The organism is Ferrimonas balearica, assembly GCF_019802085.1.
Classification (GTDB): Bacteria; Pseudomonadota; Gammaproteobacteria; order Enterobacterales; family Shewanellaceae; genus Ferrimonas; species Ferrimonas balearica_B.
Genome location: NZ_JAHVHV010000006.1, coordinates 55549 through 109669, shown reverse-complemented (window position 1 = coordinate 109669; position 54121 = coordinate 55549). Strand labels below are relative to the sequence as shown.

General features: G+C 64.9%; 58 protein-coding genes and 1 pseudogene (2 of these 59 running past the window's edge). 38 read left to right on the top strand and 21 right to left on the bottom strand.

Going from position 1 to position 54121, the window contains the following annotated elements; translation table 11 throughout:
* The 4 genes in view from KUV81_RS18555 to gmk are tightly spaced (at most 57 nt apart) and all read right to left on the bottom strand, a layout consistent with a single transcriptional unit that may run on beyond the window.
* Positions 1-110, bottom strand: the start of a protein-coding gene (locus KUV81_RS18555) for a RidA family protein (protein WP_222545390.1). 274 nt of this gene lie to the left of the window's left edge; the window shows 110 of its 384 coding nt (coding positions 1-110); its start codon is at positions 108-110; its stop codon lies off the left edge, out of view.
* 11 nt (positions 111-121) lie between these two features.
* Positions 122-2227, bottom strand: a complete 2106-nt coding sequence (gene spoT / locus KUV81_RS18550; RefSeq protein ID WP_222545389.1) for a bifunctional GTP diphosphokinase/guanosine-3',5'-bis pyrophosphate 3'-pyrophosphohydrolase — start codon at positions 2225-2227, stop codon at positions 122-124.
* A gap of 15 nt (positions 2228-2242) precedes the next feature.
* On the bottom strand, positions 2243-2521 hold the full coding sequence (gene rpoZ, locus KUV81_RS18545) for a DNA-directed RNA polymerase subunit omega (RefSeq protein WP_222545388.1): 279 nt from the start codon (positions 2519-2521) through the stop codon (positions 2243-2245).
* A gap of 57 nt (positions 2522-2578) precedes the next feature.
* Entirely contained in the window at positions 2579-3202 is a 624-nt protein-coding gene (gmk, locus tag KUV81_RS18540) for a guanylate kinase (protein ID WP_222545387.1), read from the bottom strand.
* 252 nt (positions 3203-3454) lie between these two features.
* On the opposite strand from gmk, the gene KUV81_RS18535 reads away from it, so the two are divergent.
* Positions 3455-3934, top strand: coding sequence for a Dps family protein (locus KUV81_RS18535; RefSeq protein WP_222545386.1), 480 nt, complete (start codon positions 3455-3457; stop codon positions 3932-3934).
* A gap of 57 nt (positions 3935-3991) precedes the next feature.
* Here KUV81_RS18535 and KUV81_RS18530 read toward each other — a convergent pair whose 3' ends face one another.
* Positions 3992-4852, bottom strand: coding sequence for a YicC/YloC family endoribonuclease (locus KUV81_RS18530; protein ID WP_222545385.1), 861 nt, complete (start codon positions 4850-4852; stop codon positions 3992-3994).
* A gap of 159 nt (positions 4853-5011) precedes the next feature.
* On the opposite strand from KUV81_RS18530, the gene rph reads away from it, so the two are divergent.
* Both rph and pyrE read left to right on the top strand, forming a co-directional pair.
* Complete coding sequence (gene rph, locus KUV81_RS18525; RefSeq protein ID WP_222545384.1) at positions 5012-5731, top strand: ribonuclease PH; 720 nt, start codon at positions 5012-5014, stop codon at positions 5729-5731.
* A gap of 50 nt (positions 5732-5781) precedes the next feature.
* A complete protein-coding gene (gene pyrE / locus KUV81_RS18520) occupies positions 5782-6426 on the top strand; it encodes an orotate phosphoribosyltransferase (protein ID WP_222545383.1) in 645 nt (214 codons plus the stop codon).
* Positions 6427-6488: 62 nt separating this feature from the next.
* Here pyrE and slmA read toward each other — a convergent pair whose 3' ends face one another.
* The 3 genes from slmA to coaBC are packed head-to-tail and all read right to left on the bottom strand — an operon-like array spanning position 6489 to position 8765.
* Complete coding sequence (slmA, locus tag KUV81_RS18515) at positions 6489-7082, bottom strand: nucleoid occlusion factor SlmA (RefSeq protein WP_222545382.1); 594 nt, start codon at positions 7080-7082, stop codon at positions 6489-6491.
* A gap of 19 nt (positions 7083-7101) precedes the next feature.
* Positions 7102-7560: a dUTP diphosphatase gene (dut, locus tag KUV81_RS18510; protein WP_222545381.1), complete on the bottom strand. Its 459-nt coding sequence runs from the start codon at positions 7558-7560 to the stop codon at positions 7102-7104.
* The gene (gene coaBC, locus KUV81_RS18505; RefSeq protein ID WP_222545380.1) at positions 7557-8765 is read right to left on the bottom strand and encodes a bifunctional phosphopantothenoylcysteine decarboxylase/phosphopantothenate--cysteine ligase CoaBC; all 1209 of its coding nucleotides are present in this window, start codon (positions 8763-8765) and stop codon (positions 7557-7559) included. The genes dut and coaBC overlap by 4 nt, the downstream gene beginning before the upstream one ends.
* A 72-nt stretch (positions 8766-8837) precedes the next feature.
* On the opposite strand from coaBC, the gene radC reads away from it, so the two are divergent.
* The 5 genes from radC (at position 8838) to mutM (ending at position 11662) form a co-directional block, all read left to right on the top strand.
* On the top strand, positions 8838-9521 hold the full coding sequence (radC, locus tag KUV81_RS18500) for a RadC family protein (RefSeq protein ID WP_222545379.1): 684 nt from the start codon (positions 8838-8840) through the stop codon (positions 9519-9521).
* A 129-nt stretch (positions 9522-9650) separates the two neighbouring features.
* Positions 9651-9887, top strand: coding sequence for a 50S ribosomal protein L28 (gene rpmB, locus KUV81_RS18495; protein ID WP_222545378.1), 237 nt, complete (start codon positions 9651-9653; stop codon positions 9885-9887).
* 11 nt (positions 9888-9898) lie between these two features.
* Complete coding sequence (gene rpmG / locus KUV81_RS18490) at positions 9899-10069, top strand: 50S ribosomal protein L33 (protein ID WP_013343654.1); 171 nt, start codon at positions 9899-9901, stop codon at positions 10067-10069.
* 328 nt (positions 10070-10397) lie between these two features.
* Positions 10398-10850 (top strand): hypothetical protein, encoded by a 453-nt coding sequence (locus tag KUV81_RS18485; RefSeq protein WP_222545377.1) that lies wholly within the window; start codon positions 10398-10400, stop codon positions 10848-10850.
* Positions 10850-11662 (top strand): bifunctional DNA-formamidopyrimidine glycosylase/DNA-(apurinic or apyrimidinic site) lyase, encoded by an 813-nt coding sequence (gene mutM, locus KUV81_RS18480; protein WP_222545376.1) that lies wholly within the window; start codon positions 10850-10852, stop codon positions 11660-11662. The genes KUV81_RS18485 and mutM overlap by 1 nt, the downstream gene beginning before the upstream one ends.
* Here the strand turns inward: mutM and coaD are convergent.
* From coaD to KUV81_RS18465, 3 genes are all read right to left on the bottom strand, one after another.
* The gene (gene coaD, locus KUV81_RS18475; RefSeq protein WP_222545375.1) at positions 11659-12144 is read right to left on the bottom strand and encodes a pantetheine-phosphate adenylyltransferase; all 486 of its coding nucleotides are present in this window, start codon (positions 12142-12144) and stop codon (positions 11659-11661) included. The two genes, mutM and coaD, sit on opposite strands and share 4 nt — an antisense overlap.
* A gap of 24 nt (positions 12145-12168) precedes the next feature.
* On the bottom strand, positions 12169-13050 hold the full coding sequence (locus KUV81_RS18470) for a hypothetical protein (protein WP_222545374.1): 882 nt from the start codon (positions 13048-13050) through the stop codon (positions 12169-12171).
* 172 nt (positions 13051-13222) lie between these two features.
* Positions 13223-14275: a glycosyltransferase family 8 protein gene (locus tag KUV81_RS18465; protein ID WP_222545373.1), complete on the bottom strand. Its 1053-nt coding sequence runs from the start codon at positions 14273-14275 to the stop codon at positions 13223-13225.
* Positions 14276-14614: 339 nt separating this feature from the next.
* On the opposite strand from KUV81_RS18465, the gene KUV81_RS18460 reads away from it, so the two are divergent.
* From KUV81_RS18460 to KUV81_RS18435, 6 genes are all read left to right on the top strand, one after another.
* Entirely contained in the window at positions 14615-15523 is a 909-nt protein-coding gene (locus tag KUV81_RS18460; RefSeq protein WP_261389500.1) for a glycosyltransferase family 2 protein, read from the top strand.
* Between the two features lie 46 nt (positions 15524-15569).
* Entirely contained in the window at positions 15570-16436 is an 867-nt protein-coding gene (locus KUV81_RS18455) for an ATP-grasp fold amidoligase family protein (protein WP_222545371.1), read from the top strand.
* 46 nt (positions 16437-16482) lie between these two features.
* Positions 16483-17301 (top strand): glycosyltransferase family 25 protein, encoded by an 819-nt coding sequence (locus KUV81_RS18450; RefSeq protein WP_222545370.1) that lies wholly within the window; start codon positions 16483-16485, stop codon positions 17299-17301.
* A gap of 106 nt (positions 17302-17407) precedes the next feature.
* Positions 17408-18343 carry a glycosyltransferase family 2 protein gene (locus KUV81_RS18445; RefSeq protein WP_222545369.1) on the top strand — a complete coding sequence of 312 codons (936 nt, stop codon included), beginning with the start codon at positions 17408-17410 and terminating at the stop codon, positions 18341-18343.
* A 341-nt stretch (positions 18344-18684) separates the two neighbouring features.
* On the top strand, positions 18685-20160 hold the full coding sequence (locus KUV81_RS18440; RefSeq protein WP_222545368.1) for a capsule assembly Wzi family protein: 1476 nt from the start codon (positions 18685-18687) through the stop codon (positions 20158-20160).
* Positions 20148-20687 carry an outer membrane beta-barrel protein gene (locus KUV81_RS18435; RefSeq protein ID WP_222545367.1) on the top strand — a complete coding sequence of 180 codons (540 nt, stop codon included), beginning with the start codon at positions 20148-20150 and terminating at the stop codon, positions 20685-20687. The genes KUV81_RS18440 and KUV81_RS18435 overlap by 13 nt, the downstream gene beginning before the upstream one ends.
* Positions 20688-20750: 63 nt before the next feature.
* Here KUV81_RS18435 and KUV81_RS18430 read toward each other — a convergent pair whose 3' ends face one another.
* Positions 20751-21656, bottom strand: a complete 906-nt coding sequence (locus KUV81_RS18430; RefSeq protein ID WP_222545366.1) for a glycosyltransferase family A protein — start codon at positions 21654-21656, stop codon at positions 20751-20753.
* A 161-nt stretch (positions 21657-21817) separates the two neighbouring features.
* On the opposite strand from KUV81_RS18430, the gene KUV81_RS18425 reads away from it, so the two are divergent.
* Positions 21818-22729 carry a glycosyltransferase family 2 protein gene (locus KUV81_RS18425; RefSeq protein ID WP_222545365.1) on the top strand — a complete coding sequence of 304 codons (912 nt, stop codon included), beginning with the start codon at positions 21818-21820 and terminating at the stop codon, positions 22727-22729.
* A gap of 82 nt (positions 22730-22811) precedes the next feature.
* Positions 22812-23600 (top strand): hypothetical protein, encoded by a 789-nt coding sequence (locus KUV81_RS18420; protein ID WP_222545364.1) that lies wholly within the window; start codon positions 22812-22814, stop codon positions 23598-23600.
* 72 nt (positions 23601-23672) lie between these two features.
* On the opposite strand, the gene KUV81_RS18415 is transcribed toward KUV81_RS18420, so the two are convergent.
* Positions 23673-24677 carry an NAD-dependent epimerase gene (locus KUV81_RS18415; protein ID WP_222545363.1) on the bottom strand — a complete coding sequence of 335 codons (1005 nt, stop codon included), beginning with the start codon at positions 24675-24677 and terminating at the stop codon, positions 23673-23675.
* On the bottom strand, positions 24674-26020 hold the full coding sequence (locus KUV81_RS18410) for a UDP-glucose dehydrogenase family protein (protein ID WP_222545362.1): 1347 nt from the start codon (positions 26018-26020) through the stop codon (positions 24674-24676). Before KUV81_RS18410 ends, KUV81_RS18415 begins: the two co-directional genes overlap by 4 nt.
* Positions 26021-26207: 187 nt before the next feature.
* Here KUV81_RS18410 and KUV81_RS18405 point away from each other — a divergent pair, with 187 nt between their 5' ends.
* Complete coding sequence (locus tag KUV81_RS18405) at positions 26208-26939, top strand: 3-deoxy-D-manno-octulosonic acid kinase (protein WP_222545361.1); 732 nt, start codon at positions 26208-26210, stop codon at positions 26937-26939.
* Here KUV81_RS18405 and waaA read toward each other — a convergent pair.
* Positions 26909-28168: a lipid IV(A) 3-deoxy-D-manno-octulosonic acid transferase gene (waaA, locus tag KUV81_RS18400; protein ID WP_222545360.1), complete on the bottom strand. Its 1260-nt coding sequence runs from the start codon at positions 28166-28168 to the stop codon at positions 26909-26911. The two genes, KUV81_RS18405 and waaA, sit on opposite strands and share 31 nt — an antisense overlap.
* Positions 28169-28329: 161 nt before the next feature.
* On the opposite strand from waaA, the gene KUV81_RS18395 reads away from it, so the two are divergent.
* The 5 genes from KUV81_RS18395 to glpG all read left to right on the top strand — a co-directional run bounded on the left by KUV81_RS18395 (position 28330) and on the right by glpG (position 32603).
* Complete coding sequence (locus KUV81_RS18395) at positions 28330-28971, top strand: TetR/AcrR family transcriptional regulator (protein ID WP_222545359.1); 642 nt, start codon at positions 28330-28332, stop codon at positions 28969-28971.
* A gap of 132 nt (positions 28972-29103) precedes the next feature.
* Positions 29104-30300 (top strand): glycine C-acetyltransferase, encoded by a 1197-nt coding sequence (locus KUV81_RS18390; protein WP_222545358.1) that lies wholly within the window; start codon positions 29104-29106, stop codon positions 30298-30300.
* A gap of 12 nt (positions 30301-30312) precedes the next feature.
* Positions 30313-31338, top strand: a complete 1026-nt coding sequence (tdh, locus tag KUV81_RS18385; RefSeq protein ID WP_222545357.1) for an L-threonine 3-dehydrogenase — start codon at positions 30313-30315, stop codon at positions 31336-31338.
* A gap of 129 nt (positions 31339-31467) precedes the next feature.
* Entirely contained in the window at positions 31468-31785 is a 318-nt protein-coding gene (glpE, locus tag KUV81_RS18380; RefSeq protein WP_222545356.1) for a thiosulfate sulfurtransferase GlpE, read from the top strand.
* Entirely contained in the window at positions 31782-32603 is an 822-nt protein-coding gene (gene glpG / locus KUV81_RS18375) for a rhomboid family intramembrane serine protease GlpG (RefSeq protein WP_222545355.1), read from the top strand. The genes glpE and glpG overlap by 4 nt, the downstream gene beginning before the upstream one ends.
* A gap of 3 nt (positions 32604-32606) precedes the next feature.
* On the opposite strand, the gene KUV81_RS18370 is transcribed toward glpG, so the two are convergent.
* On the bottom strand, positions 32607-33002 hold the full coding sequence (locus KUV81_RS18370) for a flagellar basal body-associated protein FliL (RefSeq protein ID WP_261389498.1): 396 nt from the start codon (positions 33000-33002) through the stop codon (positions 32607-32609).
* Between the two features lie 140 nt (positions 33003-33142).
* On the opposite strand from KUV81_RS18370, the gene KUV81_RS18365 reads away from it, so the two are divergent.
* From KUV81_RS18365 to KUV81_RS18315, 11 genes are all read left to right on the top strand, one after another.
* Entirely contained in the window at positions 33143-33667 is a 525-nt protein-coding gene (locus KUV81_RS18365; RefSeq protein WP_222545353.1) for a chorismate--pyruvate lyase family protein, read from the top strand.
* Between the two features lie 161 nt (positions 33668-33828).
* Entirely contained in the window at positions 33829-34236 is a 408-nt protein-coding gene (locus tag KUV81_RS18360; protein WP_222545352.1) for a hypothetical protein, read from the top strand.
* 126 nt (positions 34237-34362) lie between these two features.
* Positions 34363-34914, top strand: coding sequence for a heavy metal-binding domain-containing protein (locus tag KUV81_RS19805; RefSeq protein ID WP_261389497.1), 552 nt, complete (start codon positions 34363-34365; stop codon positions 34912-34914).
* Between the two features lie 21 nt (positions 34915-34935).
* Positions 34936-36573 carry an efflux RND transporter periplasmic adaptor subunit gene (locus KUV81_RS18350; protein WP_222545351.1) on the top strand — a complete coding sequence of 546 codons (1638 nt, stop codon included), beginning with the start codon at positions 34936-34938 and terminating at the stop codon, positions 36571-36573.
* Positions 36574-36585: 12 nt separating this feature from the next.
* Positions 36586-39744, top strand: coding sequence for an efflux RND transporter permease subunit (locus KUV81_RS18345; protein ID WP_222545350.1), 3159 nt, complete (start codon positions 36586-36588; stop codon positions 39742-39744).
* A 75-nt stretch (positions 39745-39819) separates the two neighbouring features.
* Positions 39820-40236 (top strand): MerR family DNA-binding protein, encoded by a 417-nt coding sequence (locus KUV81_RS18340; RefSeq protein ID WP_222545349.1) that lies wholly within the window; start codon positions 39820-39822, stop codon positions 40234-40236.
* Positions 40237-40242: 6 nt separating this feature from the next.
* Positions 40243-40851: a CueP family metal-binding protein gene (locus KUV81_RS18335; RefSeq protein ID WP_222545348.1), complete on the top strand. Its 609-nt coding sequence runs from the start codon at positions 40243-40245 to the stop codon at positions 40849-40851.
* Positions 40852-41035: 184 nt separating this feature from the next.
* The gene (locus KUV81_RS18330) at positions 41036-42007 is read left to right on the top strand and encodes a DUF4382 domain-containing protein (RefSeq protein WP_222545347.1); all 972 of its coding nucleotides are present in this window, start codon (positions 41036-41038) and stop codon (positions 42005-42007) included.
* A 158-nt stretch (positions 42008-42165) separates the two neighbouring features.
* Complete coding sequence (locus tag KUV81_RS18325) at positions 42166-42660, top strand: hypothetical protein (protein WP_222545346.1); 495 nt, start codon at positions 42166-42168, stop codon at positions 42658-42660.
* Complete coding sequence (locus KUV81_RS18320) at positions 42660-42884, top strand: helix-turn-helix domain-containing protein (protein ID WP_222545345.1); 225 nt, start codon at positions 42660-42662, stop codon at positions 42882-42884. The genes KUV81_RS18325 and KUV81_RS18320 overlap by 1 nt, the downstream gene beginning before the upstream one ends.
* Positions 42871-43386 (top strand): hypothetical protein, encoded by a 516-nt coding sequence (locus KUV81_RS18315; RefSeq protein WP_222545344.1) that lies wholly within the window; start codon positions 42871-42873, stop codon positions 43384-43386. The genes KUV81_RS18320 and KUV81_RS18315 overlap by 14 nt, the downstream gene beginning before the upstream one ends.
* On the opposite strand, the gene KUV81_RS19800 is transcribed toward KUV81_RS18315, so the two are convergent.
* The 3 genes and pseudogenes from KUV81_RS19800 to KUV81_RS18300 form a co-directional block, all read right to left on the bottom strand.
* Positions 43351-43725: a 2Fe-2S iron-sulfur cluster binding domain-containing protein gene (locus tag KUV81_RS19800; RefSeq protein ID WP_261389507.1), complete on the bottom strand. Its 375-nt coding sequence runs from the start codon at positions 43723-43725 to the stop codon at positions 43351-43353. The genes KUV81_RS18315 and KUV81_RS19800 overlap by 36 nt on opposite strands.
* A gap of 15 nt (positions 43726-43740) precedes the next feature.
* A pseudogene (locus KUV81_RS19795) lies at positions 43741-44975 on the bottom strand (hypothetical protein); the annotation flags it as partial.
* Between the two features lie 153 nt (positions 44976-45128).
* Complete coding sequence (locus KUV81_RS18300; RefSeq protein ID WP_222545341.1) at positions 45129-47531, bottom strand: heavy metal translocating P-type ATPase; 2403 nt, start codon at positions 47529-47531, stop codon at positions 45129-45131.
* A 169-nt stretch (positions 47532-47700) separates the two neighbouring features.
* On the opposite strand from KUV81_RS18300, the gene KUV81_RS18295 reads away from it, so the two are divergent.
* Positions 47701-50292, top strand: coding sequence for a DUF2339 domain-containing protein (locus KUV81_RS18295; RefSeq protein WP_222545340.1), 2592 nt, complete (start codon positions 47701-47703; stop codon positions 50290-50292).
* Positions 50293-50295: 3 nt separating this feature from the next.
* Here the strand turns inward: KUV81_RS18295 and KUV81_RS18290 are convergent, their stop codons facing one another.
* Together KUV81_RS18290 and KUV81_RS18285 are read right to left on the bottom strand one after the other, a co-directional pair.
* Positions 50296-50718: a DUF3859 domain-containing protein gene (locus tag KUV81_RS18290; RefSeq protein ID WP_222545339.1), complete on the bottom strand. Its 423-nt coding sequence runs from the start codon at positions 50716-50718 to the stop codon at positions 50296-50298.
* Between the two features lie 73 nt (positions 50719-50791).
* A complete protein-coding gene (locus KUV81_RS18285) occupies positions 50792-51190 on the bottom strand; it encodes a hypothetical protein (RefSeq protein WP_222545338.1) in 399 nt (132 codons plus the stop codon).
* 174 nt (positions 51191-51364) lie between these two features.
* Here KUV81_RS18285 and KUV81_RS18280 point away from each other — a divergent pair, with 174 nt between their 5' ends.
* The 4 genes in view from KUV81_RS18280 to KUV81_RS18265 are tightly spaced (each overlapping or abutting the next) and all read left to right on the top strand, a layout consistent with a single transcriptional unit that may run on beyond the window.
* Complete coding sequence (locus KUV81_RS18280) at positions 51365-52285, top strand: SPFH domain-containing protein (RefSeq protein WP_222545337.1); 921 nt, start codon at positions 51365-51367, stop codon at positions 52283-52285.
* Complete coding sequence (locus KUV81_RS18275; protein ID WP_222545336.1) at positions 52285-52758, top strand: NfeD family protein; 474 nt, start codon at positions 52285-52287, stop codon at positions 52756-52758. Before KUV81_RS18280 ends, KUV81_RS18275 begins: the two co-directional genes overlap by 1 nt.
* Positions 52755-53798 (top strand): YjgN family protein, encoded by a 1044-nt coding sequence (locus KUV81_RS18270; protein WP_222545335.1) that lies wholly within the window; start codon positions 52755-52757, stop codon positions 53796-53798. The genes KUV81_RS18275 and KUV81_RS18270 overlap by 4 nt, the downstream gene beginning before the upstream one ends.
* Positions 53798-54121 carry the start of a M48 family metallopeptidase gene (locus tag KUV81_RS18265; RefSeq protein ID WP_222545334.1) on the top strand. 675 nt of this gene lie beyond the right edge of the window, so the window shows 324 of its 999 coding nt (coding positions 1-324); its start codon is at positions 53798-53800; its stop codon lies beyond the right edge, outside the window. The genes KUV81_RS18270 and KUV81_RS18265 overlap by 1 nt, the downstream gene beginning before the upstream one ends.

The following is a 54121-nucleotide window of genomic DNA, read 5'->3' as shown; positions in this document are numbered from 1 at the left end:
AGCGGGATCTGACCGGAGATGTAGACAGTATTGTCGACTTTCACGGCCTGGGAGTAGGTGCCAATGGCGGCGGGGGCCTTGTCGGTGGCGATGATGGTTTTCTCTGCCATGGGGCGTTTCCTTAGCTTCGGGCGCGGGCCGCTTTAAGCACCTGCGGCATCACCCGGATCTTGCGCAGTACGTTGGCCAGGTGCACCCGGTTTTGTACCGTCAGGGTCAGGTTGATGACGTAGACGCGGCCGTCCTTCTCGTCGGTATTGAGGTTGTGAATGTTGGCGTCGGCACTGGCGATGATGGAGGTCAGCTTGGCCAGGGCCCCCTGATGATTGATGATCTCGATGCGCAGCCCGGTGACGTACTCGGCGCCGGGCTCGTCGGTCCATTCCACCGGCAGGAACTTCTCCGCTTCCTGCTCCAGGTTGCGGCGGATGTTCTTGCAGCTGTCGATGTGCACCACAAGGCCCTTGCCGGGGCTGACGTGGGCCACCACGTCGTCGCCGGGAATGGGGCGGCAGCACTTGGCGAAGGAAACCAGCATCCCCTCGGCGCCCTTGATGGCCAGCTTGGACTCGGCGTTGTTGGGGTTGCTGGCGCTTTCCCCCCGCAGTCGCTGGGCCACCACCAGGCTCATCAGATCACCCAGGCCGATGGCGGCCAGCATGTCGTCCAGGCTGTCGCAGCGGGACTCCTGCACCACGTGATCGATCTGCGTCTGGGCGATGTCGCTGAGGTTGAGCTCCCCCAGGGCGTGGTTGAGCAGCCGCTTGCCCAGGGCGATGGACTCGGTCTGCTCCAGGTTCTTGAGCACCTGGCGGATCTTGGAACGGGCCTTGGCGGTCACCACGAAGTTGAGCCAGGCGGCGTTGGGCCGGGCGCCGGGGGCGGTGATGATCTCCACCGTCTGACCGGAGCTCAGCGGTGCGCTCAGGGGGTAGGCCTGGCGGTTTACTCGGGCGCCGACGCAGCTGTTGCCGATGTCGGTGTGCACCGCGAAAGCAAAATCCACCGCGGTGGCGCCCAGGGGCAGCTCCAGGATCTTGCCGGTGGGTGTGAACACGTAGATCTCGTCGGGGAAGAGATCGGATTTGACGTTCTCGATGAATTCGAAGGAGTTGCCGGCGCTTTGTTGCAGCTCCAGCAGGCTCTGCATCCACTTGCGGGCCCGTACCTGGGTAGTGGTGGCCTCGGCGTCGCCATTGTTCTTGTACAGCCAGTGGGCCGCCACCCCCTTGTCCGCCATCTGGTCCATGTCCTCGGTGCGGATCTGCACCTCCACCGGCACCCCGTGGGGGCCGAACAGGGAGGTGTGCAGGCTCTGGTAACCGTTGGCCTTGGGGATGGCGATGTAATCTTTGAAGCGGTTGGGGCGCGGCTTGTAGAGGGTGTGCATGGCGCCGAGCACCCGGTAGCAGGTGTCGATGTCGGAGACGGTGATCCTAAAGGCGTAGATGTCCATCACCTCCTGGAACTGCAGCTCCTTGTTCACCATCTTGTTGTAGATGGAGAACAGGTTCTTCTCCCGGCCGTGCACGGTGCCGGGAATGCCGCTCTCTTCCAGCCGGCCGGCGATCTCCGACTCGATGCTCTGCATCAGCTCCTTGCGGTTGCCGCGGGCGGCCTGCACCACCTCTTTGAGCACCCGATAGCGCATCGGATAGAGGGCGCGAAAGCCGAGATCTTCCAACTCATTCTTGATGTTGTGGATGCCCAGGCGGTTGGCCAGAGGGGCGAAGATCTCCAGGGTCTCCCGGGCGATGCGACGACGCTTGTCCGGACGCAGTGAGCCCAGGGTGCGCATGTTGTGGGTGCGGTCGGCCAGCTTGATGAGGATGACGCGGATGTCCTGCACCATCGCCATCACCATCTTGCGGAAGTTCTCCGCCTGGGCCTCTTTGCGATCCCGGAACTTGAGCTTGTCCAGCTTGGAGACCCCCTCCACCAGCTCAGCGACCTGATCACCAAAGAGCTCAGCCAGGTCTTCCCGGGTGAGCTCAGTGTCTTCAATCACGTCGTGGAGGAGGGCGGCCATCAGCGTCTCGTGGTCGAGACGCATCTCCGCCAGGATGCGGGAAACCGCAACCGGGTGGGTGATGTAGGGATCGCCGCTGGAACGCATCTGCCCATCATGGGCATCTCGGGCCGTTATATAGGCTTGGGTGAGCTGTTCGACCTGCTCGGGGTCCAGATAGCTGGAAGCCAGTTCCTTGAGGCTTTCAAACAGGTACAACGGCGACCTCCAATATTACAGGGAGCGACCTTCCGCGATGGCCGCTACGGCAGCCAGTTCGGCCGCTTCCTGTTCGCGTTGGGCCTGGCGCTCCTGCTCATCCAGGGCGGCGGAGTTGATCAGACCCTGTTCGATCTCCCGCAGGGCGATCACGGTGGATTTGTCGTTTTCCACCTCGACCAGCGCCTCTTTGCCCTGAACGGACAGCTGGCGAGCGCGACGTGCGGCCACCAGGATCAGGTCAAAACGGTTGCCGATCTGTTCAACGGCGTCTTCTACAGTAACCCGTGCCATTACGAGGAGCTCCTGACTAAGTTGGAAAAAATGACGCAAAAGTGTACATGAAGTCGGCTAGTCTGCCAACAGATCATCTAGCATACCACCGTGGGCCTCAACCTGCCTAGCCAGGCGGGTTCGTTCCGCCTTGACGATTGCGGCCAACTCGGCGAGGGCGGTGTCGAAATCCTCGTTCACCAGCAGGTAATCAAACTCACCGTAGTGGGAGATCTCGCTCTGGGCTTCGGCCATGCGATCGGCGATTACGTCGTCGCTGTCCTGGCCTCGGCTGCGCAGCCGGCGCTCCAGCTCAGCCCGTGAGGGCGGCAGGATGAACACGCCGATGGCGTCGGGGATCTGGGCCTTGACCTGGCGGGCCCCCTGCCAGTCGATGTCGAGGAAGACGTCGATGCCGCGATCCAGGGTGTCCTCGATGGCCGGGCGGGAGGTGCCGTAGTAGTTGCCGAACACCTCGGCCCACTCGAAAAAGGCGCCCTCATCGATCATCGACTTGAACGTCTCGGGGCTGACGAAGTGGTAGTGGACGCCGTTCTCCTCCCCGGGGCGCATGGCGCGGGTGGTGTGGGACACGGAGACCTGCATGTTGGCCGGCCGGTCCTTCAGCAGGGCGCCGATAAGGGAGGATTTCCCCGCGCCGCTGGGGGCGGAGAGGATAAAGAGGTTACCACGACGTGCCATGGTGCTTGGGATCCTGACGCTAAGGGCAAGCACAGTGTAGCGCCTGCCATGGGTTCGGTCGGGGGGCGGCCCCAACGGTGAAAATTGAGGCGCGACATGGTAACACGAGCCCCCCGGGCGGCCAAGCCGACCCCGTCTCGCCATTCTAATCGCACATTTAGATTGTGGCTATCACCAGTATTCGTTTTTACCTCGTCTCCGGTCGACGTACTCTGTGCCTGAGCAATGATTTTGACCGATTGAGGAACCGCTATGAGCACCAACCTGATTGGCCTGGACAAGGCCGGCGCCGCTGACCTGGCAGAGCAACTCAATGGCCTGCTGGCCAACTACCAGCTGCTGTACATGAACGTGCGCGGCTTCCACTGGAACGTCCAGGGCGCCAACTTCTTCGAGCTGCACGCCAAGTTCGAGGAGATCTACGACCAGCTGCTGATCAAGGTGGACGAAATTGCCGAGCGCACCCTGACCCTGGGCCACCAGCCGCTGCACGGCTTCTCCGACTACCTGAAGCGCAGCCAGATCCAGGAGGTCAAAGGGGTGCGGGACGGCCACGTGGCCATCGAGAGCATCCTCGGCGCCTACACGGTGCTGCTGAGCCAGCAACGCCAGATCCTGGCCCAGGCGGCGGAGCTGGGCGACGAGGGCACGGTGTCGCTGATGAGCGACTACATCAGTCAGCAGGAGAAGGAGTCCTGGATGCTGGCGGCCTACCAGGGGCGTGGCGCCTGACCGTCCCCCAACAAAAAAAGCCGGCAGTGAGGCCGGCTTTTTTGTGAGTGTGTGCGCTTATTCGATGTTCTGAATTTGCTCGCGCATCTGCTCAATCAGCACCTTGAGCTCCACTGCGGCGGCGGTGATGTCGGCGCTGATGGACTTGGAGGCCAGGGTGTTCGACTCCCGGTTGAACTCCTGCATCATGAAATCCAGGCGTCGGCCGCAGGCGCCGCCTTTTTTCAGGATTTTTCGGGTCTCGGCCACGTGGGCGTCGAGGCGATCCAGCTCTTCGGCCACGTCCACCTTCTGGGCCTGCAGGATCAGCTCCTGCTCGATGCGTGCCGGGTCCAGCTCGTCTTTGATCTCCGCAAGGCGGTCGTGCAGCTTCTGACGCTGCCAGGTCAGGATCTCCGGCATCCGTTCGCGGACAAAGGCGGATTGCTCGCTGATCCCGTCCAGGCGCTGCTGGATCATCCCCTCCAGGGCCTTCCCCTCGGAGGCACGGGCATCGATAAAATCGCCCACCACTTCGTCAAACTTGGTCAGCAGATCCTGACTGACCTGATCCATGTCCTGCTCGCCGCTCTCCAGCACCCCGGGCCACTTGAGCAGGTCCACCAGCTGGATCTGACCGATCCCCGCCATGGTGTGTAGCTTCTGGGCCTTGTCCACCAGCTGCTGGGCCAGGGACTCGTTCATGGTCAGGGTGTCCACCTGCTGAGCCAGCTCGAAACGCAGGTTCACCTCCACCTTGCCCCGGGCCAGGCGTTTGCGCAGCCGCTCCCGCAACACCGGCTCCAGGCCGCGTAGCTGCTCCGGCAGGCGCAGGTAGGTTTCCAGGTAACGCTGGTTGACGGAGCGGATCTCCCAGGAGGCGGTGCCCCAGTCGGCTTTGAGTTCACCGCGGCCGTAGGCGGTCATGCTGTGGATCATGGCGAGGGTGCCCGAGTTGAATTTCAGTGGGGCCAGTATACTCCGACCTCTGGACGAGTACAGTGCCCGGGTCCCCAATGGCGACGGCCGCCCCGGCCATACCGCAAGCGCAACGGAGCCGCTATAATGGCGCCACTTCCCACTGAGCAGGTTTGACTTATGCGTTCCAACGGCAGAACCGCGGACCAGGTGCGTCCGGTTTCCATCACCCGCCACTTCACCGATCATGCCGAGGGCTCGGTGCTGGTGGCCTTTGGCAACACCAAGGTGATCTGCACCGCGTCGGTGGAGGAGGGCGTGCCGCGCTTCCTGCGGGGCCAGGGCCAGGGCTGGATCACCGCCGAGTACGGCATGCTGCCCCGCGCCACCCACAGCCGCAACCAGCGTGAAGCGGCCCGCGGCAAGCAGAGCGGTCGCACCATGGAGATCCAGCGCCTGATCGGTCGCAGCCTGCGGGCGGCGGTGGATCTCAAGGCCCTGGGCGAGTTCACCATCACCATCGACTGTGACGTCATCCAGGCCGATGGCGGCACCCGCACCGCGGCCATCACCGGCGCCTGCGTCGCCCTGATGGACGCCATCGATTACCTCAAGGGGCGGGGGCTTATCAAGGTCAGCCCGCTCAAGCAGCAGATCGCCGCCATCTCCGTGGGGATCGTCGGCGAGCAGGCGGTGTGCGATCTCGACTACGTGGAGGACTCCGGGGCGGAGACCGACATGAACGTGGTGATGACCGAGGATGGCCGCATCATCGAGGTGCAGGGCACCGCCGAGGGCGAGCCCTTCACTCACGAGCAGATGCTGGCGATGATGACCCTGGCCAAAGAGGGGATCGCCCAGCTGATCGCCGCCCAGAAAGCGGCCTACAACACCCAATGAGTTTGAACGCGGCCCCTTGAGGGCCGCGTTGTTATTATCAGGAGCCCGATGTGAAACCCTATCAGAAAGCCTTTATCGAGTTTGCCCTGGAGCGCCAGGTGCTGCGTTTTGGCGAGTTCACCCTCAAATCCGGCCGCACCAGCCCCTACTTCTTCAACGCCGGCCTGTTCAACCGCGGCTCCGATCTGGCCAAGCTGGGGCGCTTCTACGCCGCGGCCCTAGCGGATGCCAACATCGAGTTCGATCTGCTGTTTGGCCCCGCCTACAAGGGGATCCCCATCGCCACCACCACGGCAGTGGCCCTGGCGGATCACCACCAGATGGACCTGCCCTACTGCTTCAACCGCAAGGAGAAGAAGGATCACGGCGAAGGCGGCAACCTGGTGGGGGCCGAGCTGACCGGTCGGGTGATGCTGGTGGACGACGTGATCACCGCCGGCACCGCCATTCGCGAGTCCATGGAGATCATCCAGGCCAACGGTGCCGCTCTGGCCGGGGTGCTGATCGCCCTGGACCGCCAGGAGAAGGGCAAGGGCGAGCTGTCCGCCATCCAGGAGGTGGAGCGGGACTTCGGCTGCCAGGTGGTCTCCATTGTTACCCTGAAGGATCTCATCAGCTACCTGGCCGACCAGCCGGGTCGCGAAGCGGAGCTGGCGTCCGTGAGCGCCTACCGCGCCCAGTACGGCATCACTTAAAGGCCGGTTGGCAATAAAAAACGCGCCCCATGGGGCGCGTTTTTTTGTGTCCGGCGTGGCCGTCAGCTTTGCAGCAGCTGGCGCTGGATAAAGGCCCACTGTTCGGAAAAGTTGGCGGTGGGCAGGTCCTTGAACTCGCTGCGCACGAACTGGGCGATGCGCCCTTCGGCCCAGGCCAGCAGCAGGTTGGCCAGCATCCCCTCTTCGAGGTAGAAGCCCTGGCCCTCCCGCAGGCTTTTCTCCCGCAGGGCCTGCTTGAGGTTGGTTTCAATTTTACCGAACAGCTGGTTGATGCGACCGCGCAGGCGATCCTGCTCACCGGTCAGGGCATCGCCGGTCAGCAGACGGGTGATGCCGGGGTTGCGCTCGGCGAAGGTCAGTAGCAGCTGCAGCATCAGCTGGCAGCGCACCATGGTGTCCTTCTCTTCGTGCATCACCATATTGATGCGGGAGAGCAGGGACTCTTCGATGAACTCGATGAGGCCCTCGAACATCCGCGCTTTGGAGGGGAAGTGGCGGTAGAGCGCCGCTTCGGATACGCCCACCTCGGCCGCCAGCTTGGCGGTGGTGATCCGTTGCCCGGGGGCGGTCTCCAGCATGCGCGCCAGGCACTGCAGGATGTGTTCGCGCCGGTTCTTCTTGTTGTTGGTTGCCATCTGGGCAGCAAGCTCCGTCTTACAGGGTCCCTGAGTGACCAAAGCCCCCTTCACCGCGGGAAGAGGCGTCAAAATCGTCGACAATCTTGAACTGGGCCTGCACCACAGGCACAAACATCAGTTGGGCGATGCGCTCACCGGGGGCCATGGTAAAGGTGTCGTGGCCACGGTTCCACACCGAGACAAACAGCTGGCCCTGGTAATCGGAATCGATAAGGCCCACCAGGTTACCCAGCACGATCCCCTTTTTATGACCCAGCCCGGAGCGGGGCAGGATGGTGGCGGCCAGGCCCGGATCCGCGATGTGGATGGCTAGGCCGGTGGGCACCAGCTCGGTCTGACCGGGCTCCAGCACCAGGGGGGCGTCCAGCATGGCGCGCAGATCCATGCCGGCAGAGCCCGGGGTGGCGTACTCCGGCAGGGGCCATTCGGTGCCCAGGCGGGGGTCGAGGATCTTCAGTTCAATAGGCGTTTTCATTGGCAGGCTTTGTGATCAGCAATGGTTTCTAACAGGAGACGTGCCTGTTGGCGCTTGTCGCTGTGGCCCAGGCTCTTGTGGCCGTCGGCCCAGTACAGCGTCAGGGCGTTATCGTTGGCATTGAAACCCTGGCCCGGTTGAGACACGTCGTTGGCGGCGATGAGATCCAGCCCTTTTCGGGTCAGTTTGTCGCGGGCGTATTGTTCCACATTATCCGTTTCAGCGGCAAACCCGACGGTGAAGGGACGCTGGGGTTGTGACGCCACCGTGGCCAGGATGTCCGGGTTGCGTTCCAGCTCCACCGTCATTCGCGCGTTGGCCTTTTTGATCTTGTTGTCGGCCACTGCCACCGGGCGATAGTCCGCCACCGCGGCACAGCCGATAAAGATCTCCTGGCCCGGCAGCGCCGCCATCACCGCGTCCAGCATCTGCTGGGCCGATTCGACGTCGATGCGGGTCACTCCTGCCGGGGTGGGCAGGGCCACGGGACCGGCCACCAGGGTGACCTCGGCGCCCATGCGGGCCGCTTCGGCGGCCAGGGCGAAGCCCATCTTGCCGGAGCTGTGGTTGGAGAGAAAACGCACCGGATCCAGGGCTTCGCGGGTGGGGCCCGCGGTCAACAGCAGGCGCTGACCGGCCAGGGGCTGGGGCGCGCTGCGCTCGGCCACCCACTCCAGCCAGGCGGCGACGATGGCGTCCGGTTCCCACATCCGACCCGGGCCCACTTCCCCGCAGGCCTGATCGCCGCTGTCCGGACCCCAGAGGGTGACGCCGCGGCGTTCGAGGGTGGCCAGGTTGGCCTGGGTGGCGGGGTGCAGGTACATCTGTTGGTTCATCGCCGGGGCCAGGATCACCGGAGCGGTGGTGGCCAGGCAGGCGGTGGTCAGCAGGTCGTCGGCCATGCCGGCGGCGAGGCGAGCCACCAGGTTGGCGCTGGCCGGGGCGATGATCACCTCGTCGGCCCAGCGGGCCAGATCGATGTGGCCCATGGCGGATTCGGTGGCCGGATCCAGGATGTCGTCCACCACCGGATGGCCGGAGACCGCCTGCAGGCTCATGGGAGTGACGAAGGCCTTGGCGCCCTTGGTCAGCACCACACGGACGTTTGCGCCCTGCTCGCGCAGCCGACGCACCAGGATGGGGGCCTTGTAGGCGGCGATGCCGCCGCTGATCCCCAGCAGAATGTTGCGGTTGGTTTGGCTCATGCTTTGGGTCGGTTAACCGAAATTGCGCCTAAGATAACACAGTGCCACCCCAACTCAGCAGGGACCGCGATCATGGAACGAACGCCCATACCCCAATGGCCCACCTCAGAGCGGCCGAGAGAGCGCTTACTCACCTTGGGGGCGTCGGCCCTCAGCGACGCCGAGCTGTTGGCGATCTTCCTGCGCACCGGCGTCCCGGGGACCAGTGCCGTGGACCTGTCGCGCCAGCTGCTGGCGGAGTTTGGTGATCTGGGGCACCTGTTCGCGGCTTCCCGGCAACAATTTTGCTCGGTTCGTGGCCTTGGTGAGGCGAAATACGTACAATTGCATGCCACTTTGGAACTGGCCCGCCGCTACCTGGCGGTGCGCTGGCAGCGCGGTGAGCCGTTGTCCTCCCCACAGGCGGTGCGCGATTACCTGCGACATCATCTGCAGGGCCTTGAGCAGGAACGATTTGTCCTGCTGTTGCTGGACAGTCAGCACCGGGTGATCCGACTCGAAGAGTTGTCCCGGGGCACCATTGACTCGGCCCAGGTCCACCCCAGAGAGGTGGTCAAGGCGGTCTTGGGGGCCAACGCGGCAGCGGTGATCCTGGCGCACAACCACCCTTCCGGGGTGGCCGAACCCAGCCGGGCGGACCGTCACATCACCGGGCGGATCCAACGGGCCCTGGCGCTGGTGGACGTGCCCGTCCTCGACCACCTGGTGGTGGGTCGGGGGGAGAGTTGTTCCTTCGCCGAGCGAGGTTGGCTATAAGTCGCACCTTGTCGGCGGCGATCGCTTGATCTTTACTTGGCGATCTTGTATAAAATGCGCCCTTCGTGTGCCTCGGGCGACGGCCATACGGGGCACAGTGATAGCTCGAGCAAAGTTTTGGAGACTGAAATGTCTAAAGTATGTCAAGTTACCGGCAAGCGCCCGGTAACCGGGAACAACCGTTCCCACGCTAACAACGCGACCAAGCGTCGTTTCCTGCCTAACCTGCACACCCACCGTTTCTGGGTTGAAGGTGAAAAGCGTTTCGTGAAGCTGCGTGTATCCACCAAGGGCATGCGCATCATCGACAAGAAGGGCATCGAAGTGGTTCTGTCTGAACTGCGCGCCCGTGGCGAAAAGATTTAAGGAGCTGAACGATGGCTAAGAAAGGCATCCGTGAGAAGATCCGTCTGGTTTCCTCCGCTGGCACCGGTCACTTCTACACCACCGACAAAAACAAGCGTAACATGCCCGAAAAGTTCGAGATCAAGAAGTTTGATCCGACCATCCGTCAGCACGTTATGTACAAAGAAGCCAAGATCAAGTAATTGACCTGCTGCTTTGCGAAAACCCGGCCTCGGCCGGGTTTTTTGTTGCCTGAACACCGCCACATAGCCACGCAAATGAAAATCGTTTGCATTTGCGTGGTGGGATCCCTTACAGTGGCTTTGCGGCACAGGCCGCCATCATCACCCTGCAAATCGCACCGCCTAGGCTTCCGAAATTCGGGAGCCATTTTTTTAAGTCTCTGTACTACAAGCCGATAACCCGAATAGCGGGACGGGGGCGCCCGGGAGCTGTCGCGGCCGTTCCGGTTCTTTTCTCGCCCGGGCCTCAGTACACTGGGCCTGGCACAGCGGATTTTGGGGAGGGCGGATGGCCCGTTCGCGCAAAAGCTACAACAACATGCTGATCCTGCTGGTGGCGGGGGCGGGCCTGCTGTTGATGACCACCGGCCGGCTCACCGGGCCGCCCAACAACAGCGTGCCGCTGCTGCCGGAAGCGGCCCAGGTGGAGGCCCTGGTGTTTGCCGATCTGGTGGTGCGGGCTGAGGAGCAGCGATTGCGCTCCATGCCAGAGCGCCCTGAAACCGAATTGCGTGCTCTGCTGGACGCCTGGCGCCGGGCGCAGCTGGTGCCCACCCTGGAACCCACCCCGGCCCCCAGCGGCCCCACCCAGGTGGACGTCTACCTGGACGATGGCTCCGCCCCCCAGACCGCACTGCTCTACCCCCACATCGCGGCGGTGAAGATCCTGGGTGAACCGCAGTGGTGGCGGCTGGTGAACGAGCCCATGGCCGCCCTGATCCCCCAAGACGAGGAGAGATGATGCCGGAGTTGCCGGAAGTTGAGGTCACGCGACAGGGGATCGCCCCCCATCTGCTGGACCAGGTGGTCAGCCAGGTGGTGGTGCGAGAGCCCCGACTGCGCTGGCCGGTGAGCGACCGGATCCAGGATCTGGTGGGCCAGCGAGTGCGCTCGGTGTCTCGTCGGGCCAAGTATCTGCTGCTGGAAACCGAGGCGGGGGTGCTGATCCTCCATCTGGGGATGTCCGGCAGCCTGCGGGTGCTCAATCCGGCACCCCCGCCGGGCAAGCATGACCACCTGGATCTGGTGCTCGACAGTGGCGCGGTGCTGCGGCTGAACGACCCACGCCGCTTCGGCGCCGCCATCTGGTGGCAACTGCCCCTGGAGGCCCAGCCCCTGCTGGCCAAGCTGGGTCCCGAGCCCTTGACCCTGGCGTTCAACGTCGATCACCTGGCCACTCGCCTGAAAGGCAAGAAGGGCGCGATCAAAACGGCGCTGATGGACAACCACGTGGTGGTGGGGGTGGGCAACATCTACGCCAACGAGGCGCTGTTTGCCGCCGGGATCCACCCCAAAAGAGCGGCGGGCAACGTCAGTCGGGCCCGGCTCGGCAAGTTGGTGGAGGAGGTCAAGCGAGTGCTGGCCCGGGCCATCGAGCAGGGGGGCACCACCTTAAAAGATTTCACCCAGGCGGACGGCAAACCGGGCTACTTCGTCCAGCAACTGAACGTCTACGGCCGGGGCGGCCTGCCCTGCAACACCTGCGGGACCGAGCTGCGTGAGATCAAACTGGGGCAGCGGGCCACGGTGTACTGCCCCCACTGCCAGAGTTAACGCCGGGCCAGCGCGTCCTGCAGCGCGCGCTGCACCTGGGCCGGCAGGAAACCGCTGACGTCCCCACCGTGCAGCGCCACCTCCTTGACCAGGCTGGAGGAGATAAAGGAGTTCTCCTCCGAAGGGGTCAGGAACACGCTCTCCAGATCCGGGTGGAGCCGGCGGTTCATGTTGGCCAGCTGAAACTCGTACTCAAAGTCCGACACCGCCCGCAGGCCCCGGATCAGCACCCGGGCGTTGTGGGCCTTGGCAAAATCCACCAGCAGCCCGGAAAACCCCACCACCTCGACATTCTCCATCTTGGCCACCACGGCCTGCACCAGCTCGACCCGCTCCTCCAGGGTGAACAGCGGCCGCTTGGATGAGCTGGCGGCGATGCCGACGATCACCCGATCGAACATGCGACTGGCCCGCTGGACCAGGTCCAGGTGGCCGTTGGTGATGGGGTCGAAAGTGCCGGGGTAGATGGCGGTTTGGCTCATGGGAGGTGCCTTAACTGTCGGAATTTATGGCGTAGTGTATCTGGATAGCGGCGCCTGTCCCAGCAGGTCCACCCCCGGGCAGAGCAGGGTGCCGAGGGCCCGTTCCAGCCCGTTGGTCAGTCTGGGGTGGGAGGAGGGGGCCAGACAGAGGATCGCCTGGGTCAGGGGCTCGCGCAGCAGCGGACTGTGGGCAAAGCCCATGGCCTGGCAGTGGCGCAACTGGGCCGAGTCGGGGCTGGTCAAGGCCAGCAGCGGTCGATCCAGGTGGGCGGCGCTCAACAGTCGATGCCAGCTGTCGCTGATGACTGCTCGGGCCTGAGTGATGCGCTGCTGAATACCAGCTTCATCGCTGAGTGTCTCGAAGGTGACCCCTCGCAGCGGCGGGGGCGGCGTGCCACTCAACATCACCCGCACCGGGCTGGCCCGCTTGATGGCCACCACCTGGGCCACTTCGCTCACCAGCTCCCGCTCCGCCGGACTGAGGCGTTCACTGGGCAGGAAGAGGTACTCCTCCCCCAAGGGGATCCGCTGTGCCAACGGCGGGGCGATAAAATCGAATCGTTGGCAGGGGGGCCAGCGCCACCAGCGCTGCTGCAACCGGCGCCAGGGAGAGAGCAGGGCCGCCGGGCAATCCAGCCACCACAGTTGGTCCACTGGCTTCGCTGGCATCGGCTCATGGAGCTGGTGCGGCAGGCGGGTCTGGATCACCCGCTGTGGGTTGCCCGTGTCGAGCCAGGAGGGGGGCGGTGGGGCGTGGGTCAGTATGGTCACCGAGCGCTGCCGGCTCAGCCAGCCCGGGGTGTCCTTAAAGGCCACCTGGTCTTCCGCTTCCTGGCGGTAGCGGCTCCAGAACACTCGGGCGTGGGGCGCGAGGGCGTCGGCCAGGGTCCGGTAGCTGGCCAGCACCTCGTCGTTGCTCTGCCCCCGGGGGGGGCAGAGCAGAAAGGGGGGATGAATCGCAGTGGACTCGATGATGGCAGGGCTCCCTGTGCGCTCAACCTCGGTCAGGCCGGGGACGAGGTTGCCCCACAGCCGTTACCTGAAATCTAGCCGCTTCCCGGAGCCCCTTCAATAGGGCTCAGTCTCTGAGCAGGGTCAGACCGAAGAGCTTGATGTGCCGTTGGTTCTTGTCGAGTCTGAAGTCGAACAGCCAGTTGAGCCACCCCTTGGGGGTTTTCAGCTTGTTCTTCAGGTCCCGCCGGTACTTCTGCTCGATGTCGTCGAAGAAGGGCGTCTTGGCCGCCGCGCTCCACCAGATCTCCGAGCCGAACAGGTTGCGATCGCTCCAGGGTTTGCGCCGGCCGGAGTAGTGGATCAGCGCCGGATCGTCGAATTCCGGCTGGAACTCGCTGAAGTCGAGCCCCAGGCGCTTGAATCGGCGCTTGATCTTGTTGACGTTCTTGACCTGGCAGTTGTAGCGGGTGGGCAGGAAGGCGACGTGGCCGCCGAACACGGCATTGAAGATGTCCTGGTTGTGGTAGTTCACCTCGGTGGCGAACACCTCCAGGGGAATGTCGGTCAGGGTTTTGACCAGCTGATCCTTCACCTGCTCCTGGCGCATCACCGCCAGGTTCATCAGCTGCACCCCGGCGTTGAAGTAGTTTTCGCTGCTCTTGCCAAACAGGTCCTGGTGATTCTGGGGGAAGGGCTTGCCGGAGCGGGAGGACTTCAGGGATCCCAGCTGGGCGTGGGTCAGCATCCGCACTACGGCGCCGTAGAGATCCGCCACCGGGGTGTCGAAGGCGGGCTGCAGGCTTTTGCGCACGATGATGTCCACGTCGACGTACAGCGCCTTGTCAAACTGGGGGAAGGCCTCTGCGATGAAAAACAGGCCGTAGGTGCCGGCGGTGATGGTGTTTTTCCGGCTGCCATGGCGATAGGGGGCCAGGCGGGCCAGCTCTTCACCGAACTGCTCAGCGATGTTGACGCTGTGCAGGGTCACCTGGGGCAGGGACCGGGCAAACTCGGTCAGCTTCTGCAGGTTCTCTGGCTGGATCCCGGCGTCCAGGATCAAGAAATTGACCTCGGCCTGGTCGGGCAGAAAGGTGACGATGTTCTGCATGGTGACGGCCATGTACTTGGCGTAGTTGTCGTCACCGGATAGAGCAATATTGACTTGAGCCGTAGGCATACCAATTCCTGTCTACTTTGACTGGGTGTTTCGCGGGAGATCTCTGGGGCCCCGAAAAGAATCGGCACAGTATATCGCACTCGGCCTGTTGAGTGGATGGGGCGTCCCCGCCGCCGACCGGGGGTCGCAAAAAACCGGGGCCGAATCACGGCCGAGGGCCGGATCATTTCCCCTTTCGCGGGCCTCGGCCGTGCGCTGGAATGGCGCATTCTGGGGCGCTGTGGTCCGCAGGTTCAGGGATGAAGCGCAAAGCAAAATACGGTATTCTCGGCGCATCTCATTGCACTGGTCCTGGCCCGAGGTTCGGGACCTGGTCGCGGCCGATACGCGAGCGTTTCCATGTCGCTAGATAAAAAGTTAACGGTCTGTATTTTCTCCTACAACCGTGGGCTGTTTTTGAACAATGCCATCGAATCTTGCCAGCGATACGCCGCCGGTGTTCCCGTTTGCGTGGTGGACGACAACAGCGATGATCCGGAGACTCGCACGGTCTTGGCCAATCTGCCGGATGGGGTGACCCTGTTTCAGCCGCCGCCACAGGAAGAGAACCGCCACGGCGGGCTGTACGACAACATGCAGTTGGCCCTGGAGCGGGTGGACAGCGAATGGCTGCTGTTTCTGCAGGACGACATGCAGCTGGTTCGACCCTTAGCGCCCGACGACGAAGCTTACATCGAGGCGTTTTTTGACGCCTTCGAGGAGAAGGCGTTTCTCAACCCGGTGTTTCTCAAGGGGCAAAGGAGCCGGCGTGACCAGCGCATCACCCGAGTCTTCGATAACTTCCCGGGGTACTATCGAAACTACCCGGAGAAATCGAACCCCCGGGGGCTGTGTTATGCCGACGTGGTGATTGGCCACACCCAGCGACTCAAAGCCCGGGGTTGGCGGTTCAGTCGCAGCGAGCAGGACAATGCCCATCAGGCCCAGCGTCATTTTGGCCTGATGGGTTTTATGGCCCACCCCTTCGTGATGTTTCTGCCCCAGGTGCCGGTGTACCGGGGGAAGACAAAGACCTGGGCCGTGGCCACCGCCGAGCGCTGGTCCGGTCGGGAGCCCAAGCGGTTTCTCGAACGGCCGCCGGAGCACTGGCGGCAGTTCAAGGCGCGTCCGCTGAGTGAGTTGCCGGTGGCCGAGACATACCTGCAGTGCGAGGACAGGGACGTGAAAACCCCCTACCAGTACAGCGCGGTCAACGCCTACTGGCCCTTGAGGGCCTTGCACAAGCTGACCCTGATGCTCAAAGGCTGATGGTACACATTCAAACCAAATTCACCTGTTACGTGGGTACTGTGTTGTGATTTTTTATGACTTTCTCAATCGCGTGCTGCCGGGCCACCTGGGCACGCGACTGCGATTCTACAAGAAGCTGGGTTACCCCCTGTCTTTGAGCGCCCCGCGCACCTTCAACGAGAAGGTGCACTGGCGCAAGCTGTACGATCGCAACCCACTGTTTACCGTCTGTGCCGACAAGCTGCAGGCCCGCGCCTTCGTCCAGGAGCGGATCGGCGAGCAGTACCTGATCCCCCTGCTCTACAGCGGGGATAGCATCACCGCCGAGCAGCTTAAGGCCCTGGAGGGGGAGTTCGTGGTTAAGGCCAACCACAACTCCGGACCGGTGCACATGGTGGAAGCGGGTCAGCCGGTGGACTTTGATGCCATCGCCAGCAGCATCCAGAAGCAGCTGCAAAAGCCCTACGCGGTGAAAAACGGCGAGTGGTGGTACGAGCCCATCCCCCGTCGGGTGCTGGTGGAGCGTTTGCTGCGCGGTGAGCAGCAGCAGTGGGCCGAAGACTACAAGTTTTTCGTGTTCAACTCGGGGGGGCGCACCGAGGTGGTGTTGCAGATGACCTACGACCGGGAAACCGAGGCCAACATCACCTTCTATGACGAGGACCTGGCGATCCTGCCGTTCGAGATCCACGTCAGGAACGAGTACCGCCCCTTCGTAAAGCCCAAGAACTACGAACAGATGGTGACGCTGGCCAAGAAGGTGGCCGCCGGTTTCGATTTCTGCCGGGTGGATCTGTATAACGTCGATGGTGAGATCTATTTCGGCGAGATGACCTTCGCCCCGTCGGGGGGCACCGCACCGTTCAAGCCGCAGGAATTCGACCTGTGGATGGGGGAAAAATGGACGCTTCCCAATGCCAGCCAGCAATGAGTTACCAACGCACAGGCCGCCCGTCGGCGAAGCGCGGGGTGAGGGTGTGAGTCGAGCCGTCCATGACCGCCGGCAAGCGCCCTCATCGCCCGCCACCTTTGTGATCAACCTGGATCGCAGCACCGACCGCTGGCAGCGCATCGAGCGCAACCTTGCCGAGTTCGGGCTCGATTACCAGCGGGTCAGCGCGGTGGAGGGGGCGACCCTGTCGCCGCAGGTGTTGCATCAGCACTACTGTCCTCAGCTCAACCAGGAACAGCTCCACCGTACCCTGACGCCGGGGGAGATCGCCTGCTACTTGAGCCATCGTAAGGTGTGGCAGCGGATCCTGGATGAGGATCTGCCCTGTGCCCTGGTGCTGGAAGACGATGTTCAGTTGGTGCCCGGTGGGGCAGAGGTCGTAGCGCGTCTGGCCCAGACGGCGCCCCACTGGGACCTGGTGAAGGTCTTTGTAGGGCCCACCGCCAAGCGGGTGGTGGCGCGTCACCCCATTACGCCGGGCTTTGAGCTGACGCTCACCGATAAGATCCCCACCTCCACCGCGGCGCAGTTGGTGTCCAACGCCGGGGCACGAAAGCTGCTGGCGATGTCCGAGCGCTTCGGCCGCCCCATCGATTGGGACATCCGTCGCTGGTGGGTACACGACCTTCGTATCCTGGGGGTAACGCCGTCGTTGGCCACGCCCTGCGATCCCAGCAGCGTTATCGATGCCTTAGCCGGCGGCCAAAAACGAAAGAGCCGCCGCGCCTGGCTGAAGCGCAAGGGGATCATGCTCAAGTACCACTTCGATGCCCGTCGGCACGGCCTGAACCGGGCCCCCTACGAGGCGGTGGTGAAGCAGCTGGGGCCGATTGACCTCGAGTGATGCCATAGGGGGAGCGGGCCGAGCGCGGCATTCAGTGACCCGACGTTTGTATTCATAAGACGCTGCTGCGACACGCATTGGCGCCATATTCATCAAGGGCTTAGACGTGGTTAACAAAGACAAACTGTCGATCTACATCTTTTCGTACAACCGAGGCCGGTTTCTCGAGAATGCCGTGGCCTCCTGCCTGCGGTTTGCCGAAGGGGCCTCCGTGTGTGTGGTGGATGACAACAGTGAAGACCCGGAAACCTGTCAATACCTGGACAACCTGCCCGAGGGGGTAGGGCTGCTCCAGCCCGATCAGAAAGAGAAATCCCGCCACGGCGGCCTGTACAACAACATGCAGAGTGCGCTGGATTCTGCCACCTCGGAGTGGGTGCTGTTTATCCAGGACGACATGCAGTTGGTACGCCCCGTCGAGCAGGATGACCTGGATTACATCGATGGCTTCTTCTCGACCTTTACCGACAAAGCCTTCCTGAACCCCGTCTTCCTCCGGGGCCGCCGACTCAAAAGAGAGAAGCGGGTCATGCGCACCTTTGATGAGTTTCCCGGGTACTACCGTGAGCTGCCCGAAGGGAAGGCCAAGTCAACGGGGTACAGCTACGTTGATGCGGTGATTGGCCACAGAGACCGGCTGCGTCAAGCCAACTGGACCTTTGAGTTCAGCGAGCGGGCCAATGCCGCCAAGGCCAGGAAGCAGTTTGGACTGATGGGGATCATGGCCAGCCCCTTTGTGATGTTTTTGCCCCAGGTGCCGGTGTACCGAGGCAATTCGAAGACCTTGGCCGTTGCCTTGGCGGAACGTTTGTCCGGTCATGAGCCGAAACGCTTTGTCGATCAAGACCCCGCGCACTGGGCGCAGTTTAAATCCCGTTCCTTGGAGCACCTCCCCGTCGCGGAAGACTACTTGGTTTGTGAAGACGACAAGGTGGTCTTGCCTTACGTGTACAACACGGTGAATGTCTACCCGCCACTGCGTGCGCTCCATAAGGTCACCCTGTCGGTCCGAAACCTGTTTTTAAGGGACAATAAGCGCTAAGGCCAGGCCTTTTGGGGCTCTGAATCGTTCCACCTCGACGCGCTTGGAAACGTCCAAGCGGTCGGAGGTCAGGGCCGGCCCACTTGGGCGGGCTTTTGTGATCACCCAAGCGTTATTGATACCATTGCCACCGCCTGGGACCGCAATGCTCGGCTGGGTAAGCGAAAGAACCGTGCAATGCGCTTAAGGGCACGTCGAAACGCGCCCGTTTTGACTCGCAAATGCGACCCTCGGGCCGCTGAACGAGCGATAACCAGAATGGCTACCATCTACCCGCGTCTGAGTTTGTAAGGGCGCGCTGAATCGATTGCCCGCCACTGCGGGTGAAAAGGGATGTTTTTGTGAAAAAGTTGCTTAGCGCGGTGCTGTTGTCGAGTGCCGTGGCTCCGGCGGCCTGGGGGGCGTCGGCGTACGTCTCCTTGCAGGACGGTTACCTCAATGGTCGCATCGACCAATTGGTGGTGGTGACCAATATGCCCACCATGCGCAAGCCCTACAACGTCAAGCAGGTGCGTCAGCACCTGGAGTTGATTAAGGATGAGATCCCCGGGCTCTACCACGAGATTGACCGGGGCCTGTACCGCTACGAGCGGGAGCTGTCGGTCACCTACGCCGAGGTGGGCGTGGCGGCGGCCGACACCCCCTCCCAGGGCCACATCATGCCCAACGCCCGGGGTGAGCGCATCGATTCCAACTACCGGGTAACCGCCACGGCCCAGTACCGGCCCACCGACTGGATGATCCTCTCCGTGGGGGGATTGGCACTGGACTCTGCCGGCGGCCGTTACGATGACGAGTCCGGCAGCGATGCGATCCCGGTGGGCACCTACGCCTCCTTCGGTTGGGACAGCTTCCAGGTGGACGTGGGGTATCGAGAGCACTGGCTCTCCCCCTTTGCCGAGTCGGCGGTGCTGATGTCCACCAACGCCCGCCCCTCCTTCTCTATCGGGGTCAGCAACCCCATCCCCTTCGAAGGGCTGTGGAACCTGCAGTACGAGGTCTATGTGGCGCGCCTGGAGTGGACGGATCAAATAGTCTATGGCGATGAGCTGGAGTCCGGCCGTCCGGCCCTGCTGGGCTTTCAGACCAGCTTCTCCCCGGTGGAGGGCTGGACCATCGCCCTGAACCGCACCATGCAGTTTGGGGGCGGCTCTCGCGAGGTGACGCTGCGCAGCATCTGGGACGCCTTCTGGGATCCGGCGGGCAACGACAACAGTTCCAAGGTGGAGTGCGACGGTCCGCCCAACACCTGTGAGTCCGGCAACCAGCAGGCCTCCATCAGCAGCCGCATGAACTTCGGCGGCCCGGTGCCCTTTGCCATCCTGATGGAGTTTGCCGGCGAAGACACCGGCAGCCACAGCAACTACCAGCTGAGCAACATCGCCACCTCCTTCGGTGTTCACATCCCCTTCCTGCCGGATTGGCTGGGGGGACCGGACTGGTCATTGCAGTACGAGATGACCGAGTGGCAGCACGCCTGGTACACCCATTACATCTACAAGAACGGCTACACCAACGATGGCATCGTGATGGGTCATTGGGGGGCCAACAACCGGGTGTTCAACGATTCGGCCCGGGGGGCGCAGAACCACGCCCTGAAGCTCGGTTGGCAGCGGGACACACGTCAGCGCTACGAGTTGACCTACCGGCTGACCGACAACAAACCCAGCGACGCCTACGACTACTCTGTGGGGCATGAGCTGGATCTGCGTTACTTCGGCCAGCTGTTTGGCCAGCAACTGGGCTACCGCCTGTACGGCGGTCGCAACGTCTTTTCTGAAGGGTATTTCCGGGGTGAGCTGATATGGCAGTGGTAACGCGTCTGGCGGTAGGGATGATGGCAGTGCTGGCCCTGCCGGTCTGGGCCGTGACCGAACCGGCCTTCTACATCGGTGGGGGCGCCTCGGTGGTCTACCGGGCCAACAACGGCAACTCGCAGAACGACAGCTTCTCGGAAACCCACGTCACCCCCAACTTGCAGATCGGGGTGATGCGCCCCATCAACGAGCGCTGGAGCCTGGGCACCGGCCTGGAGCTGACCCCGCGGGACATGTTCAGTTGGGGAGACTCCAAGAACCTGCTGACCTGGCGCATCGGTGAGCTGGGATACCAGATCTCCGAGCAGTGGGGGTTCAGCTTCTACGGCGGCGCCAGCCGCTTCTACCGCAACAACCCCGGCTGGGGCTACGGCTTCGGCAGCGGCCTCTACTACCAGCTGAGCCCCAAGATGGTGCTGGGGGCGGAGATCAACTACGTGCTGACCCGCACCAGCTACCCCCAGGACGTGCCCTACGAGAAGGAGCACTTTGGTTGGGGCAGCATGGTGGTGAAGTACCGCTTCTAAGCCGCCCAGTCAAAGCAAAAACGCGCCCTTGGGGCGCGTTTTTTTGTGCGGAGGATTTCGTGTCTAGCCCAGCCACTTGCGGGCTTTGACCTCCAGGTTGTTGAGCAGCTTCAGCCCTCGCTGGCCCTGCAGCGGGTAGTAGATCCAGGGCTCCGCCACCGGTCCTTGGGTGGGGGTCAGCCAGTCCTCGGCATAGGGCGCCACCGCATCGCTGCGCTCGCTCAGCGCCTGCTGCTCCGTCGCGTCCATGATGGCCAGGGGGTTGAAGCGGGCACCGGTGCGCTGCTCCGCCAGTTTCAGGCCCAGGGTTTTCACCTTGCCCCGGTAGGCCGGCACATTGGGCAGCCAGGCGGCAAAGGGGTTGCGCAGGTAAGCCATGGGCCGGAAATGGGCCCGAGCCTGCTTTTCGTTGAGGGGCTCTTTGCCGGCAAACTGCCAGTTCACGCCCGTAAGCCGGTCGGCTCGGGTCACCAGGATGTCGGCGTAGTAGGTGCCGACGCTGCGGCCCTTGCGATCGACAAAGTACATGCCGGACTCGGCGTCGTACCGGGTGTTGGGGTCGTCGGCGGCCCGGTTGCAACCGCGAATGAAGGCCGGCTGGACAAAGCCGGCGTCCGGGTAGCGGTCGAAGTAGCCCGACAGGGTGGCGTGATCCGCTACCGTCAGGGGCCGCACCAGCTGAGTATCGTCCTGCAAAAAGCACAGCAACTCACCCGGCTGGCTCATCTCGAGGGCCGCCTGCATATTGGCGTACAAACCGCCGTGCTTGCTTTGTGCGGCCCCGGCCGGCGGCGACCACAGGGTGCAATCCGCTCCCAGGACCTCCAGCACCTGTCGGGTCTGGGGATCGTCACTGTGATCGTCCATCACGGTAATGGGGTGGCCCGGGGCGCAGCGGCGGAGGGAGTCGATGCAGTTGGCCAGGTACTCGCCGCGGTTGAAAGAGAAGACGAAGAAGCGCAGGGTCATGCCTTGGGTTACCGGAATCGGAAGGTGGCCCCATTGTACGGCAAATGGCCGCTCTGCTCACCGCTTGGGATGGCGGTGGCTGTTGCCCTGCCCAGGGATGGGTATAATGGCCGTTTTGCCAGGTTTGGCACCAAGGCGCAACGAGAGTCAGGTGAGGCCCCATGTCCGAGACACAGGTTAACGAGTTCACACGCTGGGATGGCATCAAGGAGTCGTTGTTTCGGCTGACCGCCCTGAAGCTGTTGCCGGGGCGCTGGTTCAATCCGACGTTGCCGGAAAAGGCCTCGCTGACCCCCGCCGGCGATGACCTGACGCTGGAGATCGTCAGCCACTGCTGGAACTACTCCGAATTTCAGCTCTACCAACTGAGCTCCCTGGTCAACTACCCGCCTACCGCGCTTAAGGTGGTGCACACGGTGTTCTACGCCGAGGAGGACGCGGACACCGTGCGGGTGCTGGACTTCTTCCGCGGTCAGAGCGTGCCCAACGTTACCTGGAACTTCCAGCCGTTGCCCAAGGAGCAGCTGTTTCGCCGCGCCATCGGCCGCAACCGGGCCGCCAAGGCGTCTCAAGCGGACTGGGTCTGGTTCACCGACTGCGACGTGGTGTTCCACGAAGGGGCGCTGGACACCCTGGCGGCCAAGCTCAAGGGGCGTCAGGAGTACCTGGTCTACCCCCAGCAGATGCTGGCCACCGACCTGCTGCCCAAGGATGACCCGCTCATCGTCAAGGCCAAGCAGCAGCCGATGGTGATGGAGCTGGATCTGACCCGCTTCTCGGTGCGCAAATTCAGCCGAGCCACCGGCCCCATTCAAATTGCCCACGGGGACGTCGCCCGGGCCTGCGGCTATTGCGACACCCTGGCCATGTACCAAAAGCCGATGCCGCGCTGGGCCAAGTGCTACGAGGATCGCGCCTTTCGCTGGTTGCTGGGCACCGCTGGTGTACCCATCGAGGTGCCCAAGGTGCTCTTTATCCGTCACGCGGAGAAGGGGCGCTACCAGCAGGGCAGTCAGATCTCCGTGCTGCGCAAGACCATCCGTCGAGTTAAATCGGCCCTGATCGGCCGTTGAAACTCAGGCCTCCCGGGCGGGTATCCCCTTGAAAGAGTGCGCTATCATCCGCTGCCTGAGCGTGGGCGAGACGGAACGGCAGATGCAGCGGCTCCTTGAGCAAGGCTTCGGGGCCGGCAACGTCTACCTGGTGTCTGACACCGCCGGTGAAACGGGGGAGCAGCTCATCTCCTTGCCCAGGTTTGTCGCCTCGGCCGGGCTGAGCGTGGCCATCGACCGGCTCGGTTGGCGCTGTGGGGATCATTGCTTCTATGCCGTGTTGGATCGGGTCGATGACGCGGATTACTACTGGCTCATCGAGAACGACGTCTACCTCGATGACGAGGCCCTTGGCAAACTGCGATTGGAATCGGCGGCGCGCTCAGAGGATCTGTTGATCCACGGCTTTGCCCCCGGAGCCTCGGGGAAAACCTGGAACAAACACTACCGCCATTACTACGACGAACCGGCCTACGGGGGGCTCTTTCCGGTGGTCCGGCTTTCCCGCAAGGCGGTGGCCTACCTGGCGTCGGAGCGTGCCCAGTTGGCGCAGCGATTCACCGGCACCCGGTACTACCCCAATGACGAAGTTTTTGTCTGCAGCCGATTGCAGAACAACGGGTTTCACTGTGGGGCACTGGGTGTCACCACCGAGGGGCATTTCAACCTCACCCGAAAACTGGTGCGCAACGTCGCCCCGGGTCGGCTGCACCATCCGGTTTCCCACTGCCCCAAGGCGATGGTGGCGAAGGACAAGCACCGCTTGCGGAAAAACTTCTATCGCCTGCGCTGGGCCCGGGTTTACCGCTTTTTGCACGCCTCCTATCGTGAAAATAACGGTGACCGCCGGCTGTTGGCCCGCTACCTTCGCGCGCTGTTTTTTCTGGGCTAGGGACAAAGGCCGGTCCAAGAGTGAACACAAAAAAAAGGGGCGCATAAAGCGCCCCTTTTTGATGCTGGGTTGTCAGGAGTGGCCGTAAAAACCGCGGTACCAGTCGGCGAAGCGTTTCAGCCCCTCGGCCAGAGAGGTGTCCGGGCTGAAGCCCACCGCCTGACGCAGGCTGTCGGTTTCGGCGTAGGTGGTGTAGACGTCGCCGGGTTGCATCGGCATCAGGTTGAGCTGGGCCTTGACCCCCAGGGCGCTCTCCAGGGTCTGGATAAAGGTCAGCAGCTCCACCGGCTGGTGGTTGCCGATGTTGTACAGCGCGTAGGGGGCGGAGGAGCGATCCGGTCGGTCGGTTTCGCGATCGGCGTCCGCGGTGGGCACCTGCTCCATCACCCGCAGCACCCCTTCGACGATGTCATCGATGTAGGTGAAATCTCGGCTGAGTTTGCCGTGGTTGTACACATCGATGGGTTCACCGGCGAGGATCTTCTTGGTGAACTTGAACGCCGCCATGTCCGGGCGGCCCCAGGGGCCGTACACGGTAAAAAAGCGCAGGCCGGTGGTGGGGATCCCGTACAGGTGACTGTAGGTGTGAGCCATCAGCTCGTTGGACTTTTTGGTGGCGGCGTAGAGGCTTACCGGATGGTCCACCGCGTCCGCTTCGCTGAAGGGCACCTTCTTGTTCATGCCGTAGACCGAGGAGGAGCTGGCGTAGATCAGATGCGGCACCTGGCTGTGACGGCAGCCCTCCAGGATGGTCATCATCCCGGCCAGGTTGCTGTCCACGTAGGCCATGGGGTTGTCCAGGGAGTAGCGCACCCCGGCCTGGGCCGCCAGGTGCACCACCCGGTCAAACCGGTGGCGCTCAAACAGCGCCGCCATCCCGTCGCGATCCGCCAGGTCCAGGCGGACAAATTCGAACTGAGCCTGGGGCGTCAGCTGGGCCAGCCGCGCCTCCTTGAGGCTCACTTCATAGTAGTCGTTGAGGTTGTCCAGTCCCACCACCTGGTGGCCCTGCTCCAGCAGACGCTGGGCGACGTAAAACCCGATAAAGCCGGCGGCGCCGGTAACCAAAACTTTCATTGTTTCTCCGCGTTGATGCTCAGACCTCGGCCGATGCCGTAGTAGTGGAAGCCCCGCTGTGCCAGCCGGTCCGGATCATAGAGGTTGCGGCCATCGAAGATCACCGGGGTGGAGAGCTCCTGCTGGATGAAATCGAAATCCGGGGCCCGGAACGCCTGCCACTCGGTGCAGATCACCAGGGCGTCGGCGCCGCCCAGGGCGGCTTCCTTGGTGCCCATCAGCGCCAGATCACCGCGCTGGCCGAAGATCCGCTGGGTCTCCTCCATTGCTTCCGGATCGAAGGCCTGCACCTTGGCGCCGGCTTCCCACAGCGCCTGCAGTAGCACCCGGCTGGGGGCTTCGCGCATGTCATCGGTGTTGGGCTTGAACGCCAGGCCCCACAGGGCGATGGTCTTGCCGCGCAGATCGTCGCCGAAGTGGCGGCGGATGTTGCGCATCAGCACCGTCTTCTGGTCGTCGTTGACCTGCTCCACCGCCTTGAGGATCTGGGCGTCATGGCCGATCCCTTCGGCGGTGCGGATCAGCGCCTGAACGTCCTTGGGGAAGCAGGAGCCGCCGTAGCCGCAGCCGGGGTAGATGAAGTGGTAACCGATGCGGGGATCGGAGCCGATGCCGCGACGGACCGCCTCGATGTCGGCCCCCAGCTTCTCCGCCAGGTTGGCCATCTCGTTCATAAAGGAGATCTTGGTGGCCAGCATGCAGTTGGCGGCGTACTTGGTCAGCTCGGCGCTGCGCACGTCCATCACCACGGTGCGATCCTGCTGGCGGTTGAAGGGCTCGTACAGCTCGCGCATCACCTCGATGGCGGCATCGTCGTCGCTGCCGATGACGATGCGATCAGGGCGCATGCAGTCGTTCACTGCGGCGCCCTCTTTGAGAAACTCCGGGTTGGAGACCACCTGGAACGCGATGGACTCACCCCGGGCGGCCAGCACCTGGGCGACCTTGGCCTTCACCTTGTCGGCGGTGCCCACGGGCACCGTGGATTTGTCCACGATCACCTTGGGGCTGGTCATGTGGGTGGCGATGGTTTCCGCCACCGCCAGCACGTATTGCAGATCGGCACTGCCGTCCTCGTCCGGCGGCGTGCCCACGGCGATAAACTGCACCTGGCCGTGCTGGGCCCCCAGGGCCGCGTCGGTGGTGAAGGTCAGGCGTCCGGAGTCGTGATTCTGCTTGACCATGGGCTCCAGGCCGGGCTCGTAGATGGGGATGATGCCCTGATTGAGTCGATCAATCTTGGCCTGGTCCACGTCGACACAACAGACGTCGTGACCCACCTCGGCCAGGACCGCCGCCTGCACCAGGCCGACGTAACCCACACCAAATACGGTGACTTTCATCGTCTTACCCCTTAGGAATCTGAGAGTTGAATAGGCAAACCTGTAGACAGTATATGCAGGGAAATCGTTCTTACTGTGACCAAGCCCGGCAATTGACGGGGGTTCGGTGGGGCCCCATGCGGTCTGAAGGGTTTGCTGAGGTGCGCAAAGTGTAAATAAAATAACGGGTTCAACCAAGGAAAAGCCCATGAAGACCCAAAGCTGCTCACCCCATCGCCTGTTTTTGGCCCCCGAGGCCCCCGACGCCCTGGACGTTCACTGGTTCGATCCCCAGTGGCTGACGCAGCAGGGCTGGGTCAGTGGCCACTCCGACAGCTCCGGGCGCAACCCGGCCTGGTTCTTCAACAATGAGGGTGAGGGGTATGTGCTGCGCCACTACTGGCGCGGTGGTTTGCCCGGGCGGGTGTTCAAGGACGGCTACCTCTATCTGGGGGAGGCCCGAACCCGCCCCTACCGGGAGCTGGCGCTGATGATCGAACTGTGGCGCCTGGGGCTGCCCATCGCCCGCCCCATCGCCGCCCGCCTGACCCGAAAAGGGCTGCACTACTCGGCGGATCTCATCACCGCCCGACTGCCCAACAGCCGCGATCTGGTGTCGGTGTTGTCGGAGGGGCCCATGGCCGAAGCGCGCTGGCGGACGCTGGGCCAGGTGCTGGCCCGTTTTCACCGGGCCGGGGTGTACCACGCGGATCTCAACGCCCGAAATATCCTGCTGAGCCGCGGCCAGTTTTTCCTCATTGATTTTGACCGGGGGGAGCTGCGGGAGCCCGCGAAGGACTGGCAACAGGCCAACTTGAGCCGACTGCACCGCTCCCTGCTCAAGGAGCGGGGCCGGGTGGCGGGGATGCGCTTTGATGAGGGCGCCGACTGGGACGCCCTGATGGCGGGTTACAGCAGCGAGGCGGCCAGCGCCAGCTGACGGTCGGTGGCACCGCGGTTGGTGTCCACCACCCGCTGGCCCTGGTGCCCCATCTGTTCCGCCTGGTTGCGCAGCGACAGCAGGTGCTCCAGCTGTTCGGCCAACTCGTCGGTGTCGTGCACCAATACCATGCCGCCGGCCTGGAGCAGGGTGCGGCTGATCTCCTGGAAATTGAAGAAGTGGGGCCCCATCAACACCGGCTTGGCCAGGGCCGCCGGCTCCAGGGGGTTGTGGCCGCCCCGCTCAATCAGGCTGCCGCCGACAAAGGCGGCGTCGGTCATGCCGTAGAGGGAGAGCAGCTCCCCCATGGTGTCGCCAATCACCACCTGCACTCGCTCGGGCAGCACCCCCCCTTCGCTGCGCCGGGCGGTGACAAACCCCGCCGCTTCACTCAGCCGATGGGCGGAGTCGAACTGCTCCGGATGCCGGGGCACCAGCACCAGCAGGAGATCCGGGTGCAGGTTGAGCAGCCGGTGGTGGGCCGACAGGGCCTGCTCGAACTCCCCTGGGTGAGTGGAGCCGGCGCACCAGGCGATGCGATCCCCCAGCCACTGGTGGCGTGCCTGGCTCAGATCCTTGAGGCGTCGGGGATCGATGGGCAGGTCAAACTTAAGACTGCCGCAGATGGTCAGCCGCGCCGGATCCAGCCCCAGCTGCACCAGGCGGTTGCCGTCGTCGCCGCTTTGCGCAGCCACCGCATCCAGCTTGCCCAGCATCGGCCGGGTCAAGCGGGGAAACCGGCCGTAGCCGCGGGCGCTGCGTTCGGACATGCGGGCGTTGGCCAGCATCACCGGGACCTTCTGGGTGTGGCAATGGTGGATGAGGTTGGGCCACAGCTCCGTCTCCATCAGCACCACCATCTGGGGTTTGAGCCGCTTGAGGTAGCGGCGCATCACCCCGGACAGGTCCAGGGGCAGGTAGCCGTGGTGGACGCTGTCGCCGAAGCTTTTGCGCACCTGTTCGGAGCCGCTGGGGGTGAAGGAGGTGACCAGCACCGGGGTGTCCGGATAACGGCTTTGCAGGGCCCGGATCAGGGGTACCGCCGCCAGGGTCTCGCCCATGGAGGCGCAGTGCACCAGGATCGCCCCTTCCACCGGCGGCCGCGACCAGCCGAGCCGTTCCCCCAGCCGTTGACGGTACTCGGGGGTTTTGCGGCTGCGCCACAGCAGGTAAAGCAGAACGACGGGAAGCAGAACGACCAGCAACAGGCTGTAGAGGAGACGGTTCATCTTGGGTCCCAAGGGGCATTTGGCTTGATGATAGGGAAGGGATCGACCGCTTTCAAATGCTAACGGTTTGTAACTTAAAGTGGGTTTGAGCCGTGTCCGGATCATTGGACTTGGGGGATGGCGGTGCTACTCTAGCGGCCACTCTGTGGACAGGTGCCAGTATGAAAACCAAAGATCGCATCATCCAGGCCAGTTGTGAGCTGTTCAACCAGCACGGCGAACGGGCCGTCACCACCAATCACATCGCCGCCCACCTGGGGATCAGCCCCGGCAATCTGTACTACCACTTTCGCAATAAAGAGCAGATCATCCGCGCCCTGTTCGCCCAGTACGAATCCTACCTGGAAGAAGCCTACGGCCCCGGCGAAGACGACACCCCCTTTGGCATCATGAAACGCTACCTGGACGGCATGTTCCAGGGGATGTGGCGGTTTCGGTTTCTCTACGCCAGCCTGCCGGAGATCCTCGCCCGGGATCCGGAGCTGCATCGGCGCTACCTGATGGCCCATGAGCGGGTGCTGCGCACCGCCACCGACAACCTGCGAGCCCTGAAGGCCCAGGGGGTGATGACCATCGACGAGCAGTACCACCTGGAGTTTGCCGAGGGGATCAAGATGGTGGTCACCTTCTGGATCAGCCACCTCTACACCCAGGCCCTGGATGAGCCCATCACCGAGCAGGGGGTCTACCAGGGGGTGCTGCAGATCCTGGCGCTGTTCCACGGCTACATCGCCCCCAAGGCGCGGCCGGATTTCGAACGCCTGGTGGCCCATTACCGGGCCCTGGCCGACACCCCCGCCTGAGCCCACAGGTCACACCAGAGTCGCCAGCGCGTGAAAGGGCTGCATTCACCGCTGGCGACGGCTAGAATGTGCGCCAAATTCGACTGTGCGTCATTTCAACGATAACAACGAGACGGACCCAGAGGAGACAGCATGTCCACTTCCGCCTTTTACCAGCAGATCCGCGACCAGATTGAACAGGTTAAAGCGGACGGCCTGTACAAGAACGAACGGGTGATCACCAGCGCCCAGCAGGCCGCCATCGAGGTGGCCAGCGGTGACCAGGTCATCAACTTCTGCGCCAACAACTACCTGGGCCTGGCCAACCACCCCCAGCTGATCGAGGCGGCCAAGGCGGGCCTGGACGATCACGGCTTCGGCATGGCCTCCGTCCGTTTCATCTGCGGCACCCAGGACATCCACAAGGAGCTGGAGCACAAACTGTCCGAGTTCCTCGGGATGGAGGACACCATCCTCTACTCCTCCTGCTTCGACGCCAACGCCGGCCTGTTTGAAACCCTGCTGGGCCCGGAAGACGCCATCGTCTCCGATGCTTTGAACCACGCCTCCATCATCGATGGGGTGCGCCTGTGCAAAGCCAAGCGCTTCCGCTACGCCAACAACGACATGGTGGAGCTGGAAAACTGCCTGAAGCAGGCCCGTGAGGTCGGCGCCCGCAACATCCTCATCGCCACCGACGGGGTGTTCTCCATGGACGGCGTGATCGCCCACCTGGAAGCGGTGTGTGACCTGGCGGACCAGTACGGTGCCCTGGTGATGGTGGACGACTCCCACGCCGTGGGTTTTGTCGGCGAAGGCGGTCGCGGCACCCACGAGCACTGCAAGGTGATGGAGCGCGTCGACATCATCACCGGCACCCTGGGTAAGGCCCTGGGCGGCGCCTCCGGCGGCTTCACCTCCGGTAAGAAAGAGGTGATCGACTGGCTGCGTCAGCGCTCCCGCCCCTACCTGTTCTCCAACTCCCTGGCCCCGGCCATCGTCTCCGCCTCCATCCGGGTGCTGGAGATGATGAAAGGCGGCGACAGCCTGCGTGCCAAGCTGTGGGACAACGCCGCTTACTTCCGCGAGAAGATGGGGGCCGCCGGCTTTACCCTGGCCGGGGCCGACCACGCCATCATCCCGGTGATGATCGGCGACGCCGCCCTGGCCTCCGAGTTCGCCGACCGCCTGCTGGCGGAGGGGATCTACGTCATCGGTTTCTCCTTCCCGGTGGTGCCCAAGGGCCAGGCCCGGATCCGCACCCAGATGTCCGCCGCTCACACCCGGGCGCAGCTGGACAAGGCGATCGACGCCTTCACCCGCATCGGCAAAGAGCTGGGCATCATCTGACGGGGACCAACCATGAAAGCACTCTCCAAGCTGCACCCGGAAAAGGGGATCTGGATGGTGGACGTGCCCAAGCCGGAGCTGGGGCACAATGATCTGCTGATCAAGATCCGCAAAACCGCCATCTGCGGCACCGACATGCACATCTACAACTGGGACGAGTGGTCCCAGAACACCATCCCGGTGCCCATGGTGGTGGGTCACGAGTACGTGGGGGAGGTGGTGGCCATCGGCCAGGAAGTGAAAGGTTTTGCCGTCGGCGACCGGGTCTCCGGTGAGGGCCACATCACCTGTGGCCACTGCCGCAACTGCCGTGGCGGTCGTACCCACCTGTGCCGCAACACCGTCGGTGTCGGGGTGAACCGGGAGGGCTCCTTCGCCGAGTACCTGGTGATCCCGGCATTCAACGCCTTCAAGATCCCCGACGACATCTCCGATGATCTGGCGTCCATCTTTGATCCCTTTGGCAACGCCGTGCACACCGCGCTCTCCTTCGATCTGGTGGGCGAGGATGTGCTGATCACCGGGGCGGGCCCCATCGGCATCATGGCCGCGGCCGTGTGCAAACACGTCGGGGCCCGCCACGTGGTGATCACCGACGTCAACGAGTACCGCCTGGAGCTGGCCCGCAAGATGGGCGCCACCCGCGCGGTCAACGTGATGGAGGAGAAGCTGGAAGAGGTGATGGCCGAACTGGGCATGACCGAAGGCTTCGACGTGGGTCTGGAGATGTCCGGCGTGCCCTCGGCCTTCAACAGCATGCTGGAGACCATGAACCACGGCGGCAAGATCGCCATGCTGGGTATTCCGCCCTCCAGCATGGGGGTGGACTGGAACCAGGTCATCTTCAAAGGCCTGGTGATCAAGGGGATCTACGGTCGCGAGATGTTCGAGACCTGGTACAAGATGGCCAGCCTGCTGCAGTCGGGCCTGGACTTGAGCCCCATCATCACCCACCGCTTCCCCATCGACCAGTTCCAGGACGGTTTCGACGTCATGGGGTCCGGTCAGTCCGGCAAGGTGATCCTGAGCTGGGATTGAACCCTTTGGCTTGCTGAACAACGCCTCCATCCGGAGGCGTTGTTGTTTTGGCCCTGAACGCCGCTCCGGCCGCTTTTGTGCCCACCGGCGCCAGCACGTAGAATGGAACAAACCGCAAAAGGAAGCGTTATGAGTCAGTATCAGTGCCTGCCCCTGGAGCAGTTCGATGCCCTGGCCCGCCAAAGTGGCGTGCAGGTGGTCGATATCCGGGATCCCAACGCCTTTGCCGCCGGCCACATCCCCGGGGCGCTGCACCTGCACAACGGCAACCTGGCCGAGTTCATCCTCAACGCCGAGTTTGAGCAGCCCCTGGTGGTCTGCTGCTACCACGGGATCTCCAGCCAAAGTGCCGCCGCCTACCTGGCGGAGCAGGGCTTTGAGCAGGTCTACAGCCTGGATGGCGGATTCGAGGGCTGGCAGAAGCGCCAGCAGGCGATCACCCCATGATGGAGATCGGGGTACTGGGGGATCCCCGGGCCGCCCAGGCGTTGGTGGATTACATGAAGTCCAAGGGGATCACCGCCCGCTTCGAGCGCGCCGAGGACGGCGTAGCGGTGCTGGTGGAGGCGGAGCACTACCACCGGGGCCGGGAGGAGTTCGAGCGCTTCGTGGCCAACCCCTACCACAAGCGCTACATGGCCGCCTCCTGGCAGTCCGGTGACGCCCAGGCCCGGTTCCAGTATGGCGGGGGAGGCAGCCTGTGGCGCAGCTTCCTGGCCGGGGCCGGCCCTCTTACCCTGTCGGTGCTGGCGGTGGTGGCGGGGATCTGGGTATTCTGGATCCTCGGTTTCAACCAGCTCATCTTCAACTGGACCCACTTCTTCCCCACCTGGGAGGCGATGGGCCAGGGCCAGTGGTGGCGCATCTTCACCCCGTCGCTCATCCACTTCTCCGCCATGCACGTGATCTTCAACCTGCTGTGGTGGTGGTACCTGGGGGGGCGCATCGAGCGGTTCCAGGGCAGCGGCACCCTGCTGATCCTGCTACTGGTGGCAGGCACCCTGCCCAACCTGGCCCAGTTTGCCTTTGTGGGCCCCAATTTCGGTGGGCTCTCCGGGGTGGTCTACGCCCTGGTGGGCTACTGCTGGATCCGCGGCAGGTTGGATCCGGCCTCGCCGCTGGCGCTGCCGCCGGCCTACGTGGGCTTTTTGCTGCTGTGGCTGGTGATGGGCTTTATGGGCTTTATGAACATGGCCAACGCCGCCCACCTGGGGGGCCTGCTGGTAGGGATGGGCCAGGCGGCCCTAGACAGCCGCCGGCGCTGAGGCTCAGTCGTAGAGGTAGCGGGTGAACAGCAGGTTGGCCACCAGGGGCTGACCCACCTCCTTGGCCAGCAGGGCGTTGACGGTGTCGTAGCAGTCCCGGCGGATCTGCTCCCGACCGCTCAGCGATTTGATCTTCTCCTCCGGCTGCTGGCCGAGGATCTCAACGATGGTGGCGCGGATCAGCGGTGCGTGGTGCTCCACCAGCTCCATGGTGTCGGCGTCCTTGAGCATCAGTTCGACGCTGACCCGGACAAAGCCCAGCCGCTTGCGCGGTGAGACGTAGTTGGTGACGATCTCCGGCTCCAGGCCGTAGTAGCCGTAGTTGTCGTGGGCAATGGGGGCGGCCTCTTCCTCGGCCAGGCCCGGCAGGCTCACCAGGGCGGCCACCAGGAGTATCATCCATCTTACTGTTTTCATTGCTACAAATTAGTCTGCTTCCTTGGCGCCTATAGTAGCTTATTTTGACGACAAAGGTTCAACCTTGGTTTGCGCCCGGTTTTTGCTACCATGGGCGCCAGAGCACCCCGTAGGAGCCCCGGATGCAGGCCCTTATCGCCGAACGGTCGCAACCGCTGCCGCCGGCCCTGGCCAGTTGGTTGCAGGACAAAAACTCCCTGACCCTCAGGTTGAAAACCCAGTGTCGCCAATTCGACGTGCGACGGCTGGGGGAGTGGCGTGCGCCCGCCGCCCAGGAGGGCCCCGGCTGGCAGGCCGGCGATCCTTTGTGGCATCGCGAAGTCTTGCTGCTGCTCGATGGCGTGCCCTGGGTCTACGCCCTGACCGAGGTGCCCCTGGCCACCTTTGCCGCCGGCGATATCGACTTCCAGACCCTGGGAGAGCGCCCTTTGGGGGAGCTGCTGTTCGCCACCGACAGCTTAAGCCGCGGCAGCCTGACCTTCACCCGCCACGACGTCGACAGCCGGGCCGGGCAAGTCGCCCTGGAGCTGGGCCAGCCCCTGAGCCACCCCCTGTGGGGCCGCAGTCGCCAGTTTACCCTCTCCGACAGGCCCCTGAGGGTCAACGAGATCTTCCTGCCGGCGGCGGAGCGTGCCCTAGGCGCCTAACCCCAACTCCCTGACCTCAAAGCCAAAAACTCTCCTCCCGGAGGAGGGTTTCGACCACGGCATCGATTCCGTGATCCTCGCCTCGTTGTGACCGCCCCTGGTTGGCGTTCGGTGAACTTTCCGTCACACTAAGGGTCATGACAAGCATGAGACTCACCGCGATGCGACTGTTCAGTACCCTGATGCTGATTGTCGCCCTGATCAGCCAGGGCGCGGTGGCCCGTGTGCATCTGATGCCGGATCTGTCCGCTACCGAGATGGCGGCGATGCACGGCGACCATGGCCATCATGGCGACGCCAGCATGGCGGCCAGCCACTGCGGCCAGCCCATGCCCCCCAGCCACGACTGCTGCGATCACGGCGCCCAGACCCAGCCGATGGAGTGCCACGACGCCAGTCAGCCCTGCAACGGCGATTGCGGCATGTGCAAGGTGTTCAGTCCCGCCGGCGTGGCGCTGCTCGGCAGCGTCTTTCCCAGTTTGACCCCCAGTCCTGAGCGCGCCCTGCCTCAGGCCAAGTCGTTCCACTCCGTGGCCCTGTCCCAGGACAGCAAGCCGCCCATCGCCTGACTCCCCATTCACACCCGCGATCCCAGACGACTTTGACACCCGTCTGTGTTGTACCGATCCCCGCGATGCCGCGTGGACGCGGGGATCACCGGCCTTGAGCCACACTTGAATGTAATTGGAGTCATCATGACCAAGCTGTTTTCCCGTGCCGTGGCCCTGGGTGCCCTGGCGCTGTCCCTGATCCTCTCCCCGCTGGCGTTGGCCAATGAGGCCCACCATGGCACCCATCACGGTGCCCACACCGAAGCCCAGGCCGCCCATTGCCCCCACGGCAAACAGGCCAGCGCCCATAAGGGGTGCTGCGGCCAGGCCAAGGGCGAAGCCTGCCCCCATGGCGGCCATCACGGCAAACACCACGCCACGAGTGCCGACACCCACGCCTGCCCCATGCACCCCAAGGTGACCGGCATCGCCGGCGACGACTGCCCCAAGTGCGGCATGAAGCTGGAGCCGGTGGCCCAGGCCGACACCCACGCCTGCCCCATGCACCCCAAGGTGATCGGCATCGCCGGTGACGACTGCCCCAAATGCGGCATGAAGCTGGAGCCGGTGGCCCAGGCCGCCACCCACCACTGCCCCATGTGCCCCGGTGTGGTCGGCCAGGCCGGTGATACCTGCCCCCACTGCGGCATGAACCTGGAACCCAACGACGACCCGACCGGTCACGGCCACCACTAAGACGGTCAAGGAGAGCCTGTAATGTGCACGAAATGCCAATGTGGCGGCCAGGACCGTCAAACCAAGGTGAAGACCCGGGTGGCCACCGCCATCGTTCTGGCCCTGGCCTTGGCGCCGGTGGCCTGGACGCTGGCCCACGCCGAGCCGGCGGCCGCCACAGCAGCGGCACAGGAGCAGGCTCATACCCACGCCTGTCCCATGCACCCGAATGAGACCGGGGTGGCCGGAGACCGGTGCCCCCTCTGCAACATGTTTCTGACCGAGGTGGAGGACGACCACGCCGGTCACGACCACAGCGGCCACGACGCGGCCGCCCACACCCACGCCTGCCCCATGCACCCGGACGAAACCGGGGTGGCCGGGGACCGGTGCCCCATCTGCAACATGTTCCTGACCGAAGCTGAGGGCGAGGCGGACCACGCCGGTCACGACCACAGCGGCCACGACATGCAGCTGGACTCGCTGCCCGAGGCCCCGGCCCTGGAAGCGGCCACCAGCGGTGGTGAGGCCACCATCAAGTACGTCTGCCCCATGCACCCGCAGATCGTCTCCGACGTTCCCAGCACCTGTCCCATCTGTGGCATGAACCTGGAGAAGGTGGAGATGGGGGCGGCCAGCGAAGAGGTGGTGGTGGGCGTCTCCGGCGGCATGCAGCAGGCCTTGGGGGTGCGCACCGAGACCGTCGAGCGCGGCAGCCTGTGGCGCTACGTCAAAACCCTGGGTACGGTGCAATACAACGAGGACGCCATCTCCCACATCCACACCCGGGTGACCGGCTGGGTGGAGAGGTTGGCGGTCAACTCCATCGGCCAGAAGGTGGAGCAGGGTCAGCTGCTCTACGAGCTTTACTCACCGGAGCTGGTCAACGCCCAGGACGATTACCTGCAGGCGCTGGATTACATCGGTGCCGATGCCCGTCGTGGCAAGGAGTTGCTGCGCAAGGCCCAGCTGCGCCTGGAGCTGCTGGGGATCAGCGACTCGGTGATCCGACAGTTGGAGCGCACCCGTCAGAGCCTCTACCGGGTGCCCTTCTACGCACCTCACTCCGGGGTGGTCAGCGCCATGGACATCCGCGACGGCATGTACATCCAGCCCGGCAACACCCAGATCGAGCTGGTGGATCTCTCCACCGTCTGGGTCATCGCCGACGTGTTTGAAAACGAGCAGAGCTGGCTGGAGGTGGGGCGTCCGGCGGACGTGACCGCCGCCGCCCAGGGGCTGTTCGAGATCGAGGGGCAGATCGATTACATCTACCCGGAGCTGGACCCGGTCACCCGCTCCATGCAGGTGCGGGTCAAGCTGGACAACCCGGGCCAGCAACTGCGCCCCGGCTCCCTGGTGGACGTCGAGCTCTACGGCGGGCCGCGCCGCAACCTGCTGATCGTGCCCACTGAGGCCCTGATCCTCACCGGCCGGGAGAACCGAGTGGTGGTGCAGCGAGAGGAGACCGGCTTCGCGTCGGTGCCGGTGCGCCTGGGGATGATAAGCCAAGGCCGGGCCGAGGTGCTCGAGGGGCTGGAGGAGGGGGATCGCATCGTGGTCTCCGGCCAGTTCCTGCTCGACTCCGAGGCCAGCATCCAGGGCAGCCTGCGGCGCATGAGCCAGGGCAACGCGGCGCCGGCCGAGGGGGCCGATCCCCACGCCGGTCACAACCACTAAGGGGGGCACGAGATGCTTGAAAGAATCATCAGCGCCTCCCTGCGCCAGCGTGCCATGGTGCTGATCATCACCGCGGTGGTGGCGCTCTATGGCTGGCAGGCGATGCGCAGCACGCCGCTGGACGCCCTGCCGGACCTCTCCGACGTCCAGGTGATCATCAAAACCTCCTACCCGGGCCAGGCGCCTCAGCTGGTGGAGGACCAGATCACCTACCCGCTCTCCACCGCCATGCTGGCGGTGCCCGGGGCCCAGACGGTGCGCGGCTTCTCCATGTTTGGCGACAGCTTCGTCTACGTCATCTTCGAGGACGGCACCGACATCTACTGGGCCCGCTCCCGGGTGCTGGAGTACCTCTCCCAGATCCAGGGGCAACTGCCGCCGGGGGTGACCCCGGCCTTGGGCCCGGACGCCTCCGGGGTGGGCTGGGTGTTCCAGTACGCCCTGGTGGATCGCACCGGCCACCAGGACCTGGCCCAGCTGCGTTCGTTGCAGGACTGGTTCATCAAGCTGGAGCTGCAAAGCGTGGCCGGGGTGTCCGAGGTGGCCACCGTCGGCGGCATGGAGCAGGCCTACCAGATCGTGGTGGACCCCCACAAGTTGGCGCTCTACCAGCTGGATCTGATGGCAGTGAAGCAGGCGCTGGACAACGCCAACGCCTCGGTGGGCGGCTCGGTGATCGAGATGGCCGAGGCGGAGTACATGATCACCGCCTCCGGCTACCGCCAATCCCTTAAGGATTTCGAAGAGATCCCCCTGGGTCTGGTGTCCGAGTCCGGCACTCCGGTGCTGATGAAGGACGTGGCCCAGCTGCGCACCGGCCCGGCGGCCCGCCGGGGCATCGCCGAGCTGGACGGCCAGGGCGAGGTGGTGGGGGGCATCGTGGTGATGCGCTACGGCGAGAACGCCCTGACCACCATCGAGAACGTCAAGGCCAAGCTCTCCGAGATCGAGGCGGGTCTGCCCGAAGGGGTGGAGCTGGTGATCACCTACGACCGCTCCGAGCTCATCCTGAACTCCGTGGACAACCTCAAGGGCAAAGTGATCGAGGAGATGCTGGTGGTGGCCCTGGTGTGCTTGGTGTTCCTGCTGCACGCTCGCTCCACCCTGGTGGCGGTGGTGACCCTGCCGCTCTCCATCCTCATCAGCTTTATCGTTATGGGCTGGATGGGGGTCAACGCCAACATCATGTCCCTGGGGGGGATCGCCATCGCCATCGGCGCGGTGGTGGACGCCGCCATTGTGATGGTGGAGAACGCCCACAAACACCTGGAGCATTACCGGGAGACCCACGGCAAGGCCCCGGAGGGGGAGGCCCACTGGCGCCTGATCAAGGACGCTTCGGTAGAGGTGGGGCCGGCGCTGTTCTTCAGTTTGCTGATCATCACCCTGAGCTTTATCCCGGTGTTCGCCCTGGAAGCCCAGGAGGGGCGGCTGTTCCACCCCCTGGCCTACACCAAGACCTTCGCCATGGCCGCCTCCGCCATCCTGGCCATCACCCTGATCCCGGTGCTGATGGGCTACTTCGTCCGCGGCAAGATCCCCGATGAGCGCAAGAACCCGGTCAGCCGGCTGCTGATCGCGCTCTACCAACCGGCCCTCAAGGCCGTGCTGCGCTTTCCCAAGATCACCCTGTTGGTGGCCCTGGTGGCCCTGGGCAGTGCCTGGTACCCCATGACCCAGATGGGCTCGGAGTTTATGCCCGAGCTGGAGGAGGGGGATCTGCTCTACATGCCCACCACCTTGCCCGGGGTGAGCGCCGGCAAGGCGGCGGAGATCCTGCAGCAGACCGACCGGCTGATTAAAACCGTGCCCGAGGTGAAGCGGGTGTTCGGCAAGGTGGGGCGGGCGGACACGGCGACGGATCCGGCGCCGCTGACCATGCTGGAGACCACCATCATGCTCAAGCCCCGCAGCGAATGGCGCGAGGGGCAGACCATGGAGGGGATCATCGCCGACCTGCAGCGCACCGTGAAGGTGCCGGGGATCACCAACGCCTGGGTGCAGCCGATCAAGACCCGCATCGACATGCTCTCCACCGGCGTGCGCACCCCCATCGGGGTCAAGATCTCCGGGGCCAACGTCGACGAGTTGCAGCGCATCGGCGCCGAGGTGGAGGCGATCCTCGCGCCCCTGCCGGGCACCACCTCCGCCTTTGCCCAGCGCACCGGCGGCGGCCGCTACATCGACATCGAGCCCAAGCTCACCGCCGCGGCCCGCTACGGCATGACCCTCAAGGACATCCAGGACGTGGTGCAGATGGCCATCGGCGGCATGACCGTGGGCGAGTCGGTCCAGGGTCAGGAGCGCTACCCCATCAACATCCGCTACCCGCGGGAGTTGAGGGACGACATCGAGAAGCTGCGCAACCTGCCGGTGCTGACCAAGACCGGTAAGTACGTGCCGCTGCAGAACCTGGCGACCCTGACCATCACCGACGGCGCCCCCATGCTGGCCAGTGAGAACGGCCGGCTGATCTCTTGGGTCTTTGTCGACATCCAGGGGCTCTCCATCGGCGAGTACATCCAGCAGGCCCGCACCGCCCTGGATGAGCAGTTGAGCCTGCCGCCGCGCTACTCGGTCAGCTTCGCCGGCCAGTACGAGTACATGCAGCGGGTGGAAGCCAAGATGGAGCTGGTGATCCCCATGATGCTGGCGGTGATCTTCCTGCTGCTGATGATGACCTTCGGTTCCGTGGCCCAGGCCTCGGTGATCATGCTGAGCCTGCCCTTCGCCCTGGTGGGTAGCGCCTGGCTGCTCTACCTGCTGGGTTACAACCTGTCGGTGGCGGTGGCGGTGGGGATGATCGCCCTGGCCGGCGTGGCGGCGGAGTTTGGCGTGGTGATGCAGGTGTACCTCAACAACACCATCAAGGCTCACAAGGTGAAGGGGCTGATGCGCCACGAGCAGGATCTTAAGGACGCCCTGATCGAGGGGGCGGTGATGCGGATCCGGCCCAAGGCGATGACGGTGGCCACCATCTTCTTCGGCCTGCTGCCCATCATGTGGGGCAGCGGCACCGGGAACGAGGTGATGCAGAAGATCGCCGCGCCCATGGTGGGCGGCATGGTCACCGCACCTTTGCTGTCGCTGTTTGTGATCCCGGCCATCTACCTGCTGCTTTACCGGCGGGGGCTGGGGGCGCCCAGTGAAGTACCGGCGAAGGCTGGGTAAATAACCCCAAGGTTGGCGCGAAGGACACAACCCTTCGCGACAGCATGGCGATTTCGCCCTAATCAGGAGCGTGCAATGAAAATCGGCCAGGTGGCCCGGGAGACCGGGCTCAGCATCAAGGCGATCCGCTACTACCACGACATCGGTCTGGTGGTGGCCGAGCGTGGCGATAACGGTTACCGGGCCTACTCCCGGGCCCAGGTGGACCAGCTGCGCTTTATCGCCCGCAGCAAGGCCCTGGGCTTCACCCTGGAGCAGTGCGGCGAGCTGCTGTCACTGCAACAACGCACCGACCGCACCGCGGCCGAGGTCAAGGCCCTGGCGGCCGACCAACTGGCCCTGGTGCGGGACAGGATCACCCAGCTGCAGGCCCTGGAGGCCCGGCTGAACGATCTGGTGGGCCGCTGTCACGGCGGCGCCGGCCCCCAGTGCCCCATTCTGGACTCCCTCAGCGGTGAGGCCGAGTCCCCAATATCAAGCTGTAAGGATTAACCCGAAATGAAAAAACTGACTCTCTCCGCTTTGCTGATCCTGGGCCTGAGCGCCTGCGGCCAGAGCGCCACCGACAAGCAAGCGGCCGAGTTTGCCGCCCTGGACCACCAGGCGGCGGTGCTGCAGGGGCACCAGTGGTACAAGAACGACGAGGGGATCGTGGTGCGGGTGCACCCGGACCGGGTCAACGCCATCTTCGCCGACGGCACCGAAGCCAGCGTGGCGATCCCCGAGGAGCAGTTCTACCTCTCCATCGCCCCCTGGGCCACCTTCACCCACCCCTGTGGCAACCACGTGCCCACCGGCTGCACCGGTGAGCTGATCGGCCAGACCATGCACATGAGCGCGGTGGACATCGAGAGCGGCGAGGAGATCCTCAACCAGATGATCACCACCCAGCACGATGGTTTTATCGACTTCTGGGTGCCCGCCAAGCGTCAGCTCGCGTTCACCTTCCACTACGAGCACCCGGAGCTGGGCTTGCTGGAAGCGAAGGAGGTGCTGCCCACCTTCGAGGACAGCCGCACCTGCATCACCACCATGCAGCTCAAACCCATGGACGGCAGTGCCCCGGTGCACCAGGCCGAGGCCGGTGGCCACGGCCACCACCATTGAGCAGCAAAACGGGGCCCCTTGGCCCCGTTTTTTGTTCTGGACGACAGCGATTTTCCCGGGCAGGGCGGCAGCGTAATGGTATCAGTAGCGGCTTTAGTTGAGGCGGGTTTGATCCCGGTCAAGGCCCTTGAAACCGGGGCTTCTAAGCTTATCAGGATAAACTAATTTAATGAGGGAAGAGCGAATGAAACGCGCGATCTGGTTGCTGGCCGGGCTGTTGGCCGGCTGCGGTGGGGGCGATGGCGACAGCGGCCCGGGCGGTCCGGATCCGGCGCCGACCCAGGGACTCTCCATCGGCCTGTCGGATGCGCCGGCGGACGGGGTGGATCACCTGGTGTTGCAGATGCACAGCCTGGAGCTCACCCCCCACGGGCATATGGGGGGTCATCATGGCGGGGGGGATCCCATCATGGTGGATCTGGCCCACCACAGGGTCGACATGCTGGCCTACCAGGGGGAGGACGCCTACCCCCTGCTCGAACACCATCCCCTGGAGGCGGGGCGCTACCGGGTGCGGCTGCACTGGACGCCAGGCCAGGGGGATGCCGGCTCCTACGTCACCGACGGCGATGGGCGTCATCCCTTACACGGTGATCACGACTACCTGGATCTGGGCGAGGTGACAATCGATGAGGGCAGCCACCACGGGTACACCCTGGAGCTGGACTTGCGCCAGGGGCTGCATCACGACGGCGAGCAGTACCAACTCTCCCACCACGGCCTGCGCTGGGTGGACGACCAGAGCATGGGGCATTTGATGGGCAGCGTCGAGGCCAGCTGGATCGCCGACTGCGAAGCGGATAATGCCGATTGGGCCGGGCCCGACAGCCGCTTTACCCACGTGGCCTACCTCTATCCCGCAGGCACCGCCCTGTCGGCGATGGACGATATGGCCCCGCAAGCGGAAGCGGACAAGGTCACGCCGCTGGCCACCAGTTGGGTGCACCATGACCACGACGGCAACTGGGTCTTCGCCATCGGCTACCTGCCGGCGGGCGACTACCAGGTGGGTTACAGCTGCCTGGGCCACCTGGATCAGCCAGAAACCAACGAAACCGAGGAGAGTGGCTTTGCCCTCTATCGGGACGGTGGAGCCCTGACCATCGATAGCGGAGATGGCGGTGGCCAGCACAACCGCCATCACTGCGGTGGCTGAGCCCCATTCGGGGCACAACAAGGCGAGCCCTCGGGCTCGCTTTTTTGGGCGCCGCACAGTGTCCAAAGGTAAGAAATTATCGCTAAACGATAAAAAATGTTGATCTTCGAGGGGCGGTGCCATTAGCTTGGTCTGGCATTCAAACGGAGGTGAAAGCGATGCAAGTGTTGGCCAAGTACCTGAGAAACGTGCAGAGCCGGATGATGATCTCCCTGGTGATGGCCCGGGCCCTGGGGCTGTTGCTGCTGGTGATGTCCGGCATTCGGCTGATGACGGGGCTCGAAGAGGGGGACGCCAGTGCGGCGCATCTGGCGTTGGTGCAGCTGTACCAACTGGGGCTGGGCCTGATGCTGCTGACCCTGGCGATCCGCCTGGTGAACAAGGCTGGCGAGTGGCAGCTGTTCAGCGCGGCCTGCCGACGCCTGGTGATCCTGTTGGCCCGGGTGGGGCTGGTGGCGTCGCTGCTGGTCAAACCCTGCGCCTTGATCCTGCTGGCCTATGGCCTGAACGCCGAGCTGCCCGAACCGGTGTTTCTCAGCTACGCCGCCCTGGTGGACTGGCCGGTGGTGGTGCTCTCGGGGCTGCTGCACCTGATGGCGGGGTTGCAGAAGCTGGGCGGCGACTGGAATGACGAGCGGGAGCTGACCATCTGATGGCCATCGTCATCCACCTGGACGTGATGCTGGCCAAGCGCAAGATGAAGCTCAACGAGCTGGCCGCCGAGATCGGCATCACGCCACAAAACCTCAGCGTGCTGAAATCCGGCCGGGCCAAGGCGATCCGGTTCAGCACCCTGGAGGCGATCTGCCGGGCACTGGCGTGCCAGCCCGGCGACATCCTGGAGTACGAGCAAGGAGGCGAGGATGCAACCGATTGAGTTTACGCAGATGGTGGCCGGTCACGAGATCCGGGTGCTGTGCAGCGTCTGGAGCGGTCGAGAGCGGGTGCTGGTGGACGGCGTCGAGGTCAGCAACAAGCTGAGCTGGCGATTCAAAACCCTGCACCACATTGAGCTGGCGGGCCAACCCCTGGAGGTGGAGGTGCAGATCTCCAGTGTCTGGGAGGGGCGGCTCAGCGTGGTGTTCCGACATGCCGGGCAGACCCTGGCGGTGAGCCGCTGGGCGATGAGCCAGGCCGAGGAGAGCGACGAGGAGCGCCGTTGGCTGGCGGACTGGCGCCTGCCTACCTGGCTCAGCAGCCTGTTCTGGCTGCCCTACTTTGGCCTCTTGCTGCTGGACCTGCTGGTGTCCTTCGGCGACGACAGCGCCCTGTACCAGGGCGTGATCCCCCTGGCCCTCGCGGCCTTGGGAATCGCTGGCCTGGCCGTGCTGTTGGTCACCTGGTTACGGGGCATGACCCTCAGTGACGCGCGGCGCTGAGTCCCGCTCCCCCTGCTGCTGACAGGCCAGGCGCCAGCCGGCCGCCAGGTGGCGGGGGCTGAGGTGCGCCCGCTCAGCGCCGTGGATGGGGGTGCTTTCGGACAGCTGCACCCGGCAGCGGCCACACACCCCACCGCCCCCGCACTCGGAGCGCACCGCCAGGCCCTGGGCCGTCATGGCATCCAGTAGGGTCTGACCGCGCCCCAGGCGCACCCGCTGGGTGCCCTTGGGGCCGATGAGGGTGAGGCTTTGAGGCCGGTGCCAGGGCCAACGGTAGGCCCCTTGAGCCAGGTTGCGTCCCACCCAGACAAGCCCCGTGCCCGCCAGCCACAGGCTCATTAAGGCAAAGAGCCACATCAGGGGGTGGTTGAACCCGCCCTGGCCCAGGTAATCCATAAAGTGCAGTTTCAGCATCCAGGCCGCCTCCCGGCTGTGGCGGTTCTGGTGGGCCACCACCCGGCCGGAGGCGGCGTCGACAAAGACGACGGTGGACAGGTCGTCGTCGAAGGCCACCCGCCACAGGGGGTTGCCCTCCTTGGGCAGCTCAGCGCTGTAGGGCGCCAGCTGGACGGGTCTTAGTGGCGTGCCGGGACCCCGGTAGCTGGCCCGGGCCAGGGCGATGGCGTGCATTCCGTCGATCTCGGTGACCGTGCCGCTGACGGCGTCCACCAGGGTCATTGACTGGGGCTGGCGGGGATAGAGGGTGCGTTGGTGTTCGAGCCGGTAGTGGGGCTGGCCGGCCAGGTTCACCAGCGTCAGGCGCACCACCGGGGCGTGGGCGGCGAGCAGCGCCGCCGGGTCCATCAGCTCCGGCCCTAGGCCCGGTTCGGCCGGCACCGATTGCCGGTATTGCTGGCCGCCGATCCGCTGGTGATCCACCAGGTTGAAGTAGAGCCCGGTGCCCGCCCAGATCAGCATCTGCAGCCCCACCAGGGCGGCGGCCCATTTGTGCAGCTTGGCGATCATGCGCGCCTCCTCAGCCGATGGACCAGCAGCAGGGCGCCGCTGAGCCCGCCGGCCAGGGCCAGCAGGGCCGCCAGGCGCAGCAGCCCGTTGTCGATGTCGGCGCCGTCGTCGTAATCCAGGATGTGCAGGTACCACAGCAGATCGAACCAGCGCCAGTAGCGGTGGCGCTTGGTGACCACCTCACCGCTGTGCTGGGCAACGTAGAGACTGGTTTGCCCGAAGTCGTCGAAATCCACCCGCCACACCGGCAGCCAGCGGGGGCTGAGCTCCGAGGGGGCGTTGTCCCTGAGCAGGGTGATGCGGGCGAGCGCGCCGTCGCCCTGGTAGGCGGCACTGGCGATGGCCTGTGCCTGGGCTTTATCGATGGGGGGCAGGGGGCGGCCCGTTGTGGGGTCCAGTCGCAGGGTATCGCCGTCCAGGGAGAGGGTCAGCACCGGCTGGCCGGCCACCTGGGTCCAGGCCAGATCCTGTGCCTCGGGATAGCGGCTTAGGATCTCGGCCGGTGGCAGGGGGAAGTCCGCCTCGGACAGCGGCGTTTGCGGGGGCGCCACCAGGTGATCGCCGTGGATAAAGTGGATGTTCATGGCGGCGAAGTAACCGCCGCTCACGGCCCAGATCAGCATCTGCAGACCCACCACCAGCATCAGCCATTTGTGCAGCCGCCGGGCGGCGATGGCGCTCCGTGTCATACCCGTCTCATTCCTCCTGAATGGGGTTTCGAGTCTAGGGCACACCGCCGAAGCGGGGCAAGGGCCGGCGTGATGCCTGCCCGATGTTCAGCGCGGCTGGAACCAGCGCAGCCGGTTGGCGTTGGTCACCACCGTCAAGGAGGAGAGCGCCATTGCGGCCCCGGCCACCACGGGGTTGAGCAGGGTGCCGGTGAGCGGGTAGAGCACCCCGGCGGCGATGGGGATCCCCAGGCTGTTGTAGACAAAGGCGCCGAACAGGTTCTGCTTGATGTTGCGCAGGGTCGCCCGGGAGAGGGCGATGGCGTCCGCCACCCCGTGCAGGGAGGAGCGGATCAGCACGATGTCCGCCGAGGCCTTGGCGATGTCGGTGCCGGAGCCGATGGCGAAGCCCACGTCCGCCTGGGCCAGGGCCGGGGCGTCGTTGATGCCGTCGCCGGCCATGGCCACCACCCGGCCGTCGGCCTGCAGCTGGGCCAGCACCCGGGCCTTGTCTTCGGGGCGCATCTGCGCCTCGACGCGATCGATCTCCAGCTGGCGTGCCACCGCGGCGGCGGTGTCCGGGTGATCGCCGGTCAGCATCACCAGCTGGATCCCCTGGCGATGGAGGCGGTCGATGGCGGCCTTGGTGTCTTCTCTCACTGGATCGGCGATGGCCAGCAGCCCCAGGGCAGTGCCGTCGGCGGCCAGGTAGACCGGGGTCTTGCCCTCGCCGGCCAGGCGGCCTGCGGCGCCGTCCAGGGCCTCGGTCTCCATTCCGTAATGTTGCATCAGCGCCCGGTTGCCCAGGGCCAGAGAATGCCCCTCCACGACGCCGGTGACCCCCAGGCCGCTGTGGGCGTCAAAATCCGTCACCGGCGGCAAGGGGTGATCCTTGGCGGCGGCCAGGATCGCCTCCGCCAGGGGGTGCTCCGATCCCTGCTCCAGGGCGGCGGCCAGGTGCAGCAGTCGGTCGGCGTCCACCCCGTCGGCGGGGACCTTATCCGTTACCGAGGGGCGGCCCTCGGTCAGGGTGCCGGTCTTGTCCACCACCAGGGTGTCCAGCCGGTCGGCGGTCTGCAGGGCCCGGCCCTCCCGCACCAGCAGCCCCAGCTGTGCGGCCTTGCCCACGCCGTTGATCACCGACATGGGGGTGGCCAGCCCCAGGGCGCAGGGGCAGGCGATGATCAGCACCGTGGTGAGCACCACCAGGGCGTGGCTCAGGCGGGGATCCGGCCCCACCAGGTACCAGGTCAGGGCGCTTACCAGGGCGATCACCACCACCACGGGGACGAACACAGCCGAGATCCGGTTGGCCAGGCTGGCGATGGGCAGCTTGCTGCCCTGGGCGTGGCGCACCAGTTCGATGATCTGGGCCAGGGCGGTGTCGGCCCCCACCCGCTCGGCCTGCATCACCAGGCTGCCCTGCTTGTTGAGGGTGCCGGCGCTCAGCGCATCCCCGGGGGCTTTGGCCACCGCCAGGGGCTCACCGGTGAGCATGGACTCGTCCACCCGGGAGCGGCCCTCCAGCACCTGGCCGTCCACCGGCACCTGCTCGCCGGGGCGCAGCCGCAGCCGGTCCCCCACCTGCACCAGGCGGATGGGCAGATCCTGCTCCCGGCCATCCCGCCACACCCGAGCGGTCTTGGGGCGCAGGGCCATCAACTGGCGCAGGGCGCTGTTGGTCTTGCCCTTGGCCCGGTGCTCCAACGCCTGCCCCAGGTTGATGAGGCCCAGGATCATCGCCGAGGCCTCGAAATAGAGGTGGCGGCTGGCGGCGGGGAAGCTGTCGGGGAAGAGCACCACCGCCATGGAAAAGGCCCAGGCGGTGCCGGTGCCCAGGGCGATCAGGGTGTCCATGGTGGCGCCGCCGTGCTTGAGCGCCTGCCAGGCGCCCCGGAAGAAGTGGCCGCCGGCAACCACCAGCAGCCCCAGGGTGAGCAGCCCGGCGATCCCCCACAGCCACTGGTCCTGGGTGTTGGTCACCGTCATGCCGTACAGGGTGCCGTAGATCATCATCCCGGTGCCCAGCCCCAGGGCCAGGGCCGCCCGGCCCAGTTGCTGGCGAAACGCCGCGCGATGGGGGGCGTCGTCCTCCAAAGGCAGAGGCTCGCTCACCTCACCGGGGTAGCCGACCCGCTCCAGTGCGGCCAACACCTCGGCCAGGGCGTAGTGGCCGCCGAGGGTGAGGCTTTTTTCCGCCAGGTTGACCTGCACCGAGGCCACCCCCGGCACGGCGCGGACCGCAGCCTCGATCTTGCCGACGCAGCCGGCGCAGCGCATCCCCGCCACCGACAGGCGATCCTGCTGCTCCACCAGGGGACGGGCGGGAAACCCGGCCTGAGCCAGTGCAGCGATCAGCGCCGGGGTCTCGGCACTGCCGGTTACCTCGACACTTTGCTCCGCCAGGTTCACCTGTACGCCGGTGACCCCGGCCTGGGGGGTCAGGGCGGATTCAATCTTGCCCACGCAGGCGGCGCAGCGCGCCCCCTCCAAAGCCAGTCTTACGGTCATAAGGCCATCCTCGATTCGATGGGAATGATCCGAGGCTAAAGTCTCCCACGGGGGGAGAGTCAAGGCGGTCGAGGCAAAACCCGGCGCTGTGTCGCTAAGCCGATGTTCCGGTTGCATTTTGAGCGTCGGGGACGGACAGTGAAACCAGACGGATTGGGGAGAGCAGCGAATGGAATGGCTGGCGATTGGGGTGGTCCTGGCGATGATCACCGGTGTGGTGATGGGGTACATCGCCTACTTTGGGGTGCAGAGACTGGCCCGGGAGCAGCGGGCCCTGCGCGCCGAGCTGGTCCAGTTGCGTCAGCGGCTCAATGCCCTGGCCCCCGCGCCCGCACCGGTCGCGCCCCCCAAGCCGGTCACCCACAGCACGCCGGAACCCAAGCCTCAGGCCGCCCCCTTCCCCGAACCGGCATCCTCCGCCCAGGGCCAGGCCCGGTTGCCGGGGGCAGCGGCCAGCGGCCCCTCGGATCCCTTCGACGGGCCGGCGCCCTGGCTGGTGTTTCTCCAGTCCCATTGGATGGTGCTGCTGGGGGGCCTCTCCCTGGCCCTGGCGGGGATCTTCCTGGTGCAGTACTCCATGGCCCTGGGCCTGCTGAGTCCCCCGGTGCGGGTGGCCATGGCGGTCACCTTCGGCGTAGCGCTGATCGCCCTGGCCAGCTGGCTCAAGCAGCACCGGGAGGATGGGGGGATCCACGCCCCTTGTGCCGGGGCCGGGGTGATGATCCTCTACGCCTGTGTGCTGGTCAGCGGGCCCCTGTATCGCTGGTTACCGGAGACTGGCGTTTTCCTGCTGCTGGCGGCGGTCTCCCTGGCGGCCATGGGCTTGGCCCTGCGCCACGGCCCGGTGTTGGCGGCGCTGGGGATCCTGGGCGCCTTCGCCGTGCCCCTTCTGGTCAAGACCGACAGCGCCAACCTGGCTGCGGCCTTGGGCTATGCCCTTATCGTGGCGGCGGGGGGCTTTGTGCTGCTGCGCCGGATCTACCGGGACTGGTTGTGGTGGGGCGTCTGGCTGCTGGCGCTGGCCTGGTTGCTGCTGTCCCTGGCCGAACCCGGTCAGCTGCAGGGCTGGCGCAGCCTCTACCTGACCGCCCTGATCTGGCTGGGCTTCGGGGCCCCCCTGCTGGGGTGGCGCCTGGATCAGAGCGACCGGGCCCTGGCCCGCCCGGCTGCCCTCCAGCGCAGCTTGCTGCTGCTGTGGGGGTGTTTGGCCCTGTGCCAGTGGGCGATCCTGGTGTTCGAAGCGCCCTCCATTGGGCGTTACGTCGGCGTTACCTGGCCCTTTTTCCTGGCGGTGATCCTAAGCCGCCACCCCCTGGCGGGGGCGCCGGCCTGGCCCTGGCTGATGCTGCTGGCGCCGCTGGCGGAGCTCTTTACCCTGGCCTGCGGGCCCTTGCAGCCGATCCTGGAGGGCCCGGATGCCCAGGCGTACGGCCTAATGGCCGCCGCATTGGCGATCACCGCGCTGGCGGTGGCCGGGCCCCTGGCCTGGCATCGACGCCGGGCGGATCTTGCCGCCCTGGCCTGCGCCGTACCAATGCTGATGGCCCTCTGGGTGGACCTGCGCCTGGGTCACCGGGTGGGCGCCGTGGTGCCGGTGTGGGGCTACCTGGGGCTGATGGCCGGTTACGCCGCGGCCCTGTGGCAGTGGCGGAGGGGACCGGCCTCCGATGGGGTGTCGGCGGTGGGGCTGTTGGCGGTCCAGGCCAGCCTGAGCCTGGCCCTGGTGGCGGCGTTTGGCGAGCTGCGGCTGACCCTGGCCCTGGCGTTGCAGTGGTGCAGCCTGATTGGCCTGGGACGCTACTTTGTCGGTCAACACACCGGCCGGGCCCTGGCCTGGGTGGCGCGGGCGCTGCTGTTGACGGTGCTGCTGCGCCTGACACTCAACCCCTGGTTGCCGGCCTATGGCGCCTCGGCCCAGAGTCTGCTCATCACCTACCTGGGCAGCTTCGTCCTGGCGGCCCTGGCGCTGTGGCAGTTGCATCGCCAGGCCTCCGGCACCCGACTGAGACAAAGCTTCGAGGTGGGGACGGTGCAGCTGGCGGCCTTGGCGGTGGCGGCCCTGACCCGCTATGGCCTCTACGGCGATCTCTTCGCCCCGCGGTTCGGCTGGCTGGAGGCGGCCATCTATGTGATGACCCTGCTGGTGGGCAGCGCCCTCTACCGCTACCGTCACCAGCGCCAACCCTCGACGCTGCTGCATCTGCTGGCGGAGCTGCAGCTGACCGCTGCCCTGGGGCTCTATGCCGTCTTTGCCCTGGGGCAAAACCCCCTGCTGGTGACTCAGTCCATCGGCGTTACTCCCCTGTGGAATCCGCTGCTGCTGGTCTACGGTTTGCCGGCGCTGCTGCTGGCGGGGCAAGCCTGGCTGCGCCGTGACGGGCTGCGCAGCGCCCTGGCGGCCCTAGCCGGGGCCATGGCGCTGCTCTACGCCATCCTCACCCTGCGACACCTCTGGCATGGCGCACTGGTGCCGGGCCTGCCCATGCTGCCCGGCGAGCTCTACTCCTACTCGGTGCTGGGGCTCGCCATCGGCATCGGCTTGATGGTCACCGCCGCCCGGCTCCAGCGTCCTCCACTGCAACACCTGGGCACCGCCGCGCTGCTGGTGGTGATCGTCAAGATCTTCCTCTGGGACATGGCGGGGCTGGACGGGTTGTGGCGGGTGGCCTCCTTCCTGGGCCTGGGGGTGACCCTCTTGGGGGTGGCCTATCTCTACAACCGGATGCGGCTGGAGCTGTCGGGGCAGGGCGGAGTGGCCTGAGGTTCAGAGGTACTGGGGATCCGGGATCAGCACCACCTCGAAGCGCTCCATGTAGAGGGGTTCATCGTCCAGCATCAGGTAGATGACCCACTCCCCCGCCTGCAGTTCCTCCTCGAACTCGAACTCCCACAGGACGGTGTTGGGCTGGCCGGGCAGCAGGTACTGCACCCAGCCGCTGGCGTCATGCCCCAGTGGCGGCATGGGGGGGTGCTGCACCACCACCTGCAGCTCCAGCGCCGATTCCCAGCGGGGATCCGGCTCGAAGCGGAAACCGAACAGGGTGCCCAGCTTGGCGGGGATCAGGGTGGAGTCGCGGACCAGCTCCGCGTCGTGATGATCGCCGTCAAACACCCCCTTGGCCAGCACCCGCCCCTGGGCCAGGGGGCTCAGCAGCAGGGTCAGCAGCAGTAACGCGGTGAGGCGCATGGGGGTTCCTAAGCGAAGGGTGACCCCCTCAGCTTAGGTGATCCCCGCCCTTGGGGGGCGGCGGTGGCCAAAGTTACTGGTTCTCCAGCAGCTTCTCGGCCTCCTCCTTGGCTTTCTGAGTCTGGACACCGGCTTCAGTCTTGGCCTCTTCGTAGGCCTGGCCGGCCGCCTCGCTGGCGTCGTGATAGGCGTCGGCCGCATCGGCCTTGGCGTCCTCATAGGCGTCCGCAGCGCCGGCTTTGGCATCTTCGTAGGCGGTGGCGGCGTCCGCCTTGGCGTCCTCGTAGGCCTCTCCGGCGGCCCCCTTGGCCTCCTGGTAGGCGTCGTCCGCCGCGCTCTTCGCGTCATCCAGGGCCTGGCTGGCTTCCGCCTTGGCCTTGTCCAGGGCGTCTTCCATCTCTTTTTGCTGCTGCTCACTGCAACCGGCCAGGGCCAGGGTGGCCAGCAGGGGGAGGGCGATGGCGTATCTCATGGTGCGATCTCCTGTTCGGGTCCTCCACAGGGTATGCCAGGGGGCCCGCCCAGCGCCAGTGAAGAAGGGGGAGGATTTTCAGAGGCTTAATCCTAAGCCTTTGTCGTCCCTGTTGGTTTTCGCCGTGATGGGGTAGAGTCAGAAGCGATACGGGATATTTCAACGGAGTGCGACATGTTTGGGACGGATGTGGTGGCGCTGGTCCTGGTGGGGCTGGCGGTGGTGCTGGTGGCCACCGGGGTGAAGATGGTGCCCCAGGGCTTTCAGTACACGGTAGAGCGCTTTGGCAAGTTCACCCGCACCCTGCATCCGGGGCTGAACCTGATTGTGCCCCTGATCGACGGCATCGGTCGCAAACAGAACATGATGGAGCAGGTGCTGGACATCCTGCCCCAGGAGGTGATCTCCGCCGACAACGCCATGGTCACCACCGACGCGGTCTGTTTCTACCAGGTCCAGGACCCGGTGCGCGCCTCCTACGAGGTGAACAACCTGGAGCTGGCGATGCAGAACCTGGTGATGACCAACATCCGGGCGGTGCTGGGCTCCATGGAGCTGGATGAGATGCTCTCCAACCGGGACCGCATCAACGCCGAGCTGCTGACCAAGGTGGACGAGGCCACGGATCCCTGGGGGGTCAAGGTGACCCGCATCGAGATCCGGGACATCAGCCCGCCGGCGGACCTGGTGGACGCCATGGCCCGGCAGATGAAAGCGGAGCGGGACAAGCGTGCTGCCATCCTGGAAGCGGAGGGCGAGCGAGAGGCGGCCATCAAGGTGGCGGAGGGTCAGAAGCAATCCGAGATCCTCAAGGCCGAGGGTGAGCTGGAAGCGGCCAAGCGCGAAGCGGAGGCCCGGGAGCGGCTGGCGGAGGCGGAAGCCAACGCCACCACCATGGTCTCCCGCGCCATCGCCGAGGGGGAGATGCAGGCGATCAACTACTTCGTCGCCCAGAAATACGTCGAGGCCCTCAAGGAGGTGGCCGCGGCGGACAACAGCAAGCTCATCATGATGCCCCTGGAGGCCAGCAGCCTGGTGGGTTCGGTGGGCGGCATCGCCGAGCTGCTGAAACAGACCGGCAAGGAGGCCAGCTGATGGCGGCCCTGGAAGCCCTTGAGGCCTGGCACTGGCTGGTCCTGGGCCTGGTGCTGCTGGGGCTGGAGGCCCTGGGCACCGGCGGGTTCCTGCTGGGGGCGGCCGCCGCCGGGCTGATGCTCTCCCTGCTGCTGTGGATCTGGCCTGAGATGGCCTGGTCCGCCCAGCTGATCCTGTTTGCCCTGGCCACGGTGATCTTCACCGTCATCTACTGGCGCGGCTTTCGCCGGGTCAACCAGCGCACCGAGCAGCCGGGCCTCAATGACCGGGCCGCCCAGCTGGTGGGCCGCCAAGTGGTGCTGGAGCAGGACCTGCTGGCGGGCGAGGGCAAGATTCAGATTGGCGACACCCTGTGGCGGGTGCGCTGTGAGCGCCCCTTGGCGGCCGGTACCCGGGTTCGGGTGGTGGCCAGCGAGGGGATGAGGCTGGTGATCGAAGCCAGCGAACCCGGACAACAAGGAGCGTTGTCATGACTGAGTTGGATCGCCCCGAGGGGCAGGCCGAGTCCGCCCCCTTCCGTTTCCACGGCGAGGGGGGGGAGTTTTTCCGCATCTGGCTGGTAAACCTGGCCCTGACCCTGGTCACCCTGGGGTTCTATTCCCCCTGGGCCAAGGTGCGCAACCGCCAGTACCTTTACGGCCACACCGAGCTGGCGGGTCACCGTTTCGCCTACACCGCGGATCCGGTCAAGATCCTCTACGGCCGGCTGATCGCCCTGACGATCTTCGGCCTCTACCTCTTTGCCGGGCTGAACCCGGTGCTGGGGGCCATCATGGCCCTGGTGATGCTGTTCTTCTGGCCCTGGGCCATGACCCGGGGGATGATGTTCAACGCCCGCTACAGCGAGTACCGCGGCATCCACTTCTCCTTCTCCGGCTCGGCGCTGGAGGTGTTCTTCCTGTTCTTCCTGCTGCCGCCGCTGACGGTGTTGACCCTGGGCCTGGTGCTGCCCTATCTGCTGGGTAAGCAGAAGGAGTACGTGGTGGGCCACCACTGGTACGGTCGACAGCAGTTCGAGGTCACCATGCCGGTGGGCAAGGTGTACGCCTTCTGCCTGGGCTTTGGCCTGGTGGGGCTGGGGGTGTTCCTGGGTGCCTTGCTGCTCACCGGCCTTATCGGCACCCTGGGCGACATCGAGCAGAACCCCTTCCTGCTGATGGCCGCCATGGTGCCCCTCTACCTGGCGGCGATCCTGGTGTTCCCCCTGTTTAAGGTGGTGTTGATGGAGCTGGCCCTGCGCCACAGCAAGCTGGAGGGGCTGAGCTTCCAATCCAGCCTCAAGTGGGGGCGGGCGATCTGGATCCTGCTCACCAACCAGCTGGGGATCATCGCCACACTGGGGCTCTTTATCCCCTTCGCCAAGGTGCGCTGGGCCCACTACCGGGCCGAAACCCTGATGATGACGCCCGCCGAGGGGCTGGATAACCTGGTGGCGCTGCAGGAGGAGGAGCTGGCGGCCCTGGGGGCCGAGTCCAGCGAGATCTTCGACGTCGACCTGGCCCTGGGGCTGTGATGGAGCTGGCGGGGCGCTGGCTGGACGGCCGGCAATCGCGCAGTTACCCCGGGGTGTTGCGGGTCAACGAAGCCGGGGAGCTGTTCCGTGACGCCCAGGGCAGCCCCTGTGGCCGCCTGTCGGAACTCACCGTGCCGGCCCGCCTTGGCACCATGCCCCGCACCCTGACCCTGGCCAACGGCTGGCGCTTCGAGTGTGACCAACACGAACGCCTGGATGCCCTGGCCAATGCGCGCGGTCGCAAAGGCCTGGCCTGGGTCGACCGCCTGGAGCGCAGCCGCCACATCGCGGTGGTGGCCTTGGTGCTGGTGGTGGCGGTGTTC

Excerpts from the sequence above, each read along its gene's own strand:
- rpoZ (WP_222545388.1), bottom strand. The coding sequence starts at position 2,521 with ATGGCACGGGTTACTGTAGAAGACGCCGTTGAACAGATCGGCAACCGT.
- gmk (WP_222545387.1), bottom strand. The coding sequence starts at position 3,202 with ATGGCACGTCGTGGTAACCTCTTTATCCTCTCCGCCCCCAGCGGCGCG.
- KUV81_RS18535 (WP_222545386.1), top strand. The coding sequence starts at position 3,455 with ATGAGCACCAACCTGATTGGCCTGGACAAGGCCGGCGCCGCTGACCTG.
- KUV81_RS18530 (WP_222545385.1), bottom strand. The coding sequence starts at position 4,852 with ATGATCCACAGCATGACCGCCTACGGCCGCGGTGAACTCAAAGCCGAC.
- rph (WP_222545384.1), top strand. The coding sequence starts at position 5,012 with ATGCGTTCCAACGGCAGAACCGCGGACCAGGTGCGTCCGGTTTCCATC.
- slmA (WP_222545382.1), bottom strand. The coding sequence starts at position 7,082 with ATGGCAACCAACAACAAGAAGAACCGGCGCGAACACATCCTGCAGTGC.
- dut (WP_222545381.1), bottom strand. The coding sequence starts at position 7,560 with ATGAAAACGCCTATTGAACTGAAGATCCTCGACCCCCGCCTGGGCACC.
- coaBC (WP_222545380.1), bottom strand. The coding sequence starts at position 8,765 with ATGAGCCAAACCAACCGCAACATTCTGCTGGGGATCAGCGGCGGCATC.
- radC (WP_222545379.1), top strand. The coding sequence starts at position 8,838 with ATGGAACGAACGCCCATACCCCAATGGCCCACCTCAGAGCGGCCGAGA.
- rpmB (WP_222545378.1), top strand. The coding sequence starts at position 9,651 with ATGTCTAAAGTATGTCAAGTTACCGGCAAGCGCCCGGTAACCGGGAAC.
- rpmG (WP_013343654.1), top strand. The coding sequence starts at position 9,899 with ATGGCTAAGAAAGGCATCCGTGAGAAGATCCGTCTGGTTTCCTCCGCT.
- KUV81_RS18485 (WP_222545377.1), top strand. The coding sequence starts at position 10,398 with ATGGCCCGTTCGCGCAAAAGCTACAACAACATGCTGATCCTGCTGGTG.
- mutM (WP_222545376.1), top strand. The coding sequence starts at position 10,850 with ATGCCGGAGTTGCCGGAAGTTGAGGTCACGCGACAGGGGATCGCCCCC.
- coaD (WP_222545375.1), bottom strand. The coding sequence starts at position 12,144 with ATGAGCCAAACCGCCATCTACCCCGGCACTTTCGACCCCATCACCAAC.
- KUV81_RS18465 (WP_222545373.1), bottom strand. The coding sequence starts at position 14,275 with ATGCCTACGGCTCAAGTCAATATTGCTCTATCCGGTGACGACAACTAC.
- KUV81_RS18460 (WP_261389500.1), top strand. The coding sequence starts at position 14,615 with ATGTCGCTAGATAAAAAGTTAACGGTCTGTATTTTCTCCTACAACCGT.
- KUV81_RS18435 (WP_222545367.1), top strand. The coding sequence starts at position 20,148 with ATGGCAGTGGTAACGCGTCTGGCGGTAGGGATGATGGCAGTGCTGGCC.
- KUV81_RS18430 (WP_222545366.1), bottom strand. The coding sequence starts at position 21,656 with ATGACCCTGCGCTTCTTCGTCTTCTCTTTCAACCGCGGCGAGTACCTG.
- KUV81_RS18425 (WP_222545365.1), top strand. The coding sequence starts at position 21,818 with ATGTCCGAGACACAGGTTAACGAGTTCACACGCTGGGATGGCATCAAG.
- KUV81_RS18420 (WP_222545364.1), top strand. The coding sequence starts at position 22,812 with ATGCAGCGGCTCCTTGAGCAAGGCTTCGGGGCCGGCAACGTCTACCTG.
- KUV81_RS18415 (WP_222545363.1), bottom strand. The coding sequence starts at position 24,677 with ATGAAAGTTTTGGTTACCGGCGCCGCCGGCTTTATCGGGTTTTACGTC.
- KUV81_RS18410 (WP_222545362.1), bottom strand. The coding sequence starts at position 26,020 with ATGAAAGTCACCGTATTTGGTGTGGGTTACGTCGGCCTGGTGCAGGCG.
- KUV81_RS18405 (WP_222545361.1), top strand. The coding sequence starts at position 26,208 with ATGAAGACCCAAAGCTGCTCACCCCATCGCCTGTTTTTGGCCCCCGAG.
- waaA (WP_222545360.1), bottom strand. The coding sequence starts at position 28,168 with ATGAACCGTCTCCTCTACAGCCTGTTGCTGGTCGTTCTGCTTCCCGTC.
- KUV81_RS18395 (WP_222545359.1), top strand. The coding sequence starts at position 28,330 with ATGAAAACCAAAGATCGCATCATCCAGGCCAGTTGTGAGCTGTTCAAC.
- KUV81_RS18390 (WP_222545358.1), top strand. The coding sequence starts at position 29,104 with ATGTCCACTTCCGCCTTTTACCAGCAGATCCGCGACCAGATTGAACAG.
- tdh (WP_222545357.1), top strand. The coding sequence starts at position 30,313 with ATGAAAGCACTCTCCAAGCTGCACCCGGAAAAGGGGATCTGGATGGTG.
- glpE (WP_222545356.1), top strand. The coding sequence starts at position 31,468 with ATGAGTCAGTATCAGTGCCTGCCCCTGGAGCAGTTCGATGCCCTGGCC.
- glpG (WP_222545355.1), top strand. The coding sequence starts at position 31,782 with ATGATGGAGATCGGGGTACTGGGGGATCCCCGGGCCGCCCAGGCGTTG.
- KUV81_RS18370 (WP_261389498.1), bottom strand. The coding sequence starts at position 33,002 with ATGATACTCCTGGTGGCCGCCCTGGTGAGCCTGCCGGGCCTGGCCGAG.
- KUV81_RS18365 (WP_222545353.1), top strand. The coding sequence starts at position 33,143 with ATGCAGGCCCTTATCGCCGAACGGTCGCAACCGCTGCCGCCGGCCCTG.
- KUV81_RS18360 (WP_222545352.1), top strand. The coding sequence starts at position 33,829 with ATGCGACTGTTCAGTACCCTGATGCTGATTGTCGCCCTGATCAGCCAG.
- KUV81_RS19805 (WP_261389497.1), top strand. The coding sequence starts at position 34,363 with ATGACCAAGCTGTTTTCCCGTGCCGTGGCCCTGGGTGCCCTGGCGCTG.
- KUV81_RS18350 (WP_222545351.1), top strand. The coding sequence starts at position 34,936 with ATGTGCACGAAATGCCAATGTGGCGGCCAGGACCGTCAAACCAAGGTG.
- KUV81_RS18345 (WP_222545350.1), top strand. The coding sequence starts at position 36,586 with ATGCTTGAAAGAATCATCAGCGCCTCCCTGCGCCAGCGTGCCATGGTG.
- KUV81_RS18340 (WP_222545349.1), top strand. The coding sequence starts at position 39,820 with ATGAAAATCGGCCAGGTGGCCCGGGAGACCGGGCTCAGCATCAAGGCG.
- KUV81_RS18335 (WP_222545348.1), top strand. The coding sequence starts at position 40,243 with ATGAAAAAACTGACTCTCTCCGCTTTGCTGATCCTGGGCCTGAGCGCC.
- KUV81_RS18330 (WP_222545347.1), top strand. The coding sequence starts at position 41,036 with ATGAAACGCGCGATCTGGTTGCTGGCCGGGCTGTTGGCCGGCTGCGGT.
- KUV81_RS18325 (WP_222545346.1), top strand. The coding sequence starts at position 42,166 with ATGCAAGTGTTGGCCAAGTACCTGAGAAACGTGCAGAGCCGGATGATG.
- KUV81_RS18320 (WP_222545345.1), top strand. The coding sequence starts at position 42,660 with ATGGCCATCGTCATCCACCTGGACGTGATGCTGGCCAAGCGCAAGATG.
- KUV81_RS18315 (WP_222545344.1), top strand. The coding sequence starts at position 42,871 with ATGCAACCGATTGAGTTTACGCAGATGGTGGCCGGTCACGAGATCCGG.
- KUV81_RS19800 (WP_261389507.1), bottom strand. The coding sequence starts at position 43,725 with ATGAGCCTGTGGCTGGCGGGCACGGGGCTTGTCTGGGTGGGACGCAAC.
- KUV81_RS18300 (WP_222545341.1), bottom strand. The coding sequence starts at position 47,531 with ATGACCGTAAGACTGGCTTTGGAGGGGGCGCGCTGCGCCGCCTGCGTG.
- KUV81_RS18295 (WP_222545340.1), top strand. The coding sequence starts at position 47,701 with ATGGAATGGCTGGCGATTGGGGTGGTCCTGGCGATGATCACCGGTGTG.
- KUV81_RS18290 (WP_222545339.1), bottom strand. The coding sequence starts at position 50,718 with ATGCGCCTCACCGCGTTACTGCTGCTGACCCTGCTGCTGAGCCCCCTG.
- KUV81_RS18285 (WP_222545338.1), bottom strand. The coding sequence starts at position 51,190 with ATGAGATACGCCATCGCCCTCCCCCTGCTGGCCACCCTGGCCCTGGCC.
- KUV81_RS18280 (WP_222545337.1), top strand. The coding sequence starts at position 51,365 with ATGTTTGGGACGGATGTGGTGGCGCTGGTCCTGGTGGGGCTGGCGGTG.
- KUV81_RS18275 (WP_222545336.1), top strand. The coding sequence starts at position 52,285 with ATGGCGGCCCTGGAAGCCCTTGAGGCCTGGCACTGGCTGGTCCTGGGC.
- KUV81_RS18270 (WP_222545335.1), top strand. The coding sequence starts at position 52,755 with ATGACTGAGTTGGATCGCCCCGAGGGGCAGGCCGAGTCCGCCCCCTTC.